At 45.4% G+C, this 57,671-nt stretch carries 40 protein-coding genes (2 of these 40 cut by a window edge); 8 read left to right on the top strand and 32 right to left on the bottom strand.

Features of this window, described 5'->3' with window-relative positions; all coding sequences use genetic code 11:
- The 5 genes from K7A41_RS20540 to K7A41_RS20520 form a co-directional block, all read right to left on the bottom strand.
- Positions 1–255, bottom strand: partial view of a RagB/SusD family nutrient uptake outer membrane protein gene (locus tag K7A41_RS20540; protein WP_265715262.1) — the 5' portion only. Its footprint begins 1,644 nt before the window's first position; the window shows 255 of its 1,899 coding nt (coding positions 1–255); the start codon lies at positions 253–255; its stop codon lies off the left edge, out of view.
- A gap of 10 nt (positions 256–265) precedes the next feature.
- Positions 266–3,457 (bottom strand): SusC/RagA family TonB-linked outer membrane protein, encoded by a 3,192-nt coding sequence (locus K7A41_RS20535; RefSeq protein WP_265715261.1) that lies wholly within the window; start codon positions 3,455–3,457, stop codon positions 266–268.
- Between the two features lie 271 nt (positions 3,458–3,728).
- A complete protein-coding gene (locus tag K7A41_RS20530) occupies positions 3,729–4,034 on the bottom strand; it encodes a hypothetical protein (protein WP_265715260.1) in 306 nt (101 codons plus the stop codon).
- Positions 4,035–4,133: 99 nt separating this feature from the next.
- Positions 4,134–5,234 (bottom strand): hypothetical protein, encoded by a 1,101-nt coding sequence (locus K7A41_RS20525; RefSeq protein ID WP_265715259.1) that lies wholly within the window; start codon positions 5,232–5,234, stop codon positions 4,134–4,136.
- Positions 5,235–5,243: 9 nt separating this feature from the next.
- Positions 5,244–6,056, bottom strand: a complete 813-nt coding sequence (locus K7A41_RS20520) for a hypothetical protein (protein ID WP_265715258.1) — start codon at positions 6,054–6,056, stop codon at positions 5,244–5,246.
- A gap of 1,611 nt (positions 6,057–7,667) precedes the next feature.
- Here K7A41_RS20520 and K7A41_RS20515 point away from each other — a divergent pair.
- Complete coding sequence (locus tag K7A41_RS20515) at positions 7,668–8,141, top strand: helix-turn-helix domain-containing protein (protein ID WP_265715257.1); 474 nt, start codon at positions 7,668–7,670, stop codon at positions 8,139–8,141.
- Between the two features lie 157 nt (positions 8,142–8,298).
- Here K7A41_RS20515 and K7A41_RS20510 read toward each other — a convergent pair whose 3' ends face one another.
- The 8 genes from K7A41_RS20510 to K7A41_RS20475 all read right to left on the bottom strand — a co-directional run bounded on the left by K7A41_RS20510 (position 8,299) and on the right by K7A41_RS20475 (position 21,744).
- Complete coding sequence (locus tag K7A41_RS20510; RefSeq protein ID WP_265715256.1) at positions 8,299–11,358, bottom strand: beta-L-arabinofuranosidase domain-containing protein; 3,060 nt, start codon at positions 11,356–11,358, stop codon at positions 8,299–8,301.
- A 66-nt stretch (positions 11,359–11,424) separates the two neighbouring features.
- A complete protein-coding gene (locus tag K7A41_RS20505; protein WP_265715255.1) occupies positions 11,425–13,671 on the bottom strand; it encodes a S9 family peptidase in 2,247 nt (748 codons plus the stop codon).
- Positions 13,672–13,707: 36 nt separating this feature from the next.
- Positions 13,708–15,147: an APC family permease gene (locus tag K7A41_RS20500; protein WP_265715254.1), complete on the bottom strand. Its 1,440-nt coding sequence runs from the start codon at positions 15,145–15,147 to the stop codon at positions 13,708–13,710.
- Between the two features lie 12 nt (positions 15,148–15,159).
- Positions 15,160–16,842, bottom strand: a complete 1,683-nt coding sequence (locus tag K7A41_RS20495) for a DUF885 family protein (RefSeq protein WP_265715253.1) — start codon at positions 16,840–16,842, stop codon at positions 15,160–15,162.
- 108 nt (positions 16,843–16,950) lie between these two features.
- Entirely contained in the window at positions 16,951–18,210 is a 1,260-nt protein-coding gene (locus tag K7A41_RS20490) for an NAD(P)/FAD-dependent oxidoreductase (RefSeq protein WP_265715252.1), read from the bottom strand.
- Between the two features lie 24 nt (positions 18,211–18,234).
- Complete coding sequence (locus K7A41_RS20485; protein WP_265715251.1) at positions 18,235–19,233, bottom strand: 4-hydroxyproline epimerase; 999 nt, start codon at positions 19,231–19,233, stop codon at positions 18,235–18,237.
- 22 nt (positions 19,234–19,255) lie between these two features.
- Positions 19,256–20,749 (bottom strand): aldehyde dehydrogenase (NADP(+)), encoded by a 1,494-nt coding sequence (locus K7A41_RS20480; RefSeq protein ID WP_265715250.1) that lies wholly within the window; start codon positions 20,747–20,749, stop codon positions 19,256–19,258.
- Between the two features lie 92 nt (positions 20,750–20,841).
- Positions 20,842–21,744 (bottom strand): dihydrodipicolinate synthase family protein, encoded by a 903-nt coding sequence (locus K7A41_RS20475; RefSeq protein WP_265715249.1) that lies wholly within the window; start codon positions 21,742–21,744, stop codon positions 20,842–20,844.
- Positions 21,745–22,195: 451 nt separating this feature from the next.
- Here K7A41_RS20475 and K7A41_RS20470 point away from each other — a divergent pair, with 451 nt between their 5' ends.
- On the top strand, positions 22,196–24,925 hold the full coding sequence (locus K7A41_RS20470) for a DUF5695 domain-containing protein (protein ID WP_265715247.1): 2,730 nt from the start codon (positions 22,196–22,198) through the stop codon (positions 24,923–24,925).
- Positions 24,926–25,021: 96 nt separating this feature from the next.
- On the opposite strand, the gene K7A41_RS20465 is transcribed toward K7A41_RS20470, so the two are convergent.
- The 5 genes from K7A41_RS20465 to K7A41_RS20445 form a co-directional block, all read right to left on the bottom strand.
- A complete protein-coding gene (locus tag K7A41_RS20465) occupies positions 25,022–26,185 on the bottom strand; it encodes an NRAMP family divalent metal transporter (RefSeq protein ID WP_265715246.1) in 1,164 nt (387 codons plus the stop codon).
- Entirely contained in the window at positions 26,182–26,940 is a 759-nt protein-coding gene (locus tag K7A41_RS20460) for a LamB/YcsF family protein (RefSeq protein WP_265715245.1), read from the bottom strand. Before K7A41_RS20460 ends, K7A41_RS20465 begins: the two co-directional genes overlap by 4 nt.
- Positions 26,933–27,889 (bottom strand): biotin-dependent carboxyltransferase family protein, encoded by a 957-nt coding sequence (locus tag K7A41_RS20455; RefSeq protein ID WP_265715242.1) that lies wholly within the window; start codon positions 27,887–27,889, stop codon positions 26,933–26,935. Before K7A41_RS20455 ends, K7A41_RS20460 begins: the two co-directional genes overlap by 8 nt.
- Positions 27,870–28,604, bottom strand: a complete 735-nt coding sequence (gene pxpB, locus K7A41_RS20450) for a 5-oxoprolinase subunit PxpB (protein ID WP_265715241.1) — start codon at positions 28,602–28,604, stop codon at positions 27,870–27,872. Before pxpB ends, K7A41_RS20455 begins: the two co-directional genes overlap by 20 nt.
- Before the next feature lie 213 nt (positions 28,605–28,817).
- Complete coding sequence (locus tag K7A41_RS20445; RefSeq protein ID WP_265715240.1) at positions 28,818–32,201, bottom strand: TonB-dependent receptor; 3,384 nt, start codon at positions 32,199–32,201, stop codon at positions 28,818–28,820.
- 468 nt (positions 32,202–32,669) lie between these two features.
- Here K7A41_RS20445 and K7A41_RS20440 point away from each other — a divergent pair, with 468 nt between their 5' ends.
- Positions 32,670–33,146: a hypothetical protein gene (locus K7A41_RS20440; RefSeq protein WP_265715239.1), complete on the top strand. Its 477-nt coding sequence runs from the start codon at positions 32,670–32,672 to the stop codon at positions 33,144–33,146.
- Positions 33,147–33,215: 69 nt separating this feature from the next.
- Here the strand turns inward: K7A41_RS20440 and K7A41_RS20435 are convergent, their stop codons facing one another.
- From K7A41_RS20435 to K7A41_RS20420, 4 genes are all read right to left on the bottom strand, one after another.
- Positions 33,216–34,028 (bottom strand): M48 family metallopeptidase, encoded by an 813-nt coding sequence (locus K7A41_RS20435; RefSeq protein WP_028070053.1) that lies wholly within the window; start codon positions 34,026–34,028, stop codon positions 33,216–33,218.
- A 176-nt stretch (positions 34,029–34,204) separates the two neighbouring features.
- Positions 34,205–34,855 (bottom strand): glycerol-3-phosphate 1-O-acyltransferase PlsY, encoded by a 651-nt coding sequence (gene plsY, locus K7A41_RS20430; protein WP_265715237.1) that lies wholly within the window; start codon positions 34,853–34,855, stop codon positions 34,205–34,207.
- 16 nt (positions 34,856–34,871) lie between these two features.
- Positions 34,872–35,729 carry a carboxylating nicotinate-nucleotide diphosphorylase gene (gene nadC, locus K7A41_RS20425; protein ID WP_028070051.1) on the bottom strand — a complete coding sequence of 286 codons (858 nt, stop codon included), beginning with the start codon at positions 35,727–35,729 and terminating at the stop codon, positions 34,872–34,874.
- Between the two features lie 79 nt (positions 35,730–35,808).
- On the bottom strand, positions 35,809–36,264 hold the full coding sequence (locus tag K7A41_RS20420) for a DUF4783 domain-containing protein (protein ID WP_028070050.1): 456 nt from the start codon (positions 36,262–36,264) through the stop codon (positions 35,809–35,811).
- 175 nt (positions 36,265–36,439) lie between these two features.
- On the opposite strand from K7A41_RS20420, the gene gpmI reads away from it, so the two are divergent.
- The 4 genes from gpmI (at position 36,440) to K7A41_RS20400 (ending at position 41,445) form a co-directional block, all read left to right on the top strand.
- Positions 36,440–37,972 carry a 2,3-bisphosphoglycerate-independent phosphoglycerate mutase gene (gene gpmI, locus K7A41_RS20415; RefSeq protein WP_265715236.1) on the top strand — a complete coding sequence of 511 codons (1,533 nt, stop codon included), beginning with the start codon at positions 36,440–36,442 and terminating at the stop codon, positions 37,970–37,972.
- Complete coding sequence (locus tag K7A41_RS20410) at positions 37,953–38,540, top strand: hypothetical protein (RefSeq protein ID WP_265715235.1); 588 nt, start codon at positions 37,953–37,955, stop codon at positions 38,538–38,540. Before gpmI ends, K7A41_RS20410 begins: the two co-directional genes overlap by 20 nt.
- A gap of 151 nt (positions 38,541–38,691) precedes the next feature.
- Complete coding sequence (locus K7A41_RS20405; RefSeq protein WP_265715234.1) at positions 38,692–38,991, top strand: hypothetical protein; 300 nt, start codon at positions 38,692–38,694, stop codon at positions 38,989–38,991.
- A 159-nt stretch (positions 38,992–39,150) separates the two neighbouring features.
- The gene (locus K7A41_RS20400; RefSeq protein ID WP_265715233.1) at positions 39,151–41,445 is read left to right on the top strand and encodes a TonB-dependent receptor; all 2,295 of its coding nucleotides are present in this window, start codon (positions 39,151–39,153) and stop codon (positions 41,443–41,445) included.
- Positions 41,446–41,614: 169 nt separating this feature from the next.
- On the opposite strand, the gene K7A41_RS20395 is transcribed toward K7A41_RS20400, so the two are convergent.
- Both K7A41_RS20395 and K7A41_RS20390 read right to left on the bottom strand, forming a co-directional pair.
- On the bottom strand, positions 41,615–42,169 hold the full coding sequence (locus tag K7A41_RS20395) for a ferritin (RefSeq protein WP_028070045.1): 555 nt from the start codon (positions 42,167–42,169) through the stop codon (positions 41,615–41,617).
- A gap of 171 nt (positions 42,170–42,340) precedes the next feature.
- Entirely contained in the window at positions 42,341–42,997 is a 657-nt protein-coding gene (locus K7A41_RS20390; RefSeq protein ID WP_265715232.1) for a tetratricopeptide repeat protein, read from the bottom strand.
- A gap of 348 nt (positions 42,998–43,345) precedes the next feature.
- On the opposite strand from K7A41_RS20390, the gene lon reads away from it, so the two are divergent.
- Positions 43,346–45,823 (top strand): endopeptidase La, encoded by a 2,478-nt coding sequence (lon, locus tag K7A41_RS20385; protein ID WP_265715231.1) that lies wholly within the window; start codon positions 43,346–43,348, stop codon positions 45,821–45,823.
- Positions 45,824–45,948: 125 nt separating this feature from the next.
- Here lon and dctA read toward each other — a convergent pair whose 3' ends face one another.
- From dctA to xylA, 8 genes are all read right to left on the bottom strand, one after another.
- Positions 45,949–47,202: a C4-dicarboxylate transporter DctA gene (gene dctA, locus K7A41_RS20380; RefSeq protein WP_028070042.1), complete on the bottom strand. Its 1,254-nt coding sequence runs from the start codon at positions 47,200–47,202 to the stop codon at positions 45,949–45,951.
- Between the two features lie 4 nt (positions 47,203–47,206).
- Positions 47,207–48,262: an alpha/beta hydrolase gene (locus tag K7A41_RS20375; RefSeq protein WP_265715229.1), complete on the bottom strand. Its 1,056-nt coding sequence runs from the start codon at positions 48,260–48,262 to the stop codon at positions 47,207–47,209.
- A 91-nt stretch (positions 48,263–48,353) separates the two neighbouring features.
- Positions 48,354–50,264 carry a class II glutamine amidotransferase gene (locus tag K7A41_RS20370; protein WP_265715228.1) on the bottom strand — a complete coding sequence of 637 codons (1,911 nt, stop codon included), beginning with the start codon at positions 50,262–50,264 and terminating at the stop codon, positions 48,354–48,356.
- A gap of 120 nt (positions 50,265–50,384) precedes the next feature.
- The gene (locus K7A41_RS20365; protein WP_265715226.1) at positions 50,385–52,262 is read right to left on the bottom strand and encodes an Nramp family divalent metal transporter; all 1,878 of its coding nucleotides are present in this window, start codon (positions 52,260–52,262) and stop codon (positions 50,385–50,387) included.
- Between the two features lie 84 nt (positions 52,263–52,346).
- On the bottom strand, positions 52,347–52,949 hold the full coding sequence (locus K7A41_RS20360; protein WP_028070038.1) for a 2'-5' RNA ligase family protein: 603 nt from the start codon (positions 52,947–52,949) through the stop codon (positions 52,347–52,349).
- An 88-nt stretch (positions 52,950–53,037) separates the two neighbouring features.
- Positions 53,038–54,990 (bottom strand): gamma-glutamyltransferase family protein, encoded by a 1,953-nt coding sequence (locus K7A41_RS20355; RefSeq protein ID WP_265715225.1) that lies wholly within the window; start codon positions 54,988–54,990, stop codon positions 53,038–53,040.
- A 202-nt stretch (positions 54,991–55,192) separates the two neighbouring features.
- Positions 55,193–56,869 (bottom strand): sodium/sugar symporter, encoded by a 1,677-nt coding sequence (locus tag K7A41_RS20350; protein ID WP_265715223.1) that lies wholly within the window; start codon positions 56,867–56,869, stop codon positions 55,193–55,195.
- Positions 56,870–56,921: 52 nt separating this feature from the next.
- A protein-coding gene (xylA, locus tag K7A41_RS20345) for a xylose isomerase (RefSeq protein WP_265715222.1) crosses the window boundary here: on the bottom strand, positions 56,922–57,671 show its 3' portion. Its footprint extends 579 nt past the window's final position; the window shows 750 of its 1,329 coding nt (coding positions 580–1,329); its start codon lies off the right edge, out of view; its stop codon occupies positions 56,922–56,924.

The following is a 57,671-nucleotide window of genomic DNA, read 5'->3' as shown; positions in this document are numbered from 1 at the left end:
GGTCCCGTCGATACTCAATGTAGGGTAGTCCAGCCAAAATTCATCTCCCGCCAGATAAGCTGGATTTTTCGTAGGATCTCCATCCTGAGGAAGGTAAGAATAACAAGTAGCCAAGTACTTTATGGCTTCACTTCGCATGGTGAAGGCATTATCGATGGTCGCAACGTTATCCGGCACGACATCCAAATAATTGCAGGATTGACAACATAAAACACCCAGGACAATTAATAATTTTACTGATCTTAAACTTTTCATAATCAAAACATTAAAAACCAACGTTAATACCTACATTGTAAACCGCCTGCACCGGATATCCCAAGCCTTCCCCTCCCATTTCGGGATCCCACATCTTAAACTTGCTCCAGACGGCGAGATTGAGCGCATTAACGTAAAAACGAACATTGGACATTTTAAATTTGCTGAGGAACCGTTCAGGCAGATTGTACCCCAGTTCAACAGATTTCAGCCGAAGAAATGCACCATTGCGCATCCACCAAGTAGAAAATTGGTTATTGTTGTTGTTGAAACCGTCGGTCAGACGTGGCCAGAAAGCTCTGACGTCCTGATTATCTTCAGACCAATGACTATTGGCTACCTCCTGCAATAACCCGTTTTGATAAGGCCCATTAATCGCAAAAGGAGTAATATTCCCCGGATCAATAAAAAATGAAGATCGCGCTGACCCCTGTACAAAGGCACTGACATCAAAACCTTTGAAGCCAACTGAAAATCCCATACCGTAAATAATTTCGGGATCCGTAGGATAACCGATTGGCACTTTATCCAAATCCGTTATTTTACCATCGCCATTGATATCTCTGTACTTGATATCACCTCCCATAGTCCTAAAAGCACCACCAAAATTCTGTAAGGGCGAGTTATCTGCCTCAATATCATCGACAAACAAGCGTTCAGCAATCAAACCATAAGATTGTTTGATAGGATGTCCCAAACGCGATAAATAAGCCAGATCAGATGGATAGTCCGGTTCCTCATTGACCAGTAACTTGTTGGTTGCATAGGTCATGTTCGCCCGCAACTGTGTCCACCACGTGTTTTGAAAAGATTTATTATAATCTAAAGCCAGATCAAACCCTCTACTTTGCGCCTTACCTATGTTCGCCTGAATATTGGACTGAAAGCCCGTTGTGGTCGGAATATTAGAACGGACCATCAGTATATCACTACGGGTGGAATTATAATAATCAAAGACAACCCCTAAACCATTTTTTAGATTTAAGTCGAATCCGGCATCAAATGTCTTTGCCCGTTCCCATGTGATATTACGATTCTCGTATCTGTATATCGAATAGCCCGGTCGTGTATAATCCCAGTTATTACCCCAGGAAAATCCCTTCGATGGATCATTTGGGTTCACCTGCGATAAGTAGAAGAAGCGGTCGCGCCCATCACCAATCTGATCGTTGCCCACCAGACCATAGGTCGCCCGCAATTTGAAGCGTGAAACTACTGGATTCATAAACTCAAATATCTTCTCTTCATTAAGATTCCATCCCACACCGAATGAAGGGAAGAAGCCGAAACGGTGATCCTTGGAAAAACGTTCCGAACCATTGTAACCAAAATTAAATTCAAAGAGGTAACGATTTTTGTAAGCATAAGTAGCACGCCCAGATACACCCAGATTGCGCGCTGGCAGCGAAGCCTGCAAATCACCACCGTTGGCCGTCTGGTAATTACGAATGATACCGATCAGCATCCCTGTAATATCATGATCTTCGGCAATAGTACGGTTATAATTAACAGCAAACTCACCATAAGTCGTTGTATTCAAGATTTTATTGCCCTGATTATAATCAAGGTATTCTGTTCCCTGGTTTTCATTTAATAGACTTAAAACCGTATTGTTAGTACCCGGAATACGGACCAAATTATAATAGAAAGGCTTGAAACTTCGCATGACAGAAAAATAGGAGTAACGCTGCGTATAAGCCATCAGCCGCGCGGACAGACCTTTTGTAATAAAATCAAAATTTTGCTTCAGCTCGAGCTGTACATTGACCGTTGAGCTATTATATTCCTGAAAACCATTCACCATATTCGCATATGGGTTGTTGTACAAGGTTTTGGTCGTTGGAATAAAATTGTTTCCGAAGAGCGGGTGCGTCTTGAAAGGAGAATACGATGATGGATATATCGCGGGGAACATGACGGGGTTGGACCAGATGGCTTCCCGAAACACGCGCTGCCCACCATTGATTAGATTACCCCAATTGTCATATCCTCCGATCGGTCCGGTATAATCATCAAATTGAGCTGACGTACGGATAATACCAATAGTAGTTGGCGTCACATTTAAAGTGATATTAGAACGCAACGAATAGTTTTTCAGATTAATATTATTATCAAAACTATTGCTTTGCTCGGACTTTAAGATGCCTTTATCATTATTGAAAGTACCAGCAACATAATATTGCGCGAGATTTCCTCCACCGGTGACATTAAAGTTAAACCGCTGATTGTTTGTATAATCTTTGATTAGTTGATCAATCCAGTTGTTATTTGGATAAAGCAGCGGATCGTCTCCCCGTTCAGTATGATCAATCTTATTCTGACTGTAGGGCAGGGTTCCTTTCGGATCGCGGGTCAATACAGCCTCGTTGGCCATCTTCATGTACGTTATGTTGTCTGCAAATTTGAAATTCCGTGTATTTGTCGAGATGGAATTTTCAAAACGTGCATTAAATTTTGCTTTACCAACGATACCACTTTTGGTGTTGACCAAAACAACTCCATTTGCTCCCCGCGCACCATATAGAGAGGAAGCAGCCGCATCCTTTAGAACCGAAAAACCGGCGATATCATCTGGCTGCAGGCGCGCCAATGCTGTAGCGTCTGATTCCATACCATCGATCAGAATCAAGGGATCTTTCTTTCCCGCACCAAAAGAACCGACTCCCCGGATAAAGAAGGAAGCATTGTCATTGCCCGGTTCGCCGCTCCGCTGATAGGCAATGAGTCCTGCGACCCTTCCCGCCAGCATGGTGGTTAGATTGGATGTCGGCCCTTTGATTTCTTTGGGATTAATAGACGTGATGGACGCCACCATACTTGTTTTCTTCTGCGTACCGTAAGCGACAACGGTCACTTCATCCAGACTTGAACTCGATGAGGAAAGGTAAATCGTCATACGGCTGTTACCTGTAACGCGAACATTTTTGCGGTCAAAACCAACTGAGCTCAAAACGAGCTCGTCATCGATGTGCACATCTTTCATCAGAAATTGCCCCTGTGCATCTGTAGAGACAACTGCGCTTTTTCCCTTAAGCGCAATGGTCACATTGGAAATGGGCAAATGGCCAATGCTGTCCAACACAACTCCCCGTAACTCAAATGATTTGGACTGTGCATGGACAAAGCCCACCATCAAAAGAAAGAGCAGGGGTAGAATACATTGCCGCCATTTACGAATTGGGTAATACATTTGGTAGATCATAAATCGGTATTCTTATAGATTGGTTATTATTAGTAGCACTCAAATAAGCATGTTTCCATCTATACTATTCTATACTACACCACAATAGTAGAAACAATTTCTGAGATACGCAAATTTTTTTTCCATTCGTCGCTTAAAGCAGGTTTATAAATCAAAATAGCTAGCCTGTCATGTATCTAAAAAAAAGAGCGGCAGGTCACGAAAATTTTCCGTAGCCTGCCGCTCTATATCGTTGCAGCACTTTTGACCAACAAAAAAAGGTAGGCCTAGCCTACCCTTTTGTCAACGAGTGATGATACTTTAAGGTATGATTGAGCGAATGAGCAGTCTGTCGGGCATCGTCCTTATAGGACGATAGATCCTGACAATCACGGATATCTGCCACATCCACTTTCTTTCTTACTTTGCTGATGACCTGATTTAACTCGGCTTTCCAGTTACCGGGATCACCAAAATCGTCCATCCAATTTTTGTTGATAAACTTTTTGTAGTTCAAAAGCAAAATATACAATTCCTCACCACTTCCGGCGCAATTGATTGACGTACGCCAGTTCTCTAATTTTTCTTTAAAACTCATAACCAGCAATATACAAAAAATATATTACAATACCAAATAATCGAGCTGTACTGGGACATTTCAAGCCTATAATCTATGTCTGGAACACCTAAACGAAGCTTATTCGACGATAATGTGAACACCGACCATTTTGGCTTTATATTTAATTTTTTCAATTAACCCATAGTAGCTCCAGTTGCGCAACAAGAATTGATCTTCTTTTGCCATTTCTTCCTTACTGGATTGATTAACCAGTAAGAGGGTACCCGCTTGAGCTTTGACACATAGCTCAATTAATTTTCGACTATACAAATGAAGTTTTGTATCTACATAGTTTTTCTCCTTTTTGTTATAGTGTTCTAAACTTTTCATCTTCCGTTTTCTACCTCTCCCGCCCTTATTAAAGGCAGCCGCTTTTTGCAGTCGGTGTCTTGCGGCCTGAATGGCCATACGACGATAGGTAAACTCTTCCTTATTTCCAATCTGAAAAGAATCTTTACCGATGACCACGGAGATAGGATGTTCGATAGATAGTGAAGCCTCAGCGATAATATTATCTTTTAGTTCCTGAATTTTCTTGGGAAGCTCGAGCGCCAGAAGCAAAAAAATTTTGCCTTTGACGATCTTGATCGCGCTGCTACAGACCTTGATCTGTCCGACCAGTGCACGCTGGAGCAACACTTTTTTGTCTGACCGATCCTTACCCAGGTAGGTGCGAAACGGTATTTTGAATAATGTGAATCTAAAATCTCGATTATTCTCATCTTTAGTAAAATTAAGCTGTTTGCCGGGAAAGGGAATCGGCATATCCTTTTTATAATTACGAAGTGACTTTTCTCCCTTCCAGTACGCGAGCCGATCGGCCTGAAAATACTTGATCAAGGCCGTGTTTACCTGCGATAAGATTTCTGTTGGGATCCGCCCTTTAAAATAGCTGGACAATACCTTATAGGTACTGTTCATGCGGGAGGTCGTCAATATGCCTTCCGGATCTTTTGCCTGATCGGTTAGTTTTATTTTGGCATCATCATGCAGATAGATCAGATCTTTTAGATTCTCCTGAATATATTGATGCGTGATGACCATATTGGCACCACGGAAGACGATATCCTGCCATTCGAAGAGCTGCTTAAAATATGCTGATCTTTTTTCTTTATCATCGCAATCCACAAATACCTGTATCTTGCGGGTCAATACCATGGTTTCGCTAGCCATATTCATATCATTTGTTTATGCTATTTTCTTTGCTGATTTAATCTTAGCGTGTGCATTGATAAATAAGGTCCGTACCTGCCCTCCATCCAGCTTAAGCGCTTCGGAAATTTTGTCAAAGGAATATTGCAGTTCATAGCGCATACGGAAGACCTCCGCTTCTTCTTCAGTCATTTCGCAGTTCAACTTAAATTCCACAGGCTTGGCGATAAGGTTCATTTTTTCCTCGCTATTCACAATGGAACGCAGGAAATCAATTGTTTTCTCTACCCTTAAACTCACTTCATAGTCTGAAATTCCTCCTATGTAATACGCTATGCGTTCGTAGTTAAAACTATATTTGAGACAAAGGCGGATAAAAAGCTGCTGATCCGTGTGGAGGTTGGGCAGGATGGCATGCAGTTGTTCTAATTTTTTTTTCTTTTCCAGCTCCAACTGTTCGATATAGACAAGGTCTTCCTCCTGCTCTTCCTCCGGTTCATAACTCAGCATAAATTCCTGATAATCCTCGATGCCGTCCAGGCGGAGCAGGCTACGATGAAACCTATTGCGTGATTTTTGGTAAAACGCATGGATGGCAAATTTCACCTGCGATTTTAAGAAGTCGAGCACCTCGGCTTCGGAGTGTATGTTTTCTCGAAACAGCCAGAGCCGCAGGAATGCCTCCTGCGCTATGCTTTCTCCCGCGCAGTCATCATCCGTGGCACGCTGCGCGCGGAAAAAGAAGTAGTCGTAGAACTTTTGATAAAAGAACTTCAGCCCTTTTTCGTTACCCTGACGAAGGCTATTAATTGCGTTTTTAATGTCTTTGTTTAGTCGAATTACGTTCATAATCAGTTATAAGGTTAGCAATACATCACTCACTTATGACCGCTCCAGCGCGTTTGTTGGATTTTTTTGCACCAGAGCCTGGCTAAGTATACTGGTTATGTTCTTATAAAACGTATTGGTATTGAATGGAAGACCAGCTACTGCCCTTGGACCTAATGGTTATCAGCAGTGGCCTACTTGGACACCAAACTGAACAATTATAGTTCTCCCGAAATCGCTATTAAGTTAGTTGCATATCCCCAAATTTTGGGATCATCTACAAGAAGATTTTTGACAGTCCAGTACAATATACGGTTGTGTATACCCTACATTTTGTGATTACCAACAGGTGTCCAGGTAAATCGCTAGGAGTTCGACCAGTTGTGTATACCCTACATTTTGTGATTACCAACAGGTGTTGTTTAAAGAATTAAATGCTAATTTGTTGTGTATACCCACATTTTGTGATTACTAACAGGTGATCTAATTTTTTTCTAAAACAAAGATACGTTTTGTCTACCCGACAATACTGATTACCAAAAGGATACAACCTATCAATACCCGATCATCAACAACGACGATAGGTCGAAGGTACAACGCCACACAAGCATCTCAATTTCTTTATTTTATAAAGGGTATTTAGTGAGTCGTCTTTACGCTCACCCTACGGCATCACAAGATGCCTCAGTATATCATTTTTGAAAATTCTCTCACTTCTTTTCAAAACGCTGGATCGATAGAAAACATACCTATTTTACCACTAGTTTTATGATTACCGAAGAGCTGCGCCTTAAGACAGCTTAAGGTGGTACCGTTATGTATACCCTATATTTTGTGATCATCTACAGCCAAAGGACTCTTCATTTGTGTAGCAGACAGGTTGTGTATACCCTACATTTTGCGATTACCAACAGGCCTACAGAGCAATCGCGGCGATGGACTTTCGTTGTGTATACCCTATATTTTGTGATCATCTACAGCATAAAGGAATTTAGAAAAGCTATAGACTCGTTGTATATACCCTACATCTTGGGACCATCAACAGGGTCACACCTCCTAAAAAACTGATCATCAACAACGACGATAGGTCGAAGGTACAACGCCACACAAGCATCTGAATTTCTTTATTTTATAAAGGGTATTTAGTGAGTCGCCTTTTACGCTCACCCTACGGCATCACAAGATACCTCCATATAGTATTCAATACCAATAAGTCAAAGAACGTTTATATCAGCCAAAAAAATCACTTCTTTTTTGCGCAAATAAATCCTAGCTCCGCCAAGGAGTCAGTTACTCATTCCAACGAATTATTTATTTAAAATCCTGTGCTTTGAATGGTAAATACAAGGCTATAATAGTTGTCACTAACACAGGATGCGAGATACAGGTCTATAAAATTTATCCAATTTTATTCTGGCGACCTGACAATATTTTTAATACGTAATTTTCTCATTTAATAAATTTTGCTTCCGATACAACGCCAAAGATGCAAGTAATTCAATGTCGCTACAGCGGCTCATATTTAGTTATCGGCTATCTTTGAAACAAAGATAAAAAACTAAAATTATTTGCACAAATAAAAACACAAATATTTTTATTCATTATATACGCAAATAAATTCTCCTTTTGTATATGGCAGAGATCAATGAACAAATACTTAAGGAAATAGGTGAGCAGTTGCGCAAACAACGGGAGAAATTATACTATTCGCTGAAAGATATTGCTAATATGACAGGATTAACGACCAATACTATAGCTGCTATTGAGCGTGGTAAGGGGGCTTCGCTCAACAATTTTATTCTCATCTGCCGAGCATTGCAAATACAACCGCAGGCCGTATTCAACAATCCCATACCGCTGACCCCACCCTTTAGTATACCGCCTGAATCCAAACGACGAATTGCGCTGACCAAAGAACTGGACGAACTGGTTTACCATTCCGATTTTTTTGAAACGCCAAGGCGTGTTTCGGATGTGATCCAGCACATGGAAGCAGATAAGGATCAAAGTAATCGCTTCTCTGTTTACCTCGGCAGTTATTGCCAAGAAGGAACGCTTGAATATGAAAAACTTGGTAATTACAAGGTATATCGAAAGAAAAAATAGCTTTTGAAATGCTGCCCGCGGCAATCATCGGTGGGAACACACAACAAAGGACAACACTTCGAGATGTTGTCCTTTGTTGTGTGTATTCTTGTGAATAATAAAGCCCATCACACTGCGGCTAATGCGCAGAAATAGGGTGGCAACACAAATAGCGATGCTATTTTAAGGTGACGTCCAGATAGACCGAATGCCGTCCATAGGTGTCATAAAAGGGCTTAAAATGGACACCGTCGATCGTAAAGTTCAGCTCCTTAGGGTTTCCTTGAATAGTTTTGCCAAGATCTTCCGCATCTAGAGTGACTTTCCGCCAGTCTTTCCTTGCAGTCGGTTCCTGAGCCGCCAACAATATGGGTCCATAAAACAAGCTTGCAATATTTTGCTGATCCATTACAGGGTCCAGACGAAACTGAAAAGGCATGTGTACGACGATTTCATCACCATCTTTCCAAGTGCGGCTCAATTTGAGGTATGTACCTGGCTGAGCCTTCACATTTTCGGCTTTGCCATTGATCTTGACATCAAACCCCTTGGTCGCCCAGCCCGGTACGCGAACAAAGATGTCAAAATGTCCGTGCCCGTTTATTTTAAGTTTGCTGTGGTCGTCTTTTGGAAAGCTCGTCATCTGCTCAATGGTGACGTTACGCGACGTCCAGTTTAAGGTTGATGGGATGAACAAATTGACATAAAGTGCCTTATCATCTTTGCTCCTGTAATAGATGGCAGTCTGAAGTTTCGTACTGCTCTCTATGGCCGTACCATTACAGCAGGTAAAACCCGTCATATCCGCATTGCCAAACTGTTTGACTGAGCCGGGCCGTAGAGGTACGTGATAGGTATTCGCAGGCGTATTCTCGGCTACCGACGCCAGAATATGGTTATACAGCCCGCGCTCATAGTAATCCATATACGCTGCTCGCTGGTCAAAAAGAAACAGATTACCAGTCAATTTCAACATATTATAAGTGGCACAGGTCTCGTTTTGCCCCCCCGCCGCAAAACCGTTTTCATACAGGGTAGCAGGTTCGGCAGTAAACACTTCAGCATTGGCCGGATTGCGGGCTCCCGCCACGCCGCCGATACTATACATATAATCATTGACTGCTTTGTACCAGAAATTGTCCGCCACCTTATAATATTCGGGCATGTTGGATACATCGTACATCACGATACTGCCCACAATCTGAGGTATATGCTGATTGGCATGCAATCCACGGAATGTATCCACATTCTTCGCCAGCCCGTGTGTATGCTGTGCATCGCCAAAAAACACATCAATGTTATCAAACATCTGTGCGGTCTTCAGGTATTTGTCCTGCTTCGTGATACGATATAGATGTGCCATAGTTTCGTTCATACCGCCAAACTCACCTGCAATATAGGTGCTCCACATATTGATCAGCGTGTCCTTGGGAAGCCGGCTCAAGCGGACATGCACCCAGTCTGCCATACCTTCGGCAATTTCCAGTGCTTTTTTGTTGCCACTCACTTCGTATACATCCACTAGGCCTGCCAAAATCTTGTGTAAGGTATAGTAGGGTGCCCAGATCTGATTTGCCTGTCCGCCATATTTAGCCCCTCTTTCGAGCATAATAAACTGATCAGGAGGATAAGCACTGATGAAACCTTTCCCCCAATTCCAATAATCTGTCCGAATCCCCTGCTCGCTCAGGTCCGAATCATACTCCTGCTTACCGGGCCCTGTTGGTACTTTGGCTGGATCTGAAACGGCAGCAGCCCCGGGTGTTTTAGGTTTGCCGGACAACTGGGAAAGCTCGTACAGTGTATTGACCATATAGGTCATTTTATCCGCAAAATTCTGCTGGAGCTCCTTATCATAGGCCGTGCCGGCATAAGCCTGGGCGATAGCAGTGAGGTAATGTCCTGTAGCATGCCCGCGGAGCTTGGTATCCTGGCTATCCCACACACCTAAGGGTTTAGTTCCCGCAGGCTGGGCTATACCAAACGCATTGCGGAACATGTAAAGAAAAGAGTTCGGATCGGTTGTTGACAAGGTCCGGATAAACTTATCTCTATTTTCTATAAATTTCGTTTTTTGATTTTGTTCATCCGTTTCCAAAGAGACCTGACTTAAGTCAAAGGGTTCAAGCTTAGCACTTGGTGCTGTCGATTTCTTCGCTCCTCTTACGGTAACAATCGCCTTGGCTTGGAGATCTGTGCCGGGTATACGACCCATTACCGTGTAGCGTCCAGCGTCCAATACCGTGCTATTATCGTTTGGCGAAGGCCATAACACACGTACTTTTGGTCCCTTCATTCCATCTTTATAGGTGCCGTTTACGAAACTTGGCAGCCTCGGCAGCTCACCAATACGAGTCTCGACCTCCACATCTGAAACTGAAAGTAAATAGGCATTGTAAAGCTGTGATTGTGTCAACGGAAAGCTCGGAAGGTCTCCCTCTGTATCCCGTACGTTTACCGCCGTCCGGTTACCCCGCTGGGCACTCTGAAAAATGCCGGCGACCTGATTCTCAGTAAGGGGGACCCTATATATACGAAAGTCGCGTACCATGGCATCCAAATTGGGGTCTCCAGTAAGAAGGGACTTTCCAATATATAGCTGCTTTGTCCCGCCAGAAGATGTGCCAAATACATCTATTAGCTCTTTAGGTATATCGTTGCTTTTTCCTACGGGCTTGCCGTCGAGATATGTGGTCAACGATTGTGAAGGGATATCGACTACAATGGTCAGGTATACCCACTTGTTCAGGTCGATCGCAGCTGAGACGGCAGCTTTTGTATTTGCCCGGCCGGCCGTGATCAGCGCATGATAACCCTTTTGCCCAGTTACTCCTATCGGAGCAACCGAAAAGTGTCTGTCGGCGTCCTTCCCAAAATCAAAAAAACGCTGATTGATTTTATTTGATCGTAAGAAAATCCACCCGGATATACTCACAGATTCCATATCGGTCAGCGCATCTCCGGGAATGATCACATAATCATTGTGCTCTCCAGAAAGCGACAGAACCTTCCCGAACCGGCTGTCGTTGACGAACTTCGGTAGAGAACCATGTCTGGCGTGCAGATTATTTCTCGACCAATCTTTTAAGTCTCCTTTAAACAGATACCGTGCAACCATTTCTGTTTCGCCGATGCCGTCCAAAATCTGGTCCCCGCTCTGGGCGTGGCCAAAAGATAATGCTCCGCACAGGTAACATATCGGAACGATAGCGCGTAGAAGCAATTTGTATATCTTCATATCGTTATAAAAATTTGTACACATATATAAAAATTCGAAAGCACGTTATCAAGACGCTTAACTGTCCTAATAAAGATTCCAGGCCGGCGGGTTGACACCGAGTAGATGCTTGACAAAAAAATCTCTTCGTTTTTTCTCTCCAAAATCGCCGCCAGACGAATGCCCCATGCCGGGTACCATGATAAACTCATGATCTTTACCGTGCTTGATCAATTGATTGACCAATTGATAAGTTGAAGCTGGATCCACGTTGTCATCAAGTTCGCCCACAATCAACATCAGCTTACCCTCCAGTCGGTATGCGTTTTCGGTATTTGAACACGCAGCATATTCCGGTCCTATCGGCCAGCCCATCCATTGTTCATTCCACCAGATCTTATCCATCCGGTTGTCATGACATCCGCAGGAGGATACCGCAACTTTGTAAAACTCAGGATGGAAGAGCAGTGCCGCCGTCGATGACTGTCCCCCGGCCGATGTGCCATAAATGCCTACCTGTTGTATATCCATATAGGGATATCTGGAAGCTGCAGCCTTTATCCAGGCAATGCGGTCCGGAAAGCCGGCATCCTTTAAATTTTTCCAGGCCACATCATGAAAAGCCTTGGATCTGTTGGAAGTTCCCATTCCATCGATCTGCACGACAACAAAGCCCAATTCAGCCAGCTCGTACATTCCCGAAGGGTTTGCAGAAAAACTTTTGGGAACAAATGAACTGTGGGGCCCGGCATAAATGTATTCGATCACCGGATACTTTTTATTTGGATCAAAGTTTCGGGGCCGGACAATAATACCCCAGATATCGGTTTTACCATCCCTCCCCACGGCCGAAAAGACTTCAGGGGCTTTCCAGCCTGTGCTTTCCAATTCACTAATATCGGTCCTTTCCAATTCCATGAGAATCCGGCCGTCAGCAGCATCACGCAGAACTGACGTAGGCGCTTGGTTTACCGTCGAATACACATCGACAAACAGGCTGTAATCCCCGTTGAAGGTGGCTTGATGGTTTGCCAGCTCGGGCGTTAGCTCTTTAAGACCATTCCCGTCCAGACCGATGGAGTAATAACGGATCAGATAGGGATCTTCACCTTCTTTCATACCGCTCGCTTCAAAAATTATCTTTCTTTTTGCTTCATCCACATGCACCACTTTGCGTACTACCCAGTGTCCTTTGGTGATCTGTTTTTTCAATTTGCCGGTTGTTCTGTCGAAAAGGTAAAGATGGTTCCATCCATCGCGTTCGGAGGCCCAGATGATCTCTTTTGTCTCCTGTAAATCATGTCTGTACTTCTTGCTGCTATAATCAATAAAGGTGGGGCTGGTCTCCGAAATCACCACGCTGGTCTTGCCATCCACTGCACTGAGCGCCATAATATCATAACGCTGGTGTCCACGCTGATTATACTCGAAGGTGATACTATTGTTGTCTGGACGCCATGCCAATTCGGATAAAGTAAACTGGTTGGCGACCCTCATCGGATCCACAGGAAATATTTTACCATCTTCCACCCGGATGATCGCTGGATAATATTGCGGCAAAGCATCACCGGGCTTAACATAGTCCCGTTTCTGCAATTTTGGCTGCAGCTGATCGACTGGAGACGATTCCAGAAGAGTTAACTGCCTTACCTCTGCTTTGCGCACTTTTGAAACGGCAATTTTCTTGGAGTCTGCAGACCATTGGATACGGGCCATGTAATACTCGCCCGGACTGCCGTCAAAAGTAAGCTGCTTCTCTGTCTTTGCGTCCCCTTTTCTACTTACGTAAACATTGCTGTTCTTGATGTAAGCAGTATATACCTTATCGGGAGAATCCACCGCCTCCCCTTTGCTGTCATCACGGCGCATGCCCCAGTAAGAGCCACCTCTACGATCAAAATCATTTTCTTTGGCCTTCCCCGTCCGAGTCAGTTTTTGTGCAGATGCATTCCACGTCCAGCTTATGCCCTGCTCCACAAATTCGATTTCATTTGCGTTCAGCACCTTTGTCCCTCTGCCCCAATATCCGCTTAGTTTGACTGCGGAGCCGAGTTCGGCAGTCAGTTGTTTCTCAATCTCGCCAACGTCGGTAGTCTGCTTTTTCTGCGAAACCACGTCGACGATATGCAACATGGACCGTCCACCTTTAGCCGTGGTACGGTAGCTAAAACTCTGCCCTTTCTCAGACCAAAGAATCTGCTGGGGTATGCCGTAAATCTTGGCGAACGTTTCCCGTATTTCTTTAGCCCGTTTATAATCCTCCAAAGTCCCCTGAGCCATGATAGCCAATTGGCAGAGCATAAACGATAACACTGCGATTACTTTCAGTTTCATAGTTATTTCTTAGTCGTTCCTGTATGGTTGTTTACTTTAATATTCATTGGAATGGGTTAAATGACTGCTGCGCCTCACTACATAATATAATGGAATTCCCAGCAGGGTAATAATAATCCCCGGCCAGGTAAATTGAGGCTTATAGATCACAAGCAGGACAATAAAAGACAGGCCCATTAGAATGTATAGCGCGGGAATCAGCGGATAACCGAAAGCTTTATAGGGTCTTGGAATGTCTGGTCGCTTTCGGCGAAGCAGAAAAACACCTATTATGCACAGCATATAAAAGATAACGACGACACAAGTGATCATATCCAGCAGATCGCCGTACTTTCCTGTCAGGCACCAAATCGTAGCAACGGCCCCCTGTAGCCACAGTGCATACGCTGGCACCGCCTTATGATTTAATTGCCCCGTTTTTTTAAAAAACAGACCATCGTTGGCCATGGAATAGTAGACACGAGCCCCTGCCAAAATTAGCCCATTGTTGCATCCGAACGTACTGATCATGATCATCACTGCCAGAATACCGATACCTAAAGGACCGAATATCTGCTGTGCCACGACCATGGCTACCCGATCTTTTGGAGCGCTTGCCATGTGTTCCATGGTCAATACTCCTGTGTACATCAAGTTGGTTAAAATATAGATGGCTGTCACGATCACTGTCCCCAGCGCCAGACTTAACCCGATGTTGCGCTGCGGATTTTTTATTTCGCCAGCCACAGCAGACGAAGAATGCCAGGAATCACTGCTGAACAGCGCCCCAACCAATGCGGCAGACATCGCTGCAAAGGTCCCAAAAAGCGAGTAACCGGCTGTTGAGCCGTCGGCATTCAACCGATGTAAATCCCAGCGGATAGCTGCCGACCAGTTCTGATTCCATACATCGGAATCGAAAGCAGCAAACCCGAATAGCACCAGCAGAATTAAGCTCAGTATTTTTATCAGGGTAAGGATGGTCTGTAAAGTTTTACCATTTTGCACACCTCTTGTGTTGATCAATGTGAGCAATAAGATAACGCCTATAGCCAATACCTGAGCCGTGGAGACATGATAGCTGCCTATCTCCAGCAGATACACATCTTCATCCAGCACCGGAAATAGGTAGGCAGTGAACTTTGAAAACGCTACCCCCACAGCTGCAATCGTCGCGGTCTGGATAACCGCGAAAAATGTCCATCCAAACGTGAAACTCACCACTGGTCCGTAAGCCTCCTTCAGATAGACATATTGCCCGCCAGCCTTGGGAAACATCGCACTCAGTTCGCCATAACTCAGCGCAGCAGCCAAAGTCATAAAACCACAGATCAGCCAAACGGCCATCAGCCAGCCTGCTGAGCCCGTATTGCGGGCGATATCTGATGATACAATGAAAATCCCCGATCCGATCATGCTTCCAGCCACGAGCATCGTTGCATCCAACAGTCCCAGCGATTTTTTAAATTCCTGATTCTCCTTTTTTGTGCTCATCATTATGATCAATGGTTAATCAAACGTGTAAAACTTCCATACGGCCTGATGCTGAGGATTGAGATCTTGCTCAGTCAGTATCGCCCGCAACATTTCCATCGGCATGTAATTTTCTTTGATTACGCGCTCGTGAAATTGTTTGTAGGACATCTTGCCTCCGCCTACCAATTCGTCGCTGAGCCGCAGCAGCTGTAGCCCTCCTATCATATAAGCCAACTGATATAAGGGATCATAAGATCCTTCAAAAGATCGTTTGACCTCACCGTGCGCATTTGCAGGTTCGTGCCCCACCTGGTTCACGAGATAATCAATACATTGCTGGGGCGTCCATTCACCGAGATGAAATTTGATACTGAATGTAATACGTGCACAGCGGTGCATCCGCCAAAACAGGACACCAATACGCTCCTCAGGCGTTTGGGCAAATCCAAGTCTGTACAACAGCAATTCCCAGTACAAGGTCCACCCCTCTGTCCAAAACGGTGTATTGAAGTTCTGCTCCCGGTAGGGTTTATATCTTTTATTCATAAAATACTGCAGATGATGGCCGGGATTAAGTTCATGCTGCACTGTCCCCAAGGAGAAATAAGGATTATTTCCCCGCATGCTCATCATCTTTTGATCGTAGCTCATCGTATTGGTCGGATATGAAATGCTGATCTCACGGCCTCCTGTAAAAAATGGGTTCACCAGTTGCCGCTCCGGAGTCATCATGATCATTCCCCAAGTCTCATCCGCCAGATCCGGAATATCCATCAGCTGATGTTTCTTGATAAATTGTTGAGCTCTGTCGTACAGCGCATTGATCAGATCAGGCTGCTTACCCACCGGCACATAAGCGTTTTTGACTTTTTCCTGCGCTGCTTTCCAGTCATCGCCATACCCCATTTCCCGGGATGCCTTTAATAGCTCCGCCACACACCATTTCCACTCTTTATCCGCAATCTTCAACAAATCGTCCGCATCATAGGCAATCATTTCATCTTTCAGCTTTTTATTGAGCGCGATCTTCCCGATCGGTCTCCCGCCGATATTGCTGCCGTCGTCATACACCTTCCAGTTACTTTTGGCGTTGAGGGCCTCTTGGTAGCTAGCCAAGGCTTCATGAAGTCCTTCATAAGATTTGGGAACCCACCAGGTAAACATTGGATCATAGCCATTATAGAAATCAAATGAGCTCTGCAAACGGCTTTGCAGGGACTCGATCATACCGGTCAGGTAACGTACATCATCCGCATCAATCGCCGGCTTCTGTGACAGCTTTTGGCTCTCCTGCTGTACGGATCCACGGACCTGCTCAAACATTGCGGCGATCGCTCTCCCCTCAACAGAAGTACCGCGCCTGCGCTTTTGTTCGAACCCGAAAATGCTGTCCGCAAAAGGGAGGTAAGATTTGAGTTTCTTGTAGCGCTCCATCTCCTCTTTTAGTTCTTCCTGATGACGAAGAATCTTCCGGTTTAAGAGGATATAGTCCACCTGCCCATTGGTATTTAACCGTTTATAATCAAATGCTTTTAATCTGGCCAGATAAGCATTGTCGAGACGGATTAATCGTTCCATCTGCTCGGGAGAGGGACTCACAGACTGAGATCGCCAGCTCTTTGGCATCGGGCCATAAAAGTAGTTCACTGCCTCCAGGTCATTCTGATACTCTATGATAAGGGGTTCCACCGGAGTGGTGTGCTGATATAAATCCATATGTTGCGCATTAACTGTAGCCGGCAATACCATACAAAGTATGATCATACCTATACATGGCTTTCGTTTAAGGTCGGGTTTTATCATCATTTAAGTTTATGTCAAGCGTTATTGAAATCTGTCAGGGCTAAAAGCAGATACATCTGTTTCGGTAGTCCGCCCCGAAAGTATGGCTGCCACTGCTTTACCGAAAGCAGGGCCCAAACTCAGGCCCATCATGCCACCGCCGCCGGCAATACTGACATTACTGTATCTGGATGCACGCCCCAAATAAGGCAATCCATCGGGGGAGCAGGGCCTATAGCCATACCAGATATCTTGCGGGTAATTCACCTTCAGATCGGGAAAGTACTTTGGAATAGCTTCGACAATCCCCTTCACCCGATTTGGGTAGATCTTATTATTGGCTGGCCCAAGCTCCATGGTTCCGCTAAAACGGATCTGGTTATTCATCGGCGTCACTGCCACCCGGGCCTCTAGCAATAATGCGGCATGTATCAGGGAAGTACCTTCCTCGGGACTATGCATAAATGAATATCCCTTACCGGGCATCAGTGGCAATTTTAAATTCAGCTTCGAAGCCAAGACCGGTAAGGCGGCTCCCCCAGCCAGAACAATTTCATCGGCTTCAAAATTGCCTTTGTCAGTGACGACGCTAAGCACCTTTTTGCTGGCAGTTCGGAATCCATTGACTTCCGTTTCGTAGTGGAATTTCACACCCTGTGCATGGAGATATTGGGTCAGTACCTTCATGAGTTTTGGTGGATACATGATTCCGTCGCATTTGTAGAGGATACCACCACGTGTGTCCATTCTGAGATGCGGTTCTAACGCCTGAATGCCAGCCGCATCATATATTTCGACCGCCAGCCCAAGCTTTTTCGCTTTCTCTGCCAGTTCAGCTTCTTCGTGTTCGACATGCTCTGATTTATAAAGCATCATAATTCCGTTTTGACGAAGTTCAAAATCAAACTGCTCATCCGCTTTCCACTGATCATACAACCTGCTGCTAGCCAGATTTAAATCCCGGATAGCTTCGGCATTCCGGCTGACATGCTGTTCATTGGCATGCTTCAGGAATTTCAGTCCCCAATCGATCAGTGACAGATTGAGTGTGGGGCGCACATAGAATGGGCTCTTGCTGTCCAACATCCACTTGATCCCCTGCGCGACAATACCCGGTGCCGCAAGCGGAGTAAAATGACTCGGCACGATCATTCCGGCATTGCCATAAGAACAATTGTCCAGACCGCTTCCCTTATCCAGAACAACAACTTCCCAGCCGTCCTTTACCAAATAATAGGCTGTGGACAGCCCCGCAATACCTGCTCCGATAATCGCTACCTTTCCTTTATGATGTGTTGACACTTTCTTACTATTTTAATGTGTAAATTACAGAACCTGAAACCCTTCTTTATAGGGATCCTCATCATCGATAATGATATGATTGTAGCCTGTTATTCTTGCCCAGCCTTCTACAGAAGGAATAATGGCAGCTTGGCCGTTCATATCGGTTTCCTCTTCTATACGGCCGACAAACTGCGACCCGATATAACTTTCATGGACAAATTCTTCTCCCCGCTTCAGTTTGCCTTTGGCATACCACTGGGCCATTCGGGCTGAAGTACCTGTCCCGCAAGGTGATCTGTCCAGCGCATTCTCGCCGACCAATACGGCATTTCGGCCCGCAGAATTCGCCTTGACCGGTTTACCGGTCCATTGGATATGGCTCAGTCCATAGATATTTTCATCTTCGGGATGCACAAACTCATACTTTTCATTCAGCAGGCGCCGGATTATTTTACCGTAATGGATCAGCTGGCTAGCTGAAAAATCGCTGATATCTTTAAAATTGTTTTGGGGATCGATAATCGCGTAAAAGTTTCCTCCATAGGCAACGTCGGCCACGATCTCACCGAGATCTGGGCATGTCACGGTAAGCCCTTCTTTGTATAGGAAAGATTTGACGTTTGTCAGCTTTACAGTCTTTACTTTTGCCCCCTCCTGCACATAATCGATCAGGATTAGCCCTGCAGGAGTTTCCAGACGGAGCTTGCCCGGTGTTTTGGGCTGAATAAGCCCCTCTTCTATGGCGATGGTCACAGTGCCTATCGTACCGTGACCGCACATGGGAAGGCAGCCACTGGTTTCGATATAAAGTACGCCCATATCGTTTCGCGGATCAACCGGTGGATATAGGATACTGCCGCTCATCATATCATGCCCTCGCGGTTCAAACATCAGGCCCTTACGGATCCAGTCGTACTCCTCCATAAAGTGGAGCCGACGTGCCATCATCGAATCGCCGTTGAGGAGAGGAGCGCCGCCAGCGACCAATCTTACCGGACAACCGCAGGTGTGCGAATCGATACAAAAAAATGTCTTCTTCATATAGGGTTAACTTGTTATTCTATTATTTGTGGCTCACTTTCTCAGCACTGGCCACCCCGTCAACTATCCGGTGGATAGCTAAGGGATTGCCATTTTTCAGCTCTGCGGGCAAAAACTCGTCGGGCCAGTTCTGAAAAGCCAATGGCCGTACAAAGCGCTTCACCGCATCCGGACCTACTGAGGTAAACCGTGGATCGGTAGAAGCAGGGAAAGGTCCTCCATGCTGCATGGCATACACCACTTCTACCCCCGTAGGCATTCCATTGAACAGCAGACGGCCAGCTTTATCTTTGACTACATCGATGACCGTCTGATGCTCCCGTACATCCTCGCTGGTACCTGCAACAGTGATGGTAAGCTGCCCTTTCAGCTGTTTGGCCACATCCAGCAACTGTGCGTAATTATCTGCTTCTATCAGCAGTCCGAACGGGCCAAAAACCTCCTCACTCAGCACATCATTTTTCAGAAAGCTGTCCGCTGAGGTTGCCATTATCCGCGGCCGGCCTTGTCCTTCTTGTGCAGCAGTCTGCGATTCCGCAATGAAAGCAACCGACGGCTGATTACTCAATAGGTTTTTATTTTTTTCAAAATGGCTATAGATTCCCTTATTTAACATCATTGCCGGAGCTATTCCACTGATTTCTTCTGCCAGCGTACGCTTAAAGCGTTCGAAAGCAGCTCCCTTTACCGCCACAAAGATCCCCGGGTTGGTGCAGAATTGTCCTACGCCCAAGGTTAGCGAAGCCGCATATTCTTTGGCCAGGGCCTCTGCACGTTGCTCAAGGATCTGTGAAAATGCAAAAACCGGATTAACACTTCCCATTTCTGCAAATACCGGAATAGGCTGCTCCCGTTGATTGGCAATATCAAAAAGTGCCTTCCCTCCCCAGTACGAGCCCGTGAAACCTACGGCTTTCACTAGCGGATGTGCTGTGAGGTAAGCGCCTATCTTTATATTTGTTCCTTCCACATGATCACCCAGAACATGGCTAAAAGTACCATGAGGCCACCCAAATTCGGATACCACATCCGTAATCGCACCTGCCATGATCGTGGAGGTCCGGCTATGGCCTGCATGCCCCTTCACAATGACAGGACAGCCCGCTCCTATGGCGCTTGCCGTATCGCCGCCAGCCGTAGAAAAAGCAAATGGAAAGTTACTGGCCCCAAATACCAATACGGGTCCGATACCCACATTATATTTTCTGATGTCACCCTTTCCCTTTTCGGCATCGGGCAGATCGATACGAGCTTCGGCATAGAGCCCTGAGGCCACAGCTCTCCCGTAACTGCGCCACTGATGCACCGTCCGCGCCTTTTCACCGGTGAGTCTTGGCAGAGGTAATGCCGTCTCCTGATGGGCTGTTTCCAGCAATTCGGCTCCCAGTGCCTCAATCTTATCGGCTACAGCAAACATAAAATCCGCACGTTGAGCGATGGTAGTAGACTTTAAAAATTGAAAGGCTTCGGCAGCTAACTGAGCATATCCATCTAAGGTAATCTTTGGTTGATCCATTTTATAAGTAATTTATCATTGTTACATGAATTGTAGGCGAATGGTATGTACCGGTCGCCTACTTTTAATTAAATTTTATAACGAGATACCATTTAATTTAATGTTGGGCGAGTGGCGATACCATCGGCAATAACCTTATTGATACGATCAGCTTCTTCACCCACCAGAGGCAAACGTGGAGCGCGCAAATGCGGCGTACCAATTCCCTCTGCTGTGGCGGCCAACTTGATATATTGAATCAGTTTCGGATGAATATCAAGTTCCAGCAAAGGCATAAACCAACGATAGATTCCCAGCGCTTTCTCAAATTCGCCATTCAACGTCAGGTTATACATTGCTACGGTTTCCCGAGGAAATGCGTCAACAAGACCAGCTACCCAGCCATCAGCACCTAAAACCAAGGACTCCAAGCAAATTGTGTCCACACCGCCCAGGATTTTAAAGCGGTCACCAAATCTATTCTTCATCCTTGTAATATTGGTTAAGTCCCGGGTAGATTCTTTGACCGCCTGAATTGTCGGACAATCCTGCAATTCTTCAAACATATCCAAAGAAACGAGTACTGGATAGTCAACAGGATTATTGTAGATCAAAATGGGTAGATCTGTCGCTTGCGCCACCGCCTTGAAGTAGGTGACTACTTCACGATCATCAGCTTTATACCGCATAGGAGGCAGGAGCATCAGCCCATCCGCCCCTAATTCCTTCGCTTTCCGTGCAAAGTTTACCGCGTTTTTAGTTGTATTCTCTGCGATATTGAGCACAACCGGAATACGACCGGCCACAAGCTGACGGGCAAAAGTCAGCAATTCAAATTTCTCCTCTGTATCCAGCACTGCAGCATCACCCAATGATCCAGCTATTATGATTCCATGCACCCCAGCCGCGATCTGAGCCTCTGTGTTCTTTGCAAACATGTCATAATCAATTTCCCCATTTTCTTTAAATGGTGTCAATACTGCAGGATATACCCCCGTCCATTTTAATTCAGCCATAGTCTTTTTTCTTATTTACTTAAAATTATGTTCAATTACTTCATCAAAGAAAATAACTAACCGGGAACATAACTAACCGAGTTTTGATCATTCCTTATTGAATATTGACATCTCGGTATTTATGCAGAACATTTATGAACGAGCAACTGCTATTAGAAAACAACATTTCAATTGTTTGTCACATCAGGGATAAGCTTGTTGCTTTGAACAAGGTCCTCAGGATAGCCGGAAACTGTATCTGCGGGTTGACTTTATCTTAAGTTTACGATAAGTGTTCTTTATACATTAAATTTATGTTTTGGAATACAGCCAACCAAATTTTCTTCAAAATATGCTAAAAAAGGAATAGTGTATGTTAAATTCCAAGCATAAAAAAAGCTTGCAATAACACATATTTGTACTTATTGAAGGGGCTCACCCCACCAAATCATGGACTGATAAATCTAACGGAATGAATATCAAAAAAAAATACTGTCTGCTTTCTACCTTTTTATATCTATCTGTTACCCCGGGACTATTTGCCCAACAGAACGAACATCCGGTATGGCAGGCGGTTCAAAAGCAAACTGCTACATTAGGGATTGATAAAGGATACAGGAGTTTTCAACTACAGAAGCTCAAAATCAAAATACTCAATTCTTCGCAGACACTATCCTCGCTACAAAAAACAGATGAAGACGATAATTTCGACTACACTCCTGCCGGGATGTTGAACAGGCGCGACCGCAACAATTTTTTCCATTTTGGTGATATCAACCTCCGCATCCGGAAAAAAGGTGAAGCAGCGTGGTCAACTTATTCCTCAGCCAGAGAACGTGTGCCAGTGACCAGACTCGACGCTTTCCTGCCCACCTTGGCCGCTGCCGACATGGGCCCCACATTGGGAGGCATCCCTCTACGGGTGACCCGCAGCTGGAAGAATGTTGACGGCGACCTGATACTGAGTTTTGAGATCAGTAATCCCACAGCACAAACCATAGAGATCGGATCACTGGGCATCCCCTTGCCCTTCAATAATAATATGGATGCAAAAAACCTCGACCAGGCCCATGCCGAAAATGTATTTTTCGATCCCTATATAGGTAAAGATGCAGGGTATCTGCAGGTAAATCACCTCCACGGGCTAGGGTCAAGTCTACTCGTGCTCCCCTACGAAAATGCCGCTTTTGAAGCCTATAACCCGTTGAATAGCGACCCAACACCAAGAAGCATTACATTTGAGGGATTCCATGAATGGATGATCCACACAAAAGCACATACAGAAACAGAATGGAAAGGTGTGGAGCAGTGGAATACAGCGACCTCCACTGTATTAGCGCCTAAAGCCTCGAAAACCTTTTCGCTGCGTTTTGTACTGGCCCCCAGCATCAGGGATATTGAGGGCGAACTACTCCGCAACAAGCGCCCCGTGGCGGTTGGTACACCGGGGTATGTGGTTCCATTGGATAACCCTGCCAACCTGTTTATAAAGCACAATCAGGCAATAAAAGACCTGAGCGTTTACCCTGATGCGGCACTCAGCATAAGCAAGCGAAAGCCAACAGCCTCAGGATGGCAGCATTACGAAGTAAAAGGCAATCGCTGGGGACGCGCACGGGTGACCGTAACTTATCAGGATGGTACTCAACAGACGATACATTATAAGGTCATCCAACCCGAAAAAAAGGTAGTCAACAGTCTAGGACATTTCCTGACCACCAGACAATGGTACGAAAATGACAACGATCTTTTCGGCCGTTCGCCTGCGGTGATTTCTTACGATTATGAGGAACAGCGGCAGATCACACAGGAACAGCGTGCATGGTACGCTGGGCTAAGCGACGAAGCTGGTGCGGCCAGCTGGCTGGCGGCCATCATGAAACAGATTGTACAGCCCAATCGCGATGAAATTGAGAAACTGAAGCACTTTGTCCACGAGACTATGTATGGCCGTATACAGCATACCTCGGGCGATAAAAAATATGGAGTAGTTAAAAGCCTTTTCTACTACGCACCCGACTCCATGCCTCCGGGCACGTACGATGACCGGATCAACTGGAAGACCTGGTCAGCCTGGTCGAAAAAAGAAGCCGACGATATCGGCCGTTCCTACAACTATCCCCACGTGGCTGCCGCACATTGGGTTATGTACCGATTAGCACGCAACTACAACAATCTGGTGCAGGAACACACTTGGGATACGTATCTTGACCGAGCCTTTCATACAGCCATAGCAATGGTGGAGAAAGCGCCTCATTACGCGCAGTTTGGCCAGATGGAGGGTAGTATATTCTTGATTATTCTGCAAGATCTACGCCGCGAAGGTCTGACAGACCGTGCAGATCAACTGGAGGCAGCCATGCGTAAGCGAGCCGTGCACTGGAAAGCCCTCAACTATCCTTTCGGCAGTGAGATGCCCTGGGATTCTACCGGTCAGGAAGAGGTGTACTTGTGGTCGCGGTTCTTTGGGTTTGACGACAAAGCACGCGTCACCCTCCAAGCCATTTTAGCTTACATGCCTACAGTACCTCACTGGGGCTACAATGGTAGCGCCCGTCGCTATTGGGACTTCGTTTATGGAGGAAAGCTATCCCGTATCGAGCGGCAGTTGCATCACTACGGCTCGGCGCTCAATGCCATTCCGGTACTGACGGCCTTCCGTGATCAGCCCGATGATTTTTACCTCTTGCGGGTGGGTCATGCAGGCATGATGGGTGCTCTGGCCAACGTGACAGAAGATGGCTTCGGTCCCGCTGCATTCCACTCTTATCCGTCCACATTAGCCAATGACGGCATCAGTGGTGACTACGGTACTGGATTTTACGGTTATGCGGTCAACTCGGGAACTTATATTGTTGAACATCCAGAATTTGGCTGGCTGGCATTCAGCGGCAACCTCCGATCCGATAAGAAAGCCGTGCAGGTGGAGGTGACCACTGCTTCCCGGGGCCGCATTTTCCTGGCAAAAGAAAAACTTTGGCTTACGACGGACGCCGGCGAGATAGAGCACCTGTCCTATCAGCTTAAAGACAGAAGCGTCACACTTCACTTTGATACAAAAGATCAAGAGCTGAACACCCATGTATTACTAAATATCAATCCAGAGAGCGGATATGAGATCAAGGACATGAGCAGAGATCAATACGGCCGCTACCGGGTACCGCGAACAACTAAACAGGTGACCTTGACGAAGGCGAAATAATTTCTTTCCGCTACGGATTGTGCACCTGATTATTGCCCCGTTCACTAGCTGCACACACTGGATAGGTAAGCGACAGCATGGATATGAGCAACTTTCTCAGAGGAGGACTCGTATGCTCATCCATGCCATCAATAGTACGATCGCCGTCCCGATCAAGGTTAACACAGTCGGCTGTTTATACGATCCGACAATGTCCGGCTTATATGCTGCAATTAACATTACCGTGAGAGACACCGGCAATATGATTCCATTTATTGCACCGGCAAGTATAAGCAGATGTACAGGCTTACCTACTGAAACAAAGATCAGGGTAGAAATCAAAATAAAGGCGATAATGATCCAATTTTCATTTTTTGCGATCCTCCGGTCAAAGGTTTTGATAAACGAAACAGATGTGTAGGCCGAACCCACGATCGAGGTAATTGCAGCCGCAAACATGACGAGGCCAAACAGACGATAGCCAAAATTGCCGGCGGCAAGCTGAAATACCGATGCTGTCGGGTTGCCGTCATCGATAGCTACACCTTGACTTATCATACCCAAGGATGCTAAAAACAAGCAAATACGCACCAAAGACGCCACGGATATCCCCATGACTGCACTTCTATTGACGGTAGGCAACGCGCTGACACCCTTCACCCCGGCGTCAATCAGACGATGTCCGCCAGCAAAGGTAATGTAGCCCCCCACTGTTCCACCCACCAACGTAATGATGGAGACAAAATCCACTTTGATAGGAACTACAGTCCGCACCGCTGCTTCCTGCAGGGGTGGTGATGAAATCCAAGCAATATAGATAAAAGCCAGAATCATAATACCACCCATGAACTGGGTAAAACGGTCCATCGCTTTGCCTATCTGCTTGTTTAAAAATACTGCGATGGCAATAGCTGCAGCAATACAGGCGCTCGTTGTGACGTCGACACCGAAAAGTGCTTCCAGCCCCAACCCTGCACCAGCAACGTTACCGATATTAAATGCTAGACCACCAAGAATGATCAGCAAGGAAATAAATCCTCCCAGCCCTGGCAGCAGTTTATTGGCAATATCCTGTGCCCGCATTTCAGAGGCAGCAATAACGCGCCAGATATTTAACTGTACACCGATGTCAATCAAAATCGAAACGAGAATGACGAAGCCGAAGCTTGCACCGAGCGACTTGGTGAAGACGGTGGTCTGTGTCAGGAAACCCGGACCTATAGCCGAGGTGGCCATCAAGAGAGCTGCACCGATCAGGGCGCCCGTATTTCGCTGTTTCATAAAGGCAGTATATGGTATTCTTTTAATCGTTGATGGATGGTCTTAGCAAACTGTATTGCTGTCGCATTGTCACCGTGGAGACAGATGGTATCTGCCTGAATATCGACAGTTACGCCTTGTAGTGAAGTAACTTTGCCATCTTTCACCATGTTTATGACCTGCGATGCCGCCTGTTCAGGATCCCTGATGAGCGCATCCTCCTGGGAGCGCGGCGTCAAGGTGCCATCCTGCTGATATGTACGGTCGGCAAAGACCTCGTTGTACACCTTGAGCCCTTTGCTACGGCCCGCCCGAATCAGTTCACTGCCCGAAAGACCGTATAATATCAGCGCTGGATCCAGGTCATACACGGCCTGGGCAATTGCTTCGGCCAAGTCTGGACGCCGCGCAGCCATGTTATAGAGTGCACCATGCGGTTTAACATGATGGAGGTTTAAAGTCTGTACATGAGCACATGAAGCAAGAGCCCCAATCTGATACACCACCAGGTTATATACCTCTCTTGCCGTCACCTGCATTTCGCGGCGCCCAAAACCTGCCAGGTCCTGAAAGCCGGGGTGGGCGCCGACAGACACACCATGTTGCTTTGCGAGCGCAAGGGTATTCATCATCGTGGCAGGGTCTCCTGCATGGAAACCACAAGCAATGTTAACGGAGGATACATAGGGCAAGATAGCCTTATCGTCGCCCATTACCCAGGAGCCAAAGCTTTCGCCCATATCACAGTTCAGATCCACAGTAAGTTGATTATTCATATTTAAATGCTATTGCTCTTTTTAAGCGGTTTAACTGCGTCTGCTGTTTCTTCAGCAGCACTTGCGCCTGGTCCATGCTGATCCGTTCAAAACGGATAGGATCATTTGGTCCTTTTTGCGCTAGAAGCGACAGGTCTATCGTTGCTACCTGAGCGATCACCGGGTAACCACCTGTGGTTGGATGCTCAGCCATCAATATGATTGGGTTGCCATCAGGCGGCACCTGTATACTACCAAAGGTGACTGCCGTTGACAACAGTTCTTTGGGTTGCCTTAGATACAGAGGTGCAGATAATAGCCGGTACCCCATCCTGTCCGAATTGTTGCTAATCATAAATACATCCGAGAAAAACCCTTTTTGGGCCGCGCTTTCAAAGCACGCGAATTGTGGCCCTTCGATCACCCGAATGACTTCCGTGCCCAGCTTAGGATATATACTGAGATCCATGCTCCAGTGAAATACAGCTTGCTCGCCTTGATAACAACGGCGGAAAGCAATTTTATCTCCTTCCTGCAACTGCCGCCCTTGCCAGCCACCCATATGGCCTTTGCTATAGGTCGATCTACTGCCCAACAATTCCGGGACCTCAAGTCCGCCTTGAAAACAAATATAAGTGCGGCAGCCTAAATTTGCCCGGCCGAAAGAGAGCAGTGAGCCAGCCGCGACGCAAACCGGTTTCCACATCGGCACAGATTGCCTCCCAATCCTAGGTGACAGATCTGCCCCCGTCAAACAAATAAGCTGTTCCTTCTCGAAGTAGATCGTGGGACCAAGAAGCGTGCACTCAATCGCTGCTTCATTATCTGCATTCCCGAGGATGCTATTGCCGAGACGAAGCGCATAACTATCCATTGCACCGCTCACGGGCATACCGTAGCGCTGCAGCCCATAGCGTCCTAAGTCCTGTATCGTTGTCAGCATCCCCGCTTTAACGATCCTGATACCCATTTCTTTTTGTTTTTAGTTGTACAAACTCATTATAAGTTATGGGGACAAAACATACATGATCCCCCATTTCAAGTAGCGATGGTCGCTCCTTGCCAAGGTCGAACAGCTGCAGTGGGGTATGACCTATTATCTGCCAGCCCCCGGGAGTCGCCATTGGATACACGCCAGTCTGTTGTCCGGCTATACCCACCGCCCCGGCTTCAATCTTCAGACGCGGCACTTCTTTTCGCGGTGTCGCGATGCGGCTGTCCATTCCGCCCAAATAAGGAAAACCCGGAACAAAACCGAGCATATAGACCAAGTAATCTCTTTCACTATGAATACGGATAACATCATCCTCAGACAGTCCATTGTATTCTGCGACATAAGCCAGGTCTTCCCCATTATAATAGACGGGAATCTCCTTTTTTGCACTTTTATATTCGTTGTGAGCGGGAATATCCTGTATGATGCTTGAGAAAGCTGACAAGAGCTGTTTGTAGGAAATCAGCAGCGGATCATAGTAAATCGTTATCGTTGTATAGGCAGGAACATACTCTATAACACCAGTCTGGGACCAGTTCTCGATACAATTAGCAACCCGTCGAATCTGCGCATTGACTGCCTCGGAAATGGTATCACCAAAAGAAAGCACCAGCGCCTGATCTCCCAACGGATAATGTAAAATGGAACAAGGCAATGTCATATCTATCAGCCGATCGGGGGAGATGTCCATAATTTATATTTTATAATCTATCTATACAAAGATTATAAATACCAGCCGATAATCAAAAACAATTACATACTGAAGTACCGCCAAGTCCAGACCAATTTCGTCCGTTCATCGGTAAAAATATTGGTATTTCAATAAAAAAGCAGAATAAACTAGTTATTCTGCTTAGAAAGTGATAAATATACTAATTAAATAGTATTAAGATCTGAACCCCTATTAAAATGTATACCTAACTCCCAGTTGCATTTGCCAAGTAGTTCCTAAAGTACTTACATTTTGGAATGGAGTTGTTGGCAGTTCGCCATTGATCACATTCATATTAAATTCAGGAATTCCAGAGACTGGAGTAGAAGCAGTATTCAAAACTGGCTTTCCATTATTTACACCAGGGACCATCTTATTTCCGAATAACAGTTGACCATTATTTAAGCGACTTTGAATACCCCAATTCTTATTTATAAGATTTCCAAAGTTTATAACGTCCAAGCTTAACTGTAAGGAGTTTTTACGGCCACCAATATTTGTAAATATATCTTGTAAGACTTTAACATCAAATCTATTCAACCATGGCATCAAGAAACCATTTCTAGGCAAGTATTTCCCTTGGTATTTTTCTAAGTCATTTTCTTTTACAAATTTTTCCAAAGCCTCTGCCTGCTGAGCCGCTGTAAATAAGACTTTTCCATTTGCATCAACGCGATCAACAAATGTCAGAGAACTTAAATTTTTTGGCAAATAAATTAGATCCGCGTTTTGACCATCTCTATTAATGTCAGAATAATAGGTATACGAGAATCTACCTTGCGATGATCCGTTATAATAGATTCCAATAGTGGTAGCTAAATGGTTAGCATATTCCAACCGATAACTCAAATTCGCGACAACTCGATGTGGGATAGCGAACGCTGAAGGATGTAATATTTGGTCATTAGGGCCATTAACTGTTGCAGATCCGCCCCATGCTGAGCTAGCGCTCGATCCTGCATTTGCTGATACCTCTTTCGCACTCGCATAGTTGTAAAATATGCTTCCGCTGAATCCTTTGTAATTAGGAACGCTGATACCCAATGTTGCACTTACGGCATGCCCTTTAACATTAGTGTTGGTTAATACGGTAGCACTATTTGCACCAATTTTGCTATTGTAAGCACTAGCATTGGCTCCGTTTGGATAGAACGCACGATTATCACCATAGTCACCTTCATCGCCAGAAGCGCCATAATTTAGGAACGTCGTTGGAGTTCTCCTGTTCGCTCCTAACTGGAATACCGCGTTAATATCTTTTGTGTACAAGAAATCACCTGACAATACAAATGGGGAATTCGGTATCTTATAGTCCGCGCCAAGACTAGTTCTCCAAACCATAGGCATTTTAAAGTCCCGATCGACTAAAGCAAAAGATGATGGAGCTCCTTCATTTGGAGTTTTAATAAAGACTGCCTCTGCTCCTTTTGGCACATTGTTGAGATAATAGTAAGGGTCAGTGTTAAATCTAATATTTCCAATCCAATCTTTGACAGCATCGTAAGATCCTGGCTCAACAGTATTCTGTAAAACGCCTGCATTTGTTGGCATATTTGTCAACCAAACAAATGGTACGCGCCCCGAAAACATACCTGTACCGCCTCGGAGAACTAACGAACGATCGTTAAACACATCATAGTTAAAGCCAATACGTGGGGAAATCATTAACTGCGATTTAGGCCATAATCCAGAGTTATAATTCTTCGGATTACCATTGATATCCAGCAATCTTAGCGCATCTATGGATGGGTTAGCGGTTAACTTATTTAAATAAATCGGAAGTTCTGCACGAACACCATAAGTCATTGTGAAATTGTCTGTCACAGACCATTTATCTTGTGCGTACAACGACGCTAAACCAAAATTAATACGAGAATATGTGTCTTTTCCTTCATAAGGATAAGTCACCCCATACATGATTGGGGCTACTTCTTGTGCTGTACCAGTTTTAAGAAAGTCATCTACAGAAGCATAACGATAGTATGAGGTCCCCATTCGAGTATACGAATTCCCAAAATTTTGGATTTCAAAGGCTCCACCAAATGTAAAAGTATGTCTATCAGTTTTATATGTTAAGTTATTTGTAAATGAATAGTTGTTATTTATAACATCGTTTTTATAAGAAAATAACTCCGTACCGAAACTCATATAATTGCTTCCGTTCGCAGAACCGTCCCAAATATCAACAAATGGGAACAATTGGTCACTCGGGGTACTCCGTGTATCCTGAATTCTAGTATAAGTCGCTAAAAACTGATTGGATAGTTGCGAATTGAAATTAGAGTTTAATTCAGCAGTGATTGATCTCACAATATTCTTAAATGCATAATTTCCATTTTCAAATGTAATTGATCGATCGCTTACGCGGTTTGTTTGACTTCTTGGATATGGTCCGGAATTACCATTTGCAACTTGCATGGAGTTACCAACAACTTGATTATAACGAAGAGCGAACTTATGTTTTTCATTAATATTCCAATCTAAACGTGCTAGGAACTTTGTACTGCTCTCCTTTGCTTCATTCGCATAACCTTCATATCTACCTGGATCGTATCCCCAAACATTAATTAAATGATTACGAACAGCTTCAAGCTCGGAACGTTTTGTTCTAGCGATATTATTATCAGGGTCTGCTACACCATTTTCCGATGCTCTCCAAAGGTTAGCGCCTGAAGCATTAGCTCCCGTAGCTTCCTCCCGCTCAGCGTTAACAAATAAGAATAACTTGTCCTTTATAATTGGTCCTCCCAAACGAAATCCAAAATTTTTCTTTGCAGCATCAACTTTGTCCAAAGTGATATCTTCTATTTTTCTCCCTTGCAAGTTTTGGTTTTGCAAATAATAATAAGCTGAGCCTTCTATTCTATTTGTACCACTCCTCGTTACCGCATTTATACCTGCTCCTGTAAAGCCCGATTGAGTGATATCAAATGGAGCAATATTCACACTAATTTGTTCAATGGCATCTAACGAAATAGGTTGTGAATTACCACCAGGGATAGGATTAGAGCTTAATCCAAATCCATTGTTGAAATTTGCTCCATCTATTTGCAAGTTATTGTAACGCGCATCCCTTCCTGCAAATGAGTTACCATTGGCTTGAGGAGTCAATTTTGTAAAGTCGGTAATACTTCTATTAATTTGAGGTAGGTTTTGTATAACCTTCTGACCAATACTTGTTGACGCTCCTGTTTTTTGCGCATTAATTGCATGCCCAGTCACAACAACTTCCCCTAAGGTGGTACTGTTATCTGCAAAAACTGGATTTAAAACAAACGGTTCCCCCAATTGTAAATACACATCTTCATATACAATAGGTTGTTGGCCCACATAAGTCACTTCAATGCGGTAAGGTCCTCCAACACGCATAGCTGGCAAGTTGAATCGGCCTGCCGCGTTCGATGAACCAGAATACACGGTTCCTGAAGGCACGTGTGTTGCCTTGATTGTTGCTCCTGAAGTTAAACTGCCGTTTGACTCTTTTACAATACCTGTAACGCTACTTGTTGTCACCTGAGCTTGTACTGCACCATAGCTGGCCATAACAAGAGCGAAAAAGAGTAAAGATCTTTTCATATAATGTGATTTGTTAAAAAATGTTAAGCAAAATTACTAACAGATTTTAAATAACAAAGGAGTTAATATAAACTTAACATACTACAGCACATCTACTTTATATAACTATGTCCGAATACTGCTTTCTTCAACACAATTTTTAACCAAAAAAAACGTTATAACATATTTTAAACCGCGATATGAAATGTTTCTAACAGACCTCAAATAGTTTTCCACATCGTACCTGACATTTCCTTTTGTAACAACATTCTTCCATTTATCCATTTACCTTTCGGAAAAAATAGACTAACTTTCTGTTAGCCAAAAATGACTTGATAAACTCATTTTTTTTGCAGCAAAACAGCTACAAAGCCAAATATTTACCACCGAATAATAAACTATTCGAAATGCACTGTGGTTTCTTTAGAAAAATGTTTTTAAAATCAGGAACTTTTTGGAAATTCGCACACCTTTATAATTCTTTGTTTCATGGAAGACGGTATTCAAAATTCTTCTTTTCAGGAGCCTGCAGATATTAAGTTGTCGCCTGCTGGACTATCCTTTTTAGCCTCGGCCGCCAAATGGGCCAACTTTTTGGCTATCATCTGTTTTATTTTTATCGGCATATCAGCGCTGACTATGATCGGCCTGATATTCGGCTCCAGCGCGCTGTCGCTTGGGCAGGGTGAATATGTCGCTGCCGGGGCCCTATCTACCTTCGGCATCTTGTATCTGTTGCTCCTTGCGTTCGCCTGCCTGCCCATTTATTTCTTGTATAACTTTGGAGCAAAGGCAAAAAAAGCAATTGACACCCGCGACAACATCCAATTGGAACTATGTTTTGACGCGCTGAAAAAGCACTATAAATTCATTGGGATCATCGTCATCATTACCATCGCCTTCAACCTGATGGGACTGATCTTAGGTGTTTTCTTTGGCATATCTGACGCAATTGCCGGCGTATAGCACCGGAAAAGAAAAAAGAGCATGCCAAATTAATGCCATGCTCTTTCCTTATGTATATAAACTATTCTTCTACTTCCGGTAATACTTCATGGCAGCTGGTATCTGCCTTTGTATATCGGCAATACGTCTAGCGTCGCTCGGGTGGGTACTCAAAAACTCAGGCTGCCCTTTTTGGCTGCCTGCCGCCATACGCTTCCAGAAACCAACCGCCTCGTTCGGATCGTATCCAGCCAAGGCCATGATAATGAGCCCCGCAGCATCAGCAGACGACTCGTCACTGCGTGAAAACTTCAGCTGCGCCAAGCTGCCACCCAAACCATACAGGTTATTGAATACGCCCAATGCTGTACTGCCGGATATGCCTGCCGCCGATCCCAGTATCTGACCGCCCATCTGTAAGGCCATCTGATTGGATGCCTGCGCCACGGAATGCTCCTCAATCGCGTGCGCGATTTCATGCCCCATAACCGTCGCCAGCCCCGCTTCAGTACGCGTCACAGGCAAGATACCGGTATATACCGCAACTTTACCTCCCGGCATACACCAGGCATTGACGTCATCGCTCTTTACCAGATTAAATTCCCAGTTAAAATTAAACTTATTGCCCATCCCCTTACTTTGCAAATACTGATTGACGGCTGTAGCCAATCGATTGCCAACACGTTTTACCATCGCCGCATCGGCAGTACCAGTCACGACCTTCGAACTGTTTTTGGACAAGAAATCTTTATAAGCCAATGCAGCTTGCTGATTGACCTGATCTGCACTGACCAATTTCAAATATTTTTTACCGGTCACCGCTGACGTTGCACAGCCGGACAACCCCGATGCCAGCACCGCACAAGCTAATGCCATAGCTGAATACTTAATCATGCCTTTCATATGTATATTTTTATTTCTTCGTGTTCGTTTCAATTGCATTCATGGACCCCTAGAGCCCAACTCTATTATTCAATGGCCATAGGATATATCCCGCCTTATTTTCAGTGACCTGAAGTTAGTCCGGATATCGCATCATAATCTATGGCATACTTTTCAAAAGAATACAATTATTGTGCCTATTCTTTAGGTTCGGCTTTTTTCTTGAACAGATAAATTTTGGATTCATGCCCCTTCAACAGCCGTTCAATGTTTTTTTGGTGAGTAATCAGCAGTAAGATACAGATTGCCATCCCATACAGCAGCACGGAAGGGATAGTGGTCTTAAATACAAATGCTAAGCTGAAAGGGAATGCAAATCCTGCTGAAATGGAGCTTAGTGACACATAATGTGTCGTCAGCAGGATAATAATAAATACCGACACGCAGAGCAATGCCGCCGGTGTATGGATAGCCAATATCATCCCAAAAAGGGTAGCAACTCCCTTACCGCCCCGAAACCCTGCAAATACAGGAAAGAGATGTCCCAATACAGCTATGACGCCCAGAGCCAGCTGAAAATTCACAAATTGAACATCGCTCGTGTTTTGTCCGAGCTCAATAAGATAGGCCAGATTCGTTGCAGTCCAGCCTTTAAATATATCCACAAACATCACAATGGAGCCCGCCTTCGGCCCCAGCACCCTAAAGGTATTAGTCGCTCCAGCATTACCGCTCCCATACTCACGAACATCTACCCCATAAAATGCTTGGCCCAACCAGACTGCTGTAGGTATTGAACCAAACAAATAAGCTAGTAATACTGCAATTACTAAATAAATCGATATCATTAAATTAAATCAGTTCTTATATTAATTTGGCTTTCAAACTAAGATCCAGGCTTTTGACACTGTGAGTCAAAGCTCCTACCGAAATATAGTCTACGCCAGCTTCCGCATATGACCGAATTGTCTCAAATGTTATTCCTCCAGAAGCCTCTGTCTTGAATCGATGATCGATAATCTGCACAGCTTTGGCCACATCCTCAGGTGAAAAATTATCCAACATGATTCGGTCCACTTCGCCAAAGTTAAGAACTTCGTCAAGCTCCGCAAAATTTCGGACTTCAATTTCTATTTCTATTGGTTTATTTAATTGCTTTCTATAGGCATTTGCCCTGGTCAGCGCCGGCACGATTCCACCACTATAATCCACATGATTATCCTTGATCAAAATCATGTCGTATAGCCCAAAGCGGTGATTGGTACCTCCGCCGATACGGACGGCCTCCTTTTCCAGTACCCGCAACAAAGGGGTGGTTTTGCGTGTATCCAACACCTGTGTGCCTGTACCTTTTAAAAGGTCAACATACTTTCGGGTGGTCGTCGCAATGCCGCTCATTCGTTGCATTACATTGAGCACCAGCCGTTCAGCCAGCAAAATACTCTGAATATGGCCACGCACATAAAAAGCGATGTCACCGACTTTCACTTCGCTACCATCCTGGATAAATACCTCACAGCTCAAGGTCTCATCGATATAGGCCATGATCGCCTGTGCAACTTCGATTCCCGCTAAAATACCATCATCCTTTACAATCAGCTTCGCCTCACCCTGCGCTCCCGCTTCGATGGTCGACAACGAGGTATGATCCCCATCTCCTATATCTTCCGCAACGGCCTGTTTTACAAATTGCGCTAAATAGTCCTTGATTTCCTTCTCCATAAATGCCATTTATTTAGGCTAAGATGTGGAATAATTTTTTAATGGAAAAATAGAATGCTAAAAAAATATTCGGCTACAATCAGCTTTTGTCGATCCGGAGCTCCTCAATGGTATTGTGATTGGACCCCGTCCCGATCTTGATAAACACCCGGTAGCTGGCCTGCTCAGTAGTCAATGAAAACGTAAAAAACTGATAGCCATTATTAGTGCTGCTGTTTTGCGTGAGTTTCACGGCTTTGGGCTTGTGCTGATTGAAAAAAGTCCCCAGCATAATTTCTGACTGATATTTTGTATAGACACCATTTTCACCCAACAACGATAAGGTGAGATTGGAACCAAAATATTTCGCTAAGTTCTTGGCATTACCTTCTTTCAAATAGGTTTTGAGCTCCTCCGAAATACTGCCCAAAGATTCTTCCTCCGCCCATATTGTTGGCCGAACTGCGTTTAAATCCTTTGATAGGTGCCCGAGGGCGTCAGTGTGTATGAAAAGGCTATAAACAAATATGAATACGCAATGGCTTAAAATTTTCATATAGCTCAAAAATAATATAGAACAGTTTCCATAGCAGATACAATCAATCATTAGGTAAGCATAGTTTACAGCACATAAACTATGCCACAAACCTATGAAATTATTGCATATAAACAAGGGAAGTTTTTGAACATGCATTGACAGTATCTAAAATTAAGGTTATCTTTGTTATACGATGAATAAGAAAAAAGTTGCACTCATGATCCTAGACGGACTAGGATATGGAAAACATGATAAATCAAACGCAGTTGAAGCTGCCAGTACCCCATTTTTAGATCATTTATTGGAAACCTATCCCAACTCCACGCTGGAAGCTTCCGGTGAAGCCGTTGGCCTGCCTGATGGACAGATGGGCAACTCCGAAGTCGGCCACATGAATCTCGGCGCCGGAAGGATTGTTTACCAAGAGCTTGGGCGAATCCACAAAGCCGTCAATGACGGTGTGTTTAACACCGATATCGTAATTCAGGACGCATTCAAATATGCAATCGAAAACAATAAAAAAGTACATTTTATAGGTCTGCTTTCTGATGGAGGGGTACATGCCCATACCAAACACCTGAAAGGCTTATGCGACGCCGCCAAACATGCAGGACTGAGTAGCAGGCAGGTATTTATCCACGCCTTTTTGGATGGCCGCGATACCGATCCAAATTCGGGTATCGGCTATGTAAAGGATCTTCAGGAATACCTGGGACACAGTGCCGGTACCTTAGCCTCAGCAATTGGCCGCTATTATGCAATGGACCGCGATAATCGATGGGAACGCGTTAAACTGGCCTATGACCTGCTGGTGAAGGGCCAAGGAGAAAAATCTACCGACTTGGTTGCTGCTATCCAAAAGTCCTACGATGAGGGGGTCACTGATGAGTTCGTAAAACCCATCGCCCTAGTCGACGCCGCAGGTACTCCGTTAGCAACTATTCAGGAAGGTGATGTGGTCTTCTGCTATAATTTCCGGACAGACCGTGGACGTGAGATCACCATTGCGCTCACCCAAAAGGCTTTTCCTGAATACGACTTAAAGCCGTTGGATCTGTACTACATCACGATGACCTCGTACGATGACACCTTCCAGAACGTACGCGTTGTCTTCCAGAAAGATAATTTAACCAATACACTGGGTGAAGTACTCGAAGCCAACAACAAAACACAGACCCGTATTGCCGAGACGGAAAAATATCCACATGTGACATTTTTCTTCTCCGGTGGCCGCGAGCAGGAGTTCAAAGGCGAAAATCGCCTCTTGGTACCTTCACCAAAAGTCGCCACCTACGATCTGCAGCCCGAGATGTCTGCTAAAGGTGTCACCGAAGCTATCGTCAAAGACATGGAAACCTTACAGCCCGACTTTATCTGCCTGAATTTTGCGAATCCGGATATGGTAGGCCACACAGGTGTGTTTGAAGCGGTAGTCAAAGCTGTAGAGACTGTTGACCAATGTACCCAAACGGTGGTGGAAACTGGACTCAAAAATGGCTACTCCTTTATCATCCTTGCCGACCATGGCAACTCCGAGTTTATGATCAATGAGGATGGTTCGCCCAACACTGCGCATACCACCAACTTGGTTCCTTGTATCCTGATCGATGATCAATACAAAAAAATTGCAGATGGAAAATTAGGAGATATTGCACCAACGGTCCTTAAACTGCTGGGTGTCGATATTCCCGTTGAAATGACAGGAAATGTATTGGTATCTGAATAATAAATTGTATAAAAACTTACGTGGCGCACTCCCCTTGTTAGCGGGCAGTGCGCTGCTTTTTTGGAGTTGCAGCACACCCACAGGACAAAAAAGCAACAAGAAAACAACGGATATTTTCTCCGTGGATTCCTTTTTTAATGCCGAAGCGCAACGCCTGCAGCAATCAAACCCCACGGTACTGAAATCCGTCAACAAGGATGGAGAGAAAGAACAGCGCGAACTCAAGATCGCCAATTGGAAAAACGAATTGTCTGCCTTCCAGTCTGCCGATATCAGTAAAAATTTTGATCCCTCGCTTTATCAGGTGAGCTCCGTTGACTGTATTACAGAGTTTACAGCCAAAAAGAAAACATTGCAAATACAAAAACTACGGATCGAATTTGACAAAAACGAAAAGGTAAAACATATACATATCGTAAAAAAAATTACCAATTCACTCTATGACAGTGACGAAAAACTGGATTATTACAGCGACTCGCTCTACCGCATCGTCAAACTTCAGGACGTACAGGGGCTGGATCCCAACCAATATGAAATTATCGGCCACTTTGTCCAAGTAAAAAAATAAAAATAATAAATGCAACACAATTGCTTGTTTATTATTTTGCTTATATTTGCCCTGTCTGCTGCTGTAAAAAGCAGCACTTATTACAGGGGCTCCCTTGATTCTTTGGGATCAAGGGTTTAAAACAGGTGGTTTCAACGTGCGAGGTATATCATTGAACAAGCTAGCAGCATTCACGCTCTTGCTGACTTTCTTAATAGGTCAGTTCATTGTCTATACCCATTCACACGAGCACGCCCACTTGTCCGTCGTGGATACCTGTACTAAAAAACAGCATGCGGACCATCCCAAATGTTCCATATGTGACCAGAACGCGCACACACAGCTGCTATTTCATTTTGACCAGACCGAATTCCTGCTGCCCGAACGCACCTTAACGTTTGGCCTGTTCCTGATCGTCGATCAAAAAGCCGAAGTGCTGCTGTCCGGCAATCGCGGTCCCCCCATCTGTTAATTTCCTTTTTAACAACAAATTGATCAATCACGCTAAATGGAGCGAAACGCAACTCGCATGGAGTAGCGACGTTGCTGCTTTTGCATGATAATGATCTTTTTTCCAAAAACGACCAACGTGCTGTGACATGTTGTTCAGCACCTAAAAAAATAATTACAGATGAAAAACTACATATTGGGCAGCATATTGACATTTGTCTGCTCCTTCTACCTATTTTCGGCAACTGCTGCAAGCATATCCGGCAAAATCACCGATGCCAAAACAGGCCAGCCTATTGCCGGCGCAACAATATCGCTATTGCAGCTTCGCTCAAGCACCTCTTCCGATCAAGCTGGGCGATACGCTTTCAAATCCCTCCCCTCCAGCGGGCGATATCTCATCGAAGTGCGCTACATCGGCTACCAGTCACTTATCAGAACCGTGGACCTGACCGCCGAAGATGTCACCCTGGATGTTGTGCTTACGGAAAGTATCATCGAGACCAATGAGGTCGTGGTGACAGGAACACTGGTGACCGCACAGAGCCGGCGCAACAGCACCTCCGTGTCCGTAATCTCCAAAGATGAGCTGCAGGGAAATGCAACAAATTTTATTGATGCCTTAGCACGCCAGGTGCCGGGTTTGAGCCAGGTTACGACAGGACAGGGCATCTCCAAACCTGTCATCCGTGGACTGGGCTACAACCGTGTTGTCACCGTCAATAATGGTGTGAAACAAATGGGACAGCAATGGGGGGACGAACACGGTATCGAGATCGACCAAAACCAGCCCGATCGCGTTGAAGTACTACGTGGAGCAGCTTCTCTCATGTACGGATCGGATGCCATTGGCGGTGTCATCAATGTGCTGGATCCCAATGCCCCAGCTCCCGGTGAAATAAAAGGTGAACTGCTGTCCAGCTACTCGACAAATAATGGGTTGACAAACAATTCATTGATGCTAACAGGTAATCAGAATGGCTTTGTCTGGCGTGGACGCGGATCTTATCAGAATGCCTATGCGTATAATACGCCAGCAGGCAGGTACATCAATAGCGGCTTCAACAACAGCAGTGCCAGCGGTATGGTCGGCCTCAACAAGCAATGGGGATTTTCCCACCTAAACTTCTCGTACCTGAAAAATAACATTGGCTTTCATGAGGCCGAACCGGGAGATGTGCTATATGGCAACTCCAAAAGTCGTCGTCTGGATTACCCAAAACAGGATATCCGCCACTATAAGGTCTCTATGAACAACAATTTTGTGATCGGTACAGGTCACCTGAAACTGGATCTAGGGTATCAAAAAAACCAACGCCGGGAACTGGAAGAAGCGACTCCCTCACTATTTTTTGATCTCAACACCTATTCATTGGATGCCAAATACTATCTGGGCGAAACCAACGGCTGGCAAAAGGTCTTTGGGATCAGTGCCAGTCAGGAACATAGTGTAAATAAAGGAAATGAATTTTTGATTCCAGCCTATGACCAGGTCGAACTGGGCGCCTTCGGATACGCCAAAAAGACCTGGGATGCCAACACTTTTAGTCTAGGCCTGCGTTACGATTATGTCAACAGTAAAGGCAAGCAGCTTATCGTGGATGATGAAGAACAGTTCCCGGGATTCAGAAACAAATTCAGCAACGTCAGTACGGCATTGGGCTTTACACATAGCTTCAGTGAAGATCTCAATTTCAAAGCCAACGCAGGCTCGGCCTTTAGGGCTCCAAACCCAGCCGAGCTGGGCTCTAACGGCGTCCATGAGGGAACCGCCCGCTATGAAATCGGCAACGAAAATCTGAAGGCGGAACGGAGTTATCAGGCTGACGCCACGCTTGAGTTTGGTCATAGCATCGTGACGGGAAGCATCGGAATCTACGAGAATTATATCCATAATTTCATCTACGCATCGGCTCAGAAAGGTGACGTAAAAACGATCGTGGACGAGGACGACAATACCCATACCTACGACGTATATCGCTATGGGCAGGTAAACGCCAACCTCTTCGGGTTTGAAGGAAGCCTAAACTTTCACCTGATGAACTGGATCCATCTGGACAACAACTTCAGTTATACGCACGCACAAAACAATACCTTTGACCGGCCCCTAGCCTTGATTCCTGCCGCTGTGTTACACAACACATTACGACTGGAACCTAAGATCCGAGGTCTGCACGCCTTCTACTTCGCTGTCGGACTGGACAATTATTTTAAACAGAATCGAATCGACGAAACCTTCGAAACGGCAGCAGCTTCATACACACTGCTCAATGCGTCTCTGGGGACGACACTACATGTCGGAAGGCAGCCGCTAAAGGTGTACGCTTCGGCATCCAATCTGACGGACAAACGTTATTATGATGCCCTGAGCCGATTACGGCCGGGAAGATTATCACAAGACGACCCTAGTTTCGGGGTTTATAATATGGGAAGAAATATTACGGTAGGCGTCTACCTGCCCTTCACCATAAAATAATATCACATATAAAACAGGAGCCGAATCGGCTCCTGTTTTTTTAACTATCACACTTATTGATTCACGCTTCTTCATTAAAGCATGAATGCTCATGCGTTATATTGGCAACAGGACAGCGTCATATGATGACATCGTCAGCATTCGCAAACAACGACTAGCCAATTCCATCTTATTTAGGATCATCTGCTGTTGACTCTCTCGCCAATGGTACGTCATCCGGCATTTGCTCCAACGAAGAATCCAACGCAAATAGTGACTCGTCCGAAGCACGGTCGCCCCCTGCAATCTTCAGCTTGTCGATCAGCTCAAGCGCGAGCTTCTCTTCCTCGATCTGCTCTTTGACAAACCATTGTGCAAAATTCCATGTCGCCCAGTCTTTCTGTTCCATAGCGAGGTTGACAATCCGATAAATTGCTTCCGTGTTGTCTACTTCATGTTTAAATACACGGTTGAAACATTCGGTCAAGGTCTGAGGATCGGCGGGCGGAGCTGCGATTGCCTGTATCCGGGGCCGGCCTCCTCTTTCCAGGATATACCCCATGATCTTGGTCATATGGTTGCGCTCTTCCTGCGCATGCCGATATAGAAAATTGGCTATTCCTCCGTATCCCTGATCATCGGCCCATACGCCCAAAGCAAGATAAATCTGGGACGCTTCAGCCTCTTTTGTCATTTGACTGATTAGAATGTCTTCCATTTCCTTTGACAAACGATTCGTTTCCATATTGTTATTTTTATTGTTGATTCATAAAAAGAACAGCCAGAAGCTTATTTCGTTTTGGAATTATGACTCAAATAGCATGGGCGGCTTCACTGCCCAGTACAGGTCACCGCGCATAGATCCAAAAAAAAAGGAAACCCGAGAGTTTCCTTTTTTTTTGAAATATCATCTAGCTTATTTCAAGTTGTCTCTATATACCTTTGCTTTTTTGATCTCTGTCTGGATATCTTTTTTGGATGCGTCAAAGCTCAATACTTTTTCGTAATCTTTGATCGCATTATTATACGCATCGGTCGCCATTGCCTTATTGTAGTTCGGTGTTCCGGCAGTACCGGTTAAAATACCTAGATCGCGGTTAGCAATCGCCCTATTTTGGTAAAATTTAGGATCTGTTGACGTGATTGCAATCGCTTTTGAATAGTCTTCAATCGCAAGGCGCAACAACTGCTCCTTATTTGCAACGGAGATCTTGTTATTCGACTGAACCGCTAGATTGTTATTTGCTTTTGCTTTGAAATACAGTGCATTGGCGTTTTTTGGACTTAATGCGACGACCTTTCCAAACGTCTCTGCTGATTTTTTGTAATCACCGTTCTGAAATTGAGAGTATCCCAGCATATACAGTACATCCGGGTCTTTTCCCTCTTGCGGCAAAGCTTTTGTTAAATAAGACTCCGCATTTTTGAAGTCACCGTCCAAAAGCGCTTTTTGACCCATGCGCACATTCGCGTTGCTATGTTCTGTCTGCTTTTGTTGCTGCGCATTGACGCTTAGTGCTGTCAAAGCAAAAACTCCGGTAAACAAACCTAATTTAAGTGATTTTAAGTTCATATCTAAATTGTTACGTTTTTTATCAATATTTCTGTTGAATGGTCGTTACTGGACATTTGTTACCCTTTCAAACAACAAAGTAGGGTACACTTCATTTTGGATTTCCTGCCAACGATTATTCTTTCACCTTCCAATATTACAATTATTATGCCTATTTATCCAACAAATGGCAGATAAATTTTATTTAACCTGCCTTTTTTTCATATTCTCGAAAATAGATTTGTAATTTTGCTACCTTTTAGCAATTGGCACTCCGCTTGCAATATAGGGGAAACACTATTTGAAGCTTAAAATTTGAACGTTGGCCGACAAAATGTCAGCGACTGCCAAATACACAAAATAAACACTATGAGCAAATTCGAAACTTTTGATTTCAGTCAGGCAATTCCAATCGTTGCAGAAGATACAGAATTCTTCCCACTATTGACACAACAGGATGAAGACGATATGGCAAATGCTGAAATTCCAGAAGCATTATCTATTTTGCCTTTACGCAATACCGTGTTATTCCCCGGTGTTGTCATTCCCATTACCGTCGGAAGAGATAAATCCATCAGGTTGGTCAAAGATGCCTACAAAGGCAATAAGACAATAGGCGTGGTCTCACAGAAAGATATGACCGTAGAGGACCCTGGGTTTGAAGAACTAAACAAAGTAGGTACTGTGGCCCACATCATCAAGGTGCTCCAGATGCCTGATGGCAACACCACCGTCATCATCCAGGGCAAACAGCGCTTTAACCTCGTCGAAATCGTCGAAACCGAGCCCTATCTCAAGGCTCGTGTGGAGAAGTTCGCTGAAGCCAAGCCAAAGATGACCAAGCATTTCAAGGCGACCATTTCGACCTTGAAAGAAATGGCACTACAGATTATCCAACTTTCACCAAATCTGCCCAGTGAGGCAGGAATCGCAATCAAAAATATTGAAAGCCCCTCTTTTCTGATCAATTTCATTTCGTCCAATATCAATGTGGAGATGGTCAAAAAACAGGAGCTGCTCCAGATAGCCAAAGTGGAAAACCGCGCAAAGCTACTGCTCGAGTTGCTAACCGCCGAAATCCAGATGCTCGAACTCAAAAACCAGATTCAAAATAAGGTACGCGTCGATCTGGACAAACAGCAACGGGATTATTTCCTGAATCAGCAGCTGAAAACCATTCAGGAAGAACTTGGTGGCAATACGCCTGACCTAGAGCTCGAAGAGTTAAAAAAACGCGGCAAGACAAAAAAATGGAATGTCGATGTCGAAAAGCATTTCAACAAAGAGCTGGAGAAGTTGTCCCGGATCAATCCTGCAGCCGCAGATTACTCCGTACAGCTCAATTACCTGGAACTGCTGCTCGATCTACCATGGAACGAAACTACCAAAGACAACTTTGACTTAAATAAAGCCCAAAAAGTCCTGGATAGGGATCACTACGGGCTGGAGAAAGTAAAAAAACGGATTATTGAATACTTAGCGGTACTGAAGCTAAAAAATGATATGAAGGCGCCGATTCTTTGCCTGGTAGGCCCTCCGGGAGTCGGCAAAACTTCCCTGGGACGCTCCATAGCGAAAGCACTGGGCCGCAAATATACACGTATGGCCTTGGGTGGCGTGCGCGACGAGGCCGAAATCAGAGGCCACCGCAAAACCTATATCGGTGCAATGCCGGGCCGTATCATCCAGTCGCTGAAAAAAGCAGGTGCAGCTAATCCCGTCTTTATCCTGGACGAGATCGATAAAATGAGCGCTGACTTTAAAGGCGACCCTTCTTCTGCCCTGCTGGAAGTCCTCGACCCAGAACAAAATACGCATTTCTATGATCACTATGTAGAAATGGAATTCGATCTTTCCAAGGTGATGTTTATCGCGACAGCCAACTCCCTGAGTGCTATCCAACCCGCCTTATTGGACAGGATGGAAATCATTGAGGTCAACGGTTATACCATTGAGGAAAAAATAGAAATCGCCAAAAAACACCTGCTTCCAAAGCAGCGCGAGATGCATGGAATGGCAGCCAAAGATGTGACTCTGAAGGGCAAAATCATCGAAAAAATTATCGAAGATTATACCCGTGAGTCCGGTGTACGCGGACTGGAAAAGAAAATAGGCTCGATTGTCCGCGGTATCGCTACACGCATCGTCATGGAGAAAGATTATAACCCAAGTATCAACGAACAGGATGTCCTGGACATCCTCGGGGCGCCAATCTTTGACAAAGACATTTACGAAAACAATAATGTAGCCGGTGTAGTGACAGGATTGGCATGGACATCTGTAGGTGGTGACATTCTCTTTATTGAATCGTCCCTGAGTCCTGGTAAAGGCCGCCTGAGTCTGACAGGTAACCTCGGCGATGTCATGAAAGAATCGGCATCCATTGCTTTAGCGTATTTGAAAGCACATGCTGCTTCTTTCGGTATCGACTACCGGGTCTTTGACCACTGGGATATCCATATCCACGTACCTGCGGGTGCTATTCCAAAAGATGGCCCATCGGCAGGGATAACCATGCTGACAGCACTGACTTCCTTATTCACACAACGCAAAGTGAGAGAGAAGCTGGCGATGACAGGAGAGATTACACTCCGCGGAAAAGTACTCCCTGTCGGTGGTATCAAGGAAAAAATCTTAGCGGCCAAACGGGCCAATATCAAAGACATTATCCTTTGCAAATCCAATGAAAAAGATATCCAGGAAATCAAAGAAGATTATATCAAAGACATGCAGTTCCACTATGTGACCGAAATGTCCCAGGTGATTAAGCTGGCACTGCTCAACGAAAAAGTTGATGGTGCTCTGGATTTGACTCAAGGAATGGAAAACACCAAGAAAGAACTATAATCAGCTCCTGAACATATAAGATAGTTTGTCCATGACAACCAAGAGCCCGGTAGTACCGGGCTCTTGTTCGTTTAGACTTATCGCTTGTACCGAAAATACGTTTACATAGTCGTTTCTGCCGAGTATCAGCCAAGTTTTTCATGAAGAAGCTGCTCATCCAGGCTATCTTCATACTTGGAAATGACCAACGTAGCCGCAGAATTACCGATCAGATTGGTGATGGCTCTTGCCTCACTCATAAAACGGTCCACGCCGAAGACTAAGGCCACGGATTCCATAGGTACGTGGCCAACGACAGGCAGCGTGGCAGCCAAAGTCACAAAACCACTTCCCGTCACCCCTGCAGCACCTTTGGAGGTCAACAGCAGTACCAAGAGCAGCGTTATTTCCTGCTCCAGGCTCAGGTGCATATTGAGTGCCTGTGAAATGAATACCGCCGCCATCGTCAGATAAATACTCGTTCCATCCAGATTAAAAGAATATCCGGTGGGAATCACCAGCCCCACAACTGATTTGGCGCAGCCAGCTTCTTCCATTTTTTGCATAATGCCCGGCAAGGCGGATTCCGAAGAGGACGTTCCCAGTACAATCAGGATCTCTCCTTTGATGTATTTTAAAAATTTGAAAATATTGACCTTGACATAGAAATGCAATACCGCCCCGATAACAATAACAATAAAGATAATACAGGTCAGATAGAAACTTAGCATCAGCATTCCCAATTTAGTCAGGGCCTTGATTCCAAAAGCGCCTATGGTAAATCCCATCGCTCCCATAGCACCTATAGGAGCCAGATACATCACCATCTTAATAATGGAAAAAAGTACCTTAAGGAAAGATTGCAGAACATTGATAATGGGTTCAGAAGCCTTTTGACCGATCTTTGTCATCCCGACACCAAACAATACGGCAAAAACCAGCACCTGCAGCAAATTGTCGGAAGCGACCGAGGCAATGACATTGTCCGGGATAATTCCGATGACAAAATCCATGAATGTGTGGGGTTTCTTGGACTCGGCAATATAGTGAGACACTGAAGAGATATCCAGACTGGCAGGATCGGCATTCATCCCTCTGCCCGGCTCAATGATATTCACAAAGACCAAACCGATAATCAAGGCTACGGTGGTCATGATCTCGAAATAAATAATGGAGGTCAGCCCTATTTTTCCTACTTTCTTTACATCCTTCATCCCCGCAATCCCGATCACGATCGAACTGAAGATCAATGGTGCGATTACCATCTTGATCAACTTGATAAAGGCATCCCCAAGAGGCTTGAGCTTGACAGCAAAATCCGGAAAAAAGGCCCCAAAGAAAATACCGACCAATATTCCCACGATGACCTGAAAATAGAGACTTTTAAAAATGTGCTTCATGTGCTTAACGATTTACAGCAATTCCCTCTGCTTTTAATAGACTTTTAAACTTGGGATTCCGGATGTATTTGTTAAAATTGTGACTTTTCATGCCTGTAAAATCCGTATACTTAATGATGGGATAATGCTTCATCAGCTCATTGCATACATCCACTTTATACCCGAGATCGGTGGCCTTCAGCTTATTGGACAGAAAACCGACAAATTTCTTTAACATCACGTCCGTATTGTTGACAGTAATATGGATCTTCTTGACCTGCTTGCTTAAAGTACAAAATGAATCGGTTCCACTGACGATATCCTTTATCTTAAAATCATCAATACCTATGGCTGGTGCAAGCATGATACAGGTAATATCGTTACCGTTTTCAGCAAGTTTTTTCACATCACTGACATCCACATTGTGGTTTTCCAATGTTCCTTTGGCAAAACTCTCGCTAAAGGTTGCACTGCTCAGCGCACTCAGGACAACGGATGCACCACGGCTGTGCGAAATCAGGATAATCTTTTTATTATGGATGCTGTTCAGCAGATTCCGTAATCCAAACTCACCCGCCATCTGGCTGAACGAGGTGGCGGAAAACCATACTTTCGCACCACTGAAGGGATTTGTAGTATGTAGTCCGTCCCAGTAAAACTTGATCACCTCATCCTTGGTCGGATTGAGCTTGATCAACTTGCGCATATACTCATAACTCACGTTAACCTCATCCGAAGGGGCATTGAACCCATGTACAAAAATAAAGACCCGATCCTTGGACTTAACTTTGCTACTCACCGCCAACATGCGCGTTTTCTCAAAGCTCTTCAATTGCTTTTCAATGCCTTTTTCCGTAGCAATCTTCATCAGTGAATAGGCATTGATATCCCCACTTTTTGGGGGCTCGCCATAAGTTTTACGCCAATTGTCGGGATAGAAATTACCGTTTTGGTCTACAAAGGAATTGACGATGTTGGGTTTGTCAAAGGAATTGGGGTAAGGACCTTTGGGCACATTGTGCGTGATGCCGCAGGAAGCCAGTACAAAAAGAAAAATAACATAGAAAAAAGGTCCTCTCATGCAATCAGTTATTTAGGGAATATGATCCGCATTACGAATATATAAAAAAAGGGATGCATAAATGCATCCCCTATCTTGATTTTTTTTGTACCTAATTGCTGAAGTACGCGCGTACATTTTTACCTTCTATCCAGTTCATATACGCCTTGTTGACCACCTTATTACCTCCCGGCGTCGGGTAATCTCCGGAGAAATACCAATCCCCTTTATGCGCAGGGCAGGCTTTATGTAGATTGTCAAGGGTCTGGTACACAACTTGCAATTCGGCTTTCAGATGGTGAGGTCTCACAATACGTGCGATCTCTTCAGAAATTTCCTCATCGGTAAACGGCGCATAGATGGCCTTTACATAGTTCTCAATTTCATTTACATCCTGCAGCATAGACTGTACACAATTTTGATAAACCTCATCAATGACGTGTGCCATACCGCTCTGTTTCAACAGATTGATCGCGGCCTCAAAGGCAACGAATTCACCCATCCGTGACATATCAATACCGTAGCAGTCCGGATAACGGATTTGTGGTGCCGACGAGACAATCACAATCTTTTTAGGATTCAGACGGTCCAAAATCGTTAGGATACTCTGCTTGAGGGTTGTCCCCCGCACGATCGAATCGTCGATGGCGACAATCGTATCTTCGTGATCCTTCACGATACCATAAGTGGTATCATAGACGTGCTGCACCATATCCGTTCGGTCTGCATCCTGAGTGATGAATGTACGCAACTTGGCGTCTTTCACATTGAGTTTTTCAAAACGCGGTTTGATGCTCAAAATCTCATTCAGCTCGGCATCCGAAATTTTATCCGAACGGTTTAGCAAGGTTTCTTTTTGAAAATCCCTGACATAGGTATTGATACCGTCCATCAAGCCGTAATACGACACTTCGGCCGTGTTAGGAATAAAGGAGAATACGGTATTTTTGATATTATTGTTTACTGACTCCAGTACCTGCGGCACGAGCAGGCGGCCCAGTTCTTTACGTTCTTTGTAGATATCCGCATCCGATCCACGGGAAAAATAGATACGCTCAAACGAACAGGAACGTTGTTCGACAGGTTGTCTGAACATCTCCTCAGTCACTGTACCATCTTTCTTCGCAATCAGTGCATGTCCGGGCTTGATTTCTTTTACCGCACCGATAGGTACATTAAAAGCTGTCTGAATCACGGGCCTTTCGGAGGCCACAACGAGAATTTCCTCATCCTGATAGTAGAATGCCGGACGGATTCCCGCAGGATCACGCATCACAAAGGCATCCCCGTGACCAAAGATACCGGCGATCGTATAACCGCCGTCCCAAGTCTTCGCCGAACGCTTTAAAATCTTGGCAACATCAATATTTTTGGCTATCAACGAGCTGATCTCAATATTTGAGTAGCCCTCTTTTTTGAACTGGTCAAAAAGCTCCTGGTTTTCATCGTCGAGAAAGTGGCCGATTTTTTCCAGCACCGTAACGGTATCGGCTTTTTCTTTCGGGTGCTGCCCAAGCTCATATAGCTGCTGCAACAGCTCATCCACGTTGGTCATGTTAAAGTTGCCCGCTACAACCAGATTACGGGACATCCAGTTGTTCTGTCTCAAAAAGGGGTGACAGCTTTCAATACTGTTCTTGCCGTGCGTTCCATAGCGCAAATGTCCTAATAGTACTTCACCGGTAAAACTAACATTATCCTTTAACCATTGGGTATCCTTTGACTCCTCTGGAAAAGCCTTCTGCACAGAAGCAAATTTCTTCTGCACATATTCGAAGATGTCTGCCACAGCAGATGAACCCATGGCTCTGTAACGTGAAATGTAACGATTTCCAGGTTTAACATCAAACTTAATGGTTGCAATTCCAGCCCCGTCTTGTCCACGGTTGTGCTGCTTCTCCATTAATAGGTACAATTTGTTGATGCCATAGAATGGCGTACCATATTTTTCCTGATAATAAGATAAGGGTTTTAACAGGCGAATTAGTGCGATTCCGCACTCGTGTTTAATAGCGTCGCTCATATCTTGATTTGATGACGCAAAAATAAGAATTATTTAGAACATACCGACCTGGTGCCGCACTTTTTCAGCAATAAAATTACAGTGAATAGACAGTGGATCTTTCAGATAGCACACGACATCTTATTGCGCAATAAATACCGGAATCTTTACTGCATGACGCAACTTGTTGACCGTCTCCCCAAAAACAAAGTCCTTCACACCAGTATGACCGTGGCTGCCTACGACCAGCAAATCTGCACCGTACTTTTCACACACCTCGGCAATGCTTTTGATCCGGTTGTTATACCCCAGCTCATATTCGGTCTGATGCCCTTTGGAAAGTAGGAAGTCGGCATAGAGCTTGAGCCGCTCCAGATCCTGACGGGATTCGAAATCATCTGTCGATTCGCCCGTATATTTGACCGATGCACTCTCTACGATATGAACCACGACAAAGGTCGTGTCGGCATGCGATAGCTGTAAGGCGTACTGAATGACTTTCTGATCGGAGCTAGAATAATCCAGCGCTATGACGACCTTTTTGAACGATCCCTTGTCTTCGAAATGCAGCGCCTCAAACGGCGGATGCACCTCCAGCTCTGTCGGTTTTGATTTGCGCAGGATAGGATATAGAACGGTCATGACCAACAGCAAGAATAAGCCCAGGGCGCCAACAACCAACAGTACGGTCACAATCGGATTGTTTGCCTCGGCGATCCAGCCCACGACCTCATCGTATACCAATTTAAAATTCAGAACGGCAATGACTGCCGCAATCAGCCAGGCAAAGATCTTCGTCACCGGTTTAATGGCAAAATCGCCCATCTTGACTTTATCACTGACAAAATGGATCAGTGGAATGACGGCAAAGGCCAGTTGCATGCTGAGCACGACCTGACTAAAGATCAGCAGCTGTCCCACACGGCCCTCTCCGGAGATCAGAATCACCAATACAGCGGGTACAATCGCAAGCAGCCTGGTAATGATCCGGCGCAAGGTCGGACTGATCCGCAGCCGCAGATAGCCCTCCATCACGATCTGTCCAGCAAGGGTACCAGTCACTGTTGAGCTCTGCCCAGCCAGGATCAGCGCCACAGCAAATAACTTGGAAGCCCACTCCGTTCCTAAAAGGTTGCCCAGCAGATGGTAAGCGTCTTCCAGCTCAGCGACATCATGCATACCGTTTTTATGGAATACCGATGCAGCCAATATCAAAATGGCTGCGTTCACAAAGAACGCGAGATTCAAAGCGATGGCACTATCCCAGAAATTGTATTTTAATGATTTCCGGATCGAAACCTCATTCCGGTCAATCTTACGGGTCTGAACCAGTGCCGAATGCAGGTACAAATTGTGAGGCATCACCGTCGCACCGATAATACCAATGGCAATGTAGAGCGCCGCGCTATTCGGGATGCTGGGAATAAATCCGGTGGCCACTTCAGCAAAATCCGGTTTTGCCAAAAACATTTCGACCAAAAAACACATGCCTATCAACGATATGAGCCCAATAATAAACAGCTCCATCTTACGCATCCCCAGCTTTTGCAGATATAACAATAGAAAGGTATCTGCAAAACTAATCAGTACCCCCCAGAGCAGGTCGATACCAAAAAGCAAATTGAGGCCGATTGCCATCCCCAGTACTTCAGCAAGGTCACAGGCAGCAATCGCGATCTCGGCCAGCACATACAGGATAAAGTTCATGCGCTTGGGATAAGTCTCCCGGTTGCACTGCGCCAGATCCTTTCCACGTACAATCCCCAGACGCGCGCAGAGATTCTGCAGCAACAGTGCCATAATATTGCTCATCAACAACACCCAGATCAGCGTATATCCAAACTGGCTACCGCCTGCAAGGTCTGTTGCCCAGTTGCCCGGATCCATATATCCCACACTGATCAGGTAGGCCGGACCGAAGAAACTCAATATCTTTTTAAATTTGGTTTTTCCTTTATTGACATCCACGCTTTCGTGGATATCGGATAATGATTTATGATGGGAATCGTCGTGATGCATAGCTAACTGTAAGGACAATATGTTCTATTGCTAGGCATAAAGATAAAAAGCTTTACATTATTAGACAATTAAACAGCCATATAATTAGAATTTAAATGAAAGCTGACCCGAATTTTCCTTTGACTGATTGCCGAATCCGATAAAGTCGAGCCCCTCATACTGCTTCATGTCCGGATTGTAGCGCCGGACATGCACGCCCTTGCACATAAAGCTCAGGTCCACTGCGCGTAATACGGCTTTTGCAAGCTCCAGCTGCCCGGTCTCCAGGCGGCGGCCGATAGAAATATGGGGTTCGTCGCTGACTTCGATCAGATCAAATGCTGCCAGCGTCTGCACCACTTTACGCGCACGGTCCTTTAAGTAACTCCGCGCATGCACAGTGGGCGCAATATAATAAGCACCGGTGGGGAAGGAAGAAAAATGATCAAAATAAACGTATTGACTGCGTTCATACGCTAAAGCCTCCTGCAAAGCCAAAGTAGCGGCAGCAAGTTTTTTCTCATCCCCCTCAAAGGCACAAATCGTCACGTGTGCCCTGGAATTGCAGCTGTGGTACCAACCTTTCGTTTTATCCGGGAAGCGCTCGGCCAGTGCCTGTCGCAAACGCTGCTTGAGGTCATCGACCAAGGCCATCCCCACTTCGTCAGGCTGGAAGACAAACGAATATTTACTGATAGTAACTTCCATAACATGCAATCTCCTTTGATCAGTACGTAAGATACCAAATCCGCAGAAGATAACAAAATGGAGATGTCAACTTCCAATGAAAGCATATTTACCAGCCAATGCCATAATCCTCACCATTGTTGCTGCTGCCGCCCCAGAATGTACCGTGTTTGCGGTCAAAGTAAATCGCATTGATCGGGCCGCTGGTCCGTTCGCCAAGCTGTATGCTATAGCCCATGCTTTGGAGCTGCTCAATCACTTCTTTGGCTGTACCTTTGTCCAGAAGCAAACTGCCAGAACGGGGCTTTCGGTCATCGAGTTTTGTTCCGCCCAGGGACAGCCACAACTGGTTGCTGTTGATATTGGCTGCCTCGCTGGCCTCTTGGGCAGTCATCCCGAATTCAACCATATTTAAAAAGAACTGCAGGAGGTTTTGATCCTGGGTATCGCCCCCCTGCACGGCAAAGGACAGAAATGGTTCGCCATCCTTTAGCGCCAGGGACGGTGTCAGTGTCACTCTCGGTCGCTTGCCCGGCATGACGACATTGAAGGGGTTGATCAGCGAATCGAGCACAAAGCTCTGCAGGCGCTGGCTCATGCCCACACCTGTATTGCCGGCGATGCAGGCCGGCAGCCAGCCTCCACTGGGTGTGATGGATACGACCCAGCCCTCGGCATCAGCAGCTTCCACGCTCGTCGTGCCGCGCATGAGGCGGTCCATATACACACTATCGCTCGCAGATGAAGCCCAGATGGCGGTCTGTGCTGCAGATGCAGGTGATAGGACGCTCGCGTCGTGTTTCGGGACAAAATCCTTATTCAGCTCCGTTTTCGGAGCATAACGTTCACTTCGCTGCTGCAATAAAGCCGTGTAGGGGTTCTTGCGGCCCTCATACGGATAGGGGTCACCTGGCAGCACCTGGGGACTATTGCGCCGGGGATCGATCAAGGCGGCCCTGGACTTCGCATAAGACTCGCTCAGCAGACCACGGATCGGTGTGCGGGGCTGGAAATACGGATCACCATAATAGAAGTCCCGGTCGGCAAAGGCCAGGTTCATCACCTGGTATAAGGTATGGATATATGCCGCTGAATTATACCCCATAGCCTTCAGATCAAAATTTTTGAGCAACTGCAGGCTTTGGAGCAACGCCGGCCCCTGAGTCCATTCCTGCAATTTATAGACATCGATCCCCTTATAATTGACATGCAGCGGCTCTTCTTCTAAAGGTTTCCAGTTCGCTAAATCTTCCTTGGTGATCAGCCCTCCCTGTTCCGTGCTTCCGCGAACAAATTCATCGGCGATGTCCCCCCTGTAAAACCGGTCATAGGCAGCCATGATGGCCGCTTTTCGGTCTTTCCCAGCTGCGAGTGCCTGTTTCTCTGCCTCCACCAGCTTTGTCAGGGTCTCAAGCAGATCTTGCTGCACAAAGATCTCTCCTGCTTCGGGCGCCTCACGCTCCTGTCCTGCATGCACCAAAAACACCTTCCTGCTGTAAGGCCATTGCTTGATCCGCGCTTTTCCACGCTCCATACTATTGGCCGTCTGTGCATCAATGGGATAGCCTGCCGCCATTTGCATCGCTGGGGCCAGCACTTCGGCCAGGCTCTTGGTGCCGTAATGGGCGAGCATATGACACAATCCGCCGGGAGTCCCCGGCGTCACCGCAGCAAGGGGTCCATATTCGGGGGGAAATTCGTAACCTTTGGATCGAAAGAAGTCTACTGTAGCGCCGCTGGGCGCAACTCCCAGGGCATTGATTGCAATGACTTTCTTTAGCTTAGGATGATAGATCAACGCCTGGGTCTCGCCACCCCAGCTCAATACATCCCACATGGTGCAGGTTGCCGCCAGCATCGCACAAGCGGCATCCACTGCATTGCCGCCTTGCTGAAATAGCTGCGCCCCGGCGGTCGCAGCCAACGGCTTGCCCGTGATTGCCATCCAATGTCTGCCATGCAAAGGGGGCTTTTGAGTACGCTGTGCCCGGCTCAGTCCCGGAACAGATACAGCTGCCAGCCCGATTAGGGCGGCTAATACAAACGACTGTTGTCTTTTCATCGTCAATCTTACGTTAATCACAGGTCCAGCGTCCGGCACCGGTATACCCTGAATGTATCTACCAGAACAAGATAAGAATTTTTTCATTTTTCACAGCTCTGCTTTTTCAAAGCAACATGAACAGAAACCAAGGCAGGATACAAAAAAAGAGCTCCGACCCTTGCGGAACGGAGCTCATTATACATTTGATAAAAGAATCGGATTACCAGTAAATGGAGTACAGCGCTGTCACCAGCAGAGCGACGATTAATGTACCGATTAAAAATGCTTTATGTGGCTTAAACATCGTTGTATCGACTTCCAAACCTTCAGGCACAACACCACGCTTGTTGTCCAGCAGACTGATAATGATCATACCGACGATACAGATGGCAAAGACGAAGCCCATACGGTCCAAAAATGGAATCTCATAGATCCCGGTAGCCGGATTTGGCACCGAAAACCCTGTAGACGCCAGGAAGGAAAGATCGGCCCAGTCCGGCAGCTTTTTGAAGATGATCGACAGGATAAATCCGCCGATCGTTGCAAAGAGAGCTGCATTGGAGGTTGTTTTCTTCCAGAAGAAGCCCAGGATAAACATCGCAAATATACCCGGTGAAACAAATCCAGTATACTCCTGAATATATTGAAATCCACCTTTTTTGTCGATACCTAAATGTGGAGCAATAATCACCGCCAAAATCATGGCCACGACGACCGTAAGCTTACCGATATTGACGAGCTTCTTGTCGGAAGCCTCCGTATTGAATACCTTTTTATAGATGTCAAGGGAAAAGATCGTAGCAATACTATTGGCTTTACCGGCGAGCGAAGCCACCACCGCAGCCGTCAGTGCCGCAAAGGAAAGTCCTTTAAGACCTGCCGGCAACAGGTTCAGCAATACTGGATAAGCATGGTCCGGATTGACCTCACCATGCTGCATCATCTCATTCTGGAACAAGCCATCTTTCCACATTACATAGGCCGCAATACCCGGAAGTACCACAATAATAGGCATCAGCAGCTTTAAGAATGCAGCAAACAGAATCCCGTTGCGGGCAGTCTTTAGATCAGCTCCCAGTGCCCGTTGTGTAATATATTGATTACAGCCCCAGTAGTTGAGGTTCACAATCCACATTCCACCGATCAGCACGGTTAATCCCGGAAGATCCAGGTAATTCTCGTTTTTGCGATCCAGAATCATATGGAAATGATCCGAGGCTTTTTCTGTCATCAAATGATAACCCTGTAATATCCCTGATCCACCATAATGCTCAGATACCAGGTTCAGCGCGAGATAGGTCGTTGCGAGACCGCCCAATACCAGGAAAAACACCTGAATAATATCCGTATAACCGATTACTTTCATTCCGCCCAGTGTAATGACCACTGCAAAGATGGCAATCGCGTACATACAGGCGTCGAGACTGATGCCTGAGATACTGCTGACAGCAATTGCTCCAAGATAGAGAATGGAAGTCAGATTGACCACCACATAAAGCAGCAGCCAAAAGACGGCCATAATCATGGCTACAGTACCGTTATACCGTTTGTGCAGGAACTGGGGCATCGTAAAGATTTTATTCTTCAGATAGACCGGAATAAAGAAGACTGCAACCACGATCAGGGTAATAGCAGCCATCCATTCATAAGTCGCAATGGCTAACCCCATTTTAAAACCTGATCCGCTCATGCCGATAAACTGCTCGGCCGAAATATTGGATGCGATCAAAGAAGCGCCGATCGCCCACCAAGTCAAGGAACCCTCGGCCAGAAAATAGTCTTTGGAACCGACCGATTCCGACTTTTTACGGTAATACACCCATAATCCATAACCTGCAACAATAATGAAGTATATCAGGAAAACGATGTAATCTTTTGTGCTTAAATAATTATTCATGTACTGGTAATTGGTTTAATTTGATCGCCTAATATAGAAATATTTTGAATAACTATATATATCTATTGATCAAATTTTCTAAATACTCCTGCTTACCGCTGACCGGCTGCGGCTCACCGAGTTCCACTGCCAGGTCTCTCAATTGCTCCAGAGTCAGTGCACCAGATTCAAATGAGGCACCAGATCCCTGATCAAAGGAAGCGTAGCGTTCGGCCCGGATTTTACGGTATTCGGAGTCTTCCAGGATACGCTCAGCAGTCAGCAGCGCACGTGCGAAGATATCCATACCACCAATATGCGCATAAAATAGATCTTGAGGATCGGTTGAGTTACGACGAATCTTTGCATCAAAGTTGACACCACCACCCTGGAAGCCACCACCTTCTAGGATAATCAACATCGACTCTGTCAGTTCATTGATATCGTTTGGAAACTGGTCTGTGTCCCAGCCGTTTTGGTAATCGCCACGGTTAGCATCGATAGAACCCAATTTTCCGGCATCGACAGCCACCTGCAGTTCGTGCTGGAAGGTATGGCCCGCCAATGTCGCGTGGTTCACTTCCAGATTCAGTTTGAAATCTTCCAGTAGATCGTATTGGCGTAGGAAGCCTAACACCGTAGCAGCGTCGTAGTCATATTGATGCTTGGTCGGCTCACAAGGTTTTGGCTCAATGAAGAAGGTGCCTTTAAATCCATTTTTACGAGCATAATCTTTAGCAAGGTGTAAGAATTTGGCAAGGTGTTCCTGTTCGCGCTTCATATTGGTATTGAGCAGGCTCATATAACCTTCCCTTCCACCCCA

Source organism: Sphingobacterium sp. InxBP1 (genome assembly GCF_026191775.1).
Classification (GTDB): domain Bacteria; phylum Bacteroidota; class Bacteroidia; order Sphingobacteriales; family Sphingobacteriaceae; genus Sphingobacterium; species Sphingobacterium thalpophilum.
Note: the sequence above shows the minus strand (reverse complement) of the source record. Positions and strands in the feature narration are given on the sequence as shown.

Excerpts from the sequence above, each read along its gene's own strand:
- K7A41_RS20505 (WP_265715255.1), bottom strand. The coding sequence starts at position 13,671 with ATGAAACTGAAAGTAATCGCAGTGTTATCGTTTATGCTCTGCCAATTG.
- K7A41_RS20365 (WP_265715226.1), bottom strand. The coding sequence starts at position 52,262 with ATGCATCACGACGATTCCCATCATAAATCATTATCCGATATCCACGAA.
- K7A41_RS20520 (WP_265715258.1), bottom strand. The coding sequence starts at position 6,056 with ATGAACGTAATTCGACTAAACAAAGACATTAAAAACGCAATTAATAGC.
- K7A41_RS20470 (WP_265715247.1), top strand. The coding sequence starts at position 22,196 with ATGAATATCAAAAAAAAATACTGTCTGCTTTCTACCTTTTTATATCTA.
- K7A41_RS20420 (WP_028070050.1), bottom strand. The coding sequence starts at position 36,264 with ATGAAAATTTTAAGCCATTGCGTATTCATATTTGTTTATAGCCTTTTC.
- plsY (WP_265715237.1), bottom strand. The coding sequence starts at position 34,855 with ATGATATCGATTTATTTAGTAATTGCAGTATTACTAGCTTATTTGTTT.
- K7A41_RS20465 (WP_265715246.1), bottom strand. The coding sequence starts at position 26,185 with ATGAAACAGCGAAATACGGGCGCCCTGATCGGTGCAGCTCTCTTGATG.
- nadC (WP_028070051.1), bottom strand. The coding sequence starts at position 35,729 with ATGGAGAAGGAAATCAAGGACTATTTAGCGCAATTTGTAAAACAGGCC.
- K7A41_RS20390 (WP_265715232.1), bottom strand. The coding sequence starts at position 42,997 with ATGAACTTAAAATCACTTAAATTAGGTTTGTTTACCGGAGTTTTTGCT.
- K7A41_RS20410 (WP_265715235.1), top strand. The coding sequence starts at position 37,953 with ATGTATTGGTATCTGAATAATAAATTGTATAAAAACTTACGTGGCGCA.
- K7A41_RS20440 (WP_265715239.1), top strand. The coding sequence starts at position 32,670 with ATGGAAGACGGTATTCAAAATTCTTCTTTTCAGGAGCCTGCAGATATT.
- K7A41_RS20500 (WP_265715254.1), bottom strand. The coding sequence starts at position 15,147 with ATGATGAGCACAAAAAAGGAGAATCAGGAATTTAAAAAATCGCTGGGA.
- K7A41_RS20515 (WP_265715257.1), top strand. The coding sequence starts at position 7,668 with ATGGCAGAGATCAATGAACAAATACTTAAGGAAATAGGTGAGCAGTTG.
- K7A41_RS20395 (WP_028070045.1), bottom strand. The coding sequence starts at position 42,169 with ATGGAAACGAATCGTTTGTCAAAGGAAATGGAAGACATTCTAATCAGT.
- K7A41_RS20400 (WP_265715233.1), top strand. The coding sequence starts at position 39,151 with ATGAAAAACTACATATTGGGCAGCATATTGACATTTGTCTGCTCCTTC.
- K7A41_RS20475 (WP_265715249.1), bottom strand. The coding sequence starts at position 21,744 with ATGGCTGAATTAAAATGGACGGGGGTATATCCTGCAGTATTGACACCA.
- K7A41_RS20355 (WP_265715225.1), bottom strand. The coding sequence starts at position 54,990 with ATGAAAAGACAACAGTCGTTTGTATTAGCCGCCCTAATCGGGCTGGCA.
- gpmI (WP_265715236.1), top strand. The coding sequence starts at position 36,440 with ATGAATAAGAAAAAAGTTGCACTCATGATCCTAGACGGACTAGGATAT.
- K7A41_RS20375 (WP_265715229.1), bottom strand. The coding sequence starts at position 48,262 with ATGAGAGGACCTTTTTTCTATGTTATTTTTCTTTTTGTACTGGCTTCC.
- K7A41_RS20360 (WP_028070038.1), bottom strand. The coding sequence starts at position 52,949 with ATGGAAGTTACTATCAGTAAATATTCGTTTGTCTTCCAGCCTGACGAA.
- K7A41_RS20485 (WP_265715251.1), bottom strand. The coding sequence starts at position 19,233 with ATGAAGAAGACATTTTTTTGTATCGATTCGCACACCTGCGGTTGTCCG.
- K7A41_RS20480 (WP_265715250.1), bottom strand. The coding sequence starts at position 20,749 with ATGGATCAACCAAAGATTACCTTAGATGGATATGCTCAGTTAGCTGCC.
- K7A41_RS20535 (WP_265715261.1), bottom strand. The coding sequence starts at position 3,457 with ATGATCTACCAAATGTATTACCCAATTCGTAAATGGCGGCAATGTATT.
- K7A41_RS20445 (WP_265715240.1), bottom strand. The coding sequence starts at position 32,201 with ATGAAAAGATCTTTACTCTTTTTCGCTCTTGTTATGGCCAGCTATGGT.
- pxpB (WP_265715241.1), bottom strand. The coding sequence starts at position 28,604 with ATGGACATCTCCCCCGATCGGCTGATAGATATGACATTGCCTTGTTCC.
- K7A41_RS20460 (WP_265715245.1), bottom strand. The coding sequence starts at position 26,940 with ATGAATAATCAACTTACTGTGGATCTGAACTGTGATATGGGCGAAAGC.
- K7A41_RS20495 (WP_265715253.1), bottom strand. The coding sequence starts at position 16,842 with ATGGATTTATATCAGCACACCACTCCGGTGGAACCCCTTATCATAGAG.
- K7A41_RS20525 (WP_265715259.1), bottom strand. The coding sequence starts at position 5,234 with ATGAATATGGCTAGCGAAACCATGGTATTGACCCGCAAGATACAGGTA.
- K7A41_RS20435 (WP_028070053.1), bottom strand. The coding sequence starts at position 34,028 with ATGAAAGGCATGATTAAGTATTCAGCTATGGCATTAGCTTGTGCGGTG.
- dctA (WP_028070042.1), bottom strand. The coding sequence starts at position 47,202 with ATGAAGCACATTTTTAAAAGTCTCTATTTTCAGGTCATCGTGGGAATA.
- lon (WP_265715231.1), top strand. The coding sequence starts at position 43,346 with ATGAGCAAATTCGAAACTTTTGATTTCAGTCAGGCAATTCCAATCGTT.
- K7A41_RS20455 (WP_265715242.1), bottom strand. The coding sequence starts at position 27,889 with ATGGGTATCAGGATCGTTAAAGCGGGGATGCTGACAACGATACAGGAC.
- K7A41_RS20370 (WP_265715228.1), bottom strand. The coding sequence starts at position 50,264 with ATGAGCGACGCTATTAAACACGAGTGCGGAATCGCACTAATTCGCCTG.
- K7A41_RS20350 (WP_265715223.1), bottom strand. The coding sequence starts at position 56,869 with ATGAATAATTATTTAAGCACAAAAGATTACATCGTTTTCCTGATATAC.
- K7A41_RS20510 (WP_265715256.1), bottom strand. The coding sequence starts at position 11,358 with ATGAAGATATACAAATTGCTTCTACGCGCTATCGTTCCGATATGTTAC.
- K7A41_RS20530 (WP_265715260.1), bottom strand. The coding sequence starts at position 4,034 with ATGAGTTTTAAAGAAAAATTAGAGAACTGGCGTACGTCAATCAATTGC.